Origin of the sequence: Marinovum sp. (genome assembly GCF_048263515.1) — a bacterium.
Classification (GTDB): Bacteria; Pseudomonadota; Alphaproteobacteria; order Rhodobacterales; family Rhodobacteraceae; genus Marinovum.
In genome coordinates this window covers 1-55,823 of the sequence record NZ_JBLXEC010000010.1, presented here as the reverse complement: position 1 = coordinate 55,823, position 55,823 = coordinate 1, and the positions used below count along the sequence as shown (strand labels likewise).

The 55,823-nt window shown below is 65.8% G+C and carries 52 protein-coding genes (1 of these 52 running past the window's edge); 28 read left to right on the top strand and 24 right to left on the bottom strand.

Going from position 1 to position 55,823, the window contains the following annotated elements; genetic code table 11:
• Positions 1-562, top strand: the 3' portion of a protein-coding gene (locus tag ACN0SE_RS11210; protein WP_417524611.1) for a cation diffusion facilitator family transporter. It extends 356 nt beyond the left edge of the window; the window shows 562 of its 918 coding nt (coding positions 357-918); its start codon lies beyond the left edge, outside the window; the stop codon is at positions 560-562.
• Between the two features lie 403 nt (positions 563-965).
• Here ACN0SE_RS11210 and ACN0SE_RS11205 read toward each other — a convergent pair whose 3' ends face one another.
• Positions 966-1,883 (bottom strand): DMT family transporter, encoded by a 918-nt coding sequence (locus ACN0SE_RS11205; RefSeq protein ID WP_417524610.1) that lies wholly within the window; start codon positions 1,881-1,883, stop codon positions 966-968.
• Positions 1,884-2,052: 169 nt separating this feature from the next.
• Here ACN0SE_RS11205 and ACN0SE_RS11200 point away from each other — a divergent pair, with 169 nt between their 5' ends.
• From ACN0SE_RS11200 to ACN0SE_RS11190, 3 genes are all read left to right on the top strand, one after another.
• Positions 2,053-4,215 (top strand): esterase-like activity of phytase family protein, encoded by a 2,163-nt coding sequence (locus tag ACN0SE_RS11200; RefSeq protein WP_417524609.1) that lies wholly within the window; start codon positions 2,053-2,055, stop codon positions 4,213-4,215.
• A 360-nt stretch (positions 4,216-4,575) separates the two neighbouring features.
• Positions 4,576-5,331 (top strand): class II aldolase and adducin N-terminal domain-containing protein, encoded by a 756-nt coding sequence (locus ACN0SE_RS11195; RefSeq protein ID WP_417524608.1) that lies wholly within the window; start codon positions 4,576-4,578, stop codon positions 5,329-5,331.
• Entirely contained in the window at positions 5,328-5,738 is a 411-nt protein-coding gene (locus ACN0SE_RS11190; RefSeq protein WP_417524607.1) for a DUF1810 domain-containing protein, read from the top strand. The genes ACN0SE_RS11195 and ACN0SE_RS11190 overlap by 4 nt, the downstream gene beginning before the upstream one ends.
• Before the next feature lie 6 nt (positions 5,739-5,744).
• Here the strand turns inward: ACN0SE_RS11190 and ACN0SE_RS11185 are convergent, their stop codons facing one another.
• Positions 5,745-6,224 carry a transglycosylase SLT domain-containing protein gene (locus tag ACN0SE_RS11185; protein ID WP_417524606.1) on the bottom strand — a complete coding sequence of 160 codons (480 nt, stop codon included), beginning with the start codon at positions 6,222-6,224 and terminating at the stop codon, positions 5,745-5,747.
• A 133-nt stretch (positions 6,225-6,357) separates the two neighbouring features.
• Here ACN0SE_RS11185 and ACN0SE_RS11180 point away from each other — a divergent pair, with 133 nt between their 5' ends.
• Both ACN0SE_RS11180 and ACN0SE_RS11175 read left to right on the top strand, forming a co-directional pair.
• Positions 6,358-7,215 (top strand): SDR family oxidoreductase, encoded by an 858-nt coding sequence (locus tag ACN0SE_RS11180; protein ID WP_417524605.1) that lies wholly within the window; start codon positions 6,358-6,360, stop codon positions 7,213-7,215.
• Positions 7,212-7,805 (top strand): exopolysaccharide biosynthesis protein, encoded by a 594-nt coding sequence (locus tag ACN0SE_RS11175; protein ID WP_417524604.1) that lies wholly within the window; start codon positions 7,212-7,214, stop codon positions 7,803-7,805. Before ACN0SE_RS11180 ends, ACN0SE_RS11175 begins: the two co-directional genes overlap by 4 nt.
• On the opposite strand, the gene ACN0SE_RS11170 is transcribed toward ACN0SE_RS11175, so the two are convergent.
• Both ACN0SE_RS11170 and ACN0SE_RS11165 read right to left on the bottom strand, forming a co-directional pair.
• A complete protein-coding gene (locus tag ACN0SE_RS11170; RefSeq protein ID WP_417524603.1) occupies positions 7,774-9,090 on the bottom strand; it encodes a glycosyltransferase in 1,317 nt (438 codons plus the stop codon). The two genes, ACN0SE_RS11175 and ACN0SE_RS11170, sit on opposite strands and share 32 nt — an antisense overlap.
• Positions 9,091-9,095: 5 nt before the next feature.
• Positions 9,096-10,517: a hypothetical protein gene (locus tag ACN0SE_RS11165; RefSeq protein WP_417524602.1), complete on the bottom strand. Its 1,422-nt coding sequence runs from the start codon at positions 10,515-10,517 to the stop codon at positions 9,096-9,098.
• Positions 10,518-10,721: 204 nt separating this feature from the next.
• Between ACN0SE_RS11165 and ACN0SE_RS11160 the strand changes: the two genes are divergently transcribed.
• The 3 genes from ACN0SE_RS11160 to ACN0SE_RS11150 all read left to right on the top strand — a co-directional run bounded on the left by ACN0SE_RS11160 (position 10,722) and on the right by ACN0SE_RS11150 (position 14,201).
• Positions 10,722-11,888, top strand: coding sequence for a glycosyltransferase family 4 protein (locus tag ACN0SE_RS11160; protein ID WP_417524601.1), 1,167 nt, complete (start codon positions 10,722-10,724; stop codon positions 11,886-11,888).
• A gap of 129 nt (positions 11,889-12,017) precedes the next feature.
• On the top strand, positions 12,018-13,799 hold the full coding sequence (gene xsc, locus ACN0SE_RS11155; protein ID WP_417524600.1) for a sulfoacetaldehyde acetyltransferase: 1,782 nt from the start codon (positions 12,018-12,020) through the stop codon (positions 13,797-13,799).
• Positions 13,800-13,838: 39 nt separating this feature from the next.
• Positions 13,839-14,201, top strand: coding sequence for a DsrE family protein (locus ACN0SE_RS11150; RefSeq protein ID WP_417524599.1), 363 nt, complete (start codon positions 13,839-13,841; stop codon positions 14,199-14,201).
• Positions 14,202-14,207: 6 nt separating this feature from the next.
• On the opposite strand, the gene ACN0SE_RS11145 is transcribed toward ACN0SE_RS11150, so the two are convergent.
• The gene (locus tag ACN0SE_RS11145; RefSeq protein WP_417524598.1) at positions 14,208-15,062 is read right to left on the bottom strand and encodes a phosphate acyltransferase; all 855 of its coding nucleotides are present in this window, start codon (positions 15,060-15,062) and stop codon (positions 14,208-14,210) included.
• 33 nt (positions 15,063-15,095) lie between these two features.
• Here ACN0SE_RS11145 and ACN0SE_RS11140 point away from each other — a divergent pair, with 33 nt between their 5' ends.
• Positions 15,096-16,232 (top strand): citrate synthase, encoded by a 1,137-nt coding sequence (locus tag ACN0SE_RS11140; RefSeq protein ID WP_417524597.1) that lies wholly within the window; start codon positions 15,096-15,098, stop codon positions 16,230-16,232.
• Between the two features lie 45 nt (positions 16,233-16,277).
• Here the strand turns inward: ACN0SE_RS11140 and ACN0SE_RS11135 are convergent, their stop codons facing one another.
• The 12 genes from ACN0SE_RS11135 to ACN0SE_RS11080 all read right to left on the bottom strand — a co-directional run bounded on the left by ACN0SE_RS11135 (position 16,278) and on the right by ACN0SE_RS11080 (position 29,209).
• Positions 16,278-16,916: a DUF1523 family protein gene (locus ACN0SE_RS11135; protein ID WP_417524596.1), complete on the bottom strand. Its 639-nt coding sequence runs from the start codon at positions 16,914-16,916 to the stop codon at positions 16,278-16,280.
• A gap of 131 nt (positions 16,917-17,047) precedes the next feature.
• Positions 17,048-17,323, bottom strand: a complete 276-nt coding sequence (locus ACN0SE_RS11130) for a hypothetical protein (protein ID WP_417524595.1) — start codon at positions 17,321-17,323, stop codon at positions 17,048-17,050.
• Positions 17,324-17,326: 3 nt separating this feature from the next.
• Positions 17,327-18,673 (bottom strand): DUF6638 family protein, encoded by a 1,347-nt coding sequence (locus ACN0SE_RS11125; protein WP_417524594.1) that lies wholly within the window; start codon positions 18,671-18,673, stop codon positions 17,327-17,329.
• A gap of 237 nt (positions 18,674-18,910) precedes the next feature.
• A complete protein-coding gene (locus tag ACN0SE_RS11120; protein ID WP_417524593.1) occupies positions 18,911-20,845 on the bottom strand; it encodes an ATP-binding protein in 1,935 nt (644 codons plus the stop codon).
• 77 nt (positions 20,846-20,922) lie between these two features.
• On the bottom strand, positions 20,923-22,041 hold the full coding sequence (locus ACN0SE_RS11115) for a hypothetical protein (protein WP_417524592.1): 1,119 nt from the start codon (positions 22,039-22,041) through the stop codon (positions 20,923-20,925).
• The gene (locus ACN0SE_RS11110) at positions 22,034-22,306 is read right to left on the bottom strand and encodes a hypothetical protein (RefSeq protein WP_417524591.1); all 273 of its coding nucleotides are present in this window, start codon (positions 22,304-22,306) and stop codon (positions 22,034-22,036) included. Before ACN0SE_RS11110 ends, ACN0SE_RS11115 begins: the two co-directional genes overlap by 8 nt.
• A complete protein-coding gene (locus ACN0SE_RS11105; RefSeq protein WP_417524590.1) occupies positions 22,303-23,379 on the bottom strand; it encodes a hypothetical protein in 1,077 nt (358 codons plus the stop codon). The genes ACN0SE_RS11110 and ACN0SE_RS11105 overlap by 4 nt, the downstream gene beginning before the upstream one ends.
• A gap of 169 nt (positions 23,380-23,548) precedes the next feature.
• The gene (locus tag ACN0SE_RS11100) at positions 23,549-24,871 is read right to left on the bottom strand and encodes an NAD(P)/FAD-dependent oxidoreductase (RefSeq protein ID WP_417524589.1); all 1,323 of its coding nucleotides are present in this window, start codon (positions 24,869-24,871) and stop codon (positions 23,549-23,551) included.
• Positions 24,871-25,686, bottom strand: coding sequence for an ABC transporter permease (locus tag ACN0SE_RS11095; protein ID WP_417524588.1), 816 nt, complete (start codon positions 25,684-25,686; stop codon positions 24,871-24,873). Before ACN0SE_RS11095 ends, ACN0SE_RS11100 begins: the two co-directional genes overlap by 1 nt.
• Positions 25,683-26,573: an ABC transporter permease subunit gene (locus ACN0SE_RS11090; protein WP_417524587.1), complete on the bottom strand. Its 891-nt coding sequence runs from the start codon at positions 26,571-26,573 to the stop codon at positions 25,683-25,685. The genes ACN0SE_RS11095 and ACN0SE_RS11090 overlap by 4 nt, the downstream gene beginning before the upstream one ends.
• Positions 26,574-26,937: 364 nt before the next feature.
• On the bottom strand, positions 26,938-28,059 hold the full coding sequence (locus ACN0SE_RS11085) for an ABC transporter ATP-binding protein (protein WP_417524586.1): 1,122 nt from the start codon (positions 28,057-28,059) through the stop codon (positions 26,938-26,940).
• A gap of 64 nt (positions 28,060-28,123) precedes the next feature.
• Positions 28,124-29,209: a polyamine ABC transporter substrate-binding protein gene (locus ACN0SE_RS11080; protein ID WP_417524585.1), complete on the bottom strand. Its 1,086-nt coding sequence runs from the start codon at positions 29,207-29,209 to the stop codon at positions 28,124-28,126.
• A 146-nt stretch (positions 29,210-29,355) separates the two neighbouring features.
• Between ACN0SE_RS11080 and ACN0SE_RS11075 the strand changes: the two genes are divergently transcribed.
• The 4 genes from ACN0SE_RS11075 (at position 29,356) to ACN0SE_RS11060 (ending at position 32,954) form a co-directional block, all read left to right on the top strand.
• Positions 29,356-30,018, top strand: a complete 663-nt coding sequence (locus tag ACN0SE_RS11075; protein WP_417524584.1) for a GntR family transcriptional regulator — start codon at positions 29,356-29,358, stop codon at positions 30,016-30,018.
• A gap of 85 nt (positions 30,019-30,103) precedes the next feature.
• Positions 30,104-31,498, top strand: a complete 1,395-nt coding sequence (locus ACN0SE_RS11070) for an aspartate aminotransferase family protein (protein WP_417524583.1) — start codon at positions 30,104-30,106, stop codon at positions 31,496-31,498.
• Positions 31,495-32,031: a GNAT family N-acetyltransferase gene (locus ACN0SE_RS11065; RefSeq protein WP_417524582.1), complete on the top strand. Its 537-nt coding sequence runs from the start codon at positions 31,495-31,497 to the stop codon at positions 32,029-32,031. Before ACN0SE_RS11070 ends, ACN0SE_RS11065 begins: the two co-directional genes overlap by 4 nt.
• An 89-nt stretch (positions 32,032-32,120) precedes the next feature.
• Positions 32,121-32,954, top strand: coding sequence for a c-type cytochrome (locus ACN0SE_RS11060; protein ID WP_417524581.1), 834 nt, complete (start codon positions 32,121-32,123; stop codon positions 32,952-32,954).
• A gap of 30 nt (positions 32,955-32,984) precedes the next feature.
• On the opposite strand, the gene argE is transcribed toward ACN0SE_RS11060, so the two are convergent.
• The gene (gene argE, locus ACN0SE_RS11055; protein WP_417524580.1) at positions 32,985-34,130 is read right to left on the bottom strand and encodes an acetylornithine deacetylase; all 1,146 of its coding nucleotides are present in this window, start codon (positions 34,128-34,130) and stop codon (positions 32,985-32,987) included.
• Positions 34,127-35,320 (bottom strand): M24 family metallopeptidase, encoded by a 1,194-nt coding sequence (locus tag ACN0SE_RS11050; protein ID WP_417524579.1) that lies wholly within the window; start codon positions 35,318-35,320, stop codon positions 34,127-34,129. The genes argE and ACN0SE_RS11050 overlap by 4 nt, the downstream gene beginning before the upstream one ends.
• A gap of 385 nt (positions 35,321-35,705) precedes the next feature.
• Here ACN0SE_RS11050 and ACN0SE_RS11045 point away from each other — a divergent pair, with 385 nt between their 5' ends.
• The 5 genes from ACN0SE_RS11045 (at position 35,706) to ACN0SE_RS11025 (ending at position 42,206) form a co-directional block, all read left to right on the top strand.
• Positions 35,706-36,809, top strand: coding sequence for an ABC transporter ATP-binding protein (locus tag ACN0SE_RS11045; RefSeq protein ID WP_417524578.1), 1,104 nt, complete (start codon positions 35,706-35,708; stop codon positions 36,807-36,809).
• Positions 36,810-36,935: 126 nt separating this feature from the next.
• A complete protein-coding gene (locus ACN0SE_RS11040; protein WP_417524577.1) occupies positions 36,936-38,075 on the top strand; it encodes an extracellular solute-binding protein in 1,140 nt (379 codons plus the stop codon).
• A 106-nt stretch (positions 38,076-38,181) separates the two neighbouring features.
• A complete protein-coding gene (locus ACN0SE_RS11035) occupies positions 38,182-39,933 on the top strand; it encodes an ABC transporter permease (protein WP_417524576.1) in 1,752 nt (583 codons plus the stop codon).
• A gap of 5 nt (positions 39,934-39,938) precedes the next feature.
• Positions 39,939-41,117, top strand: coding sequence for an ABC transporter permease (locus ACN0SE_RS11030; protein WP_417524575.1), 1,179 nt, complete (start codon positions 39,939-39,941; stop codon positions 41,115-41,117).
• A gap of 300 nt (positions 41,118-41,417) precedes the next feature.
• Complete coding sequence (locus ACN0SE_RS11025; RefSeq protein WP_417524574.1) at positions 41,418-42,206, top strand: exodeoxyribonuclease III; 789 nt, start codon at positions 41,418-41,420, stop codon at positions 42,204-42,206.
• Positions 42,207-42,433: 227 nt separating this feature from the next.
• On the opposite strand, the gene ACN0SE_RS11020 is transcribed toward ACN0SE_RS11025, so the two are convergent.
• Complete coding sequence (locus tag ACN0SE_RS11020; protein ID WP_417524573.1) at positions 42,434-43,075, bottom strand: SGNH/GDSL hydrolase family protein; 642 nt, start codon at positions 43,073-43,075, stop codon at positions 42,434-42,436.
• Between the two features lie 130 nt (positions 43,076-43,205).
• Between ACN0SE_RS11020 and trxA the strand changes: the two genes are divergently transcribed.
• The 3 genes from trxA to ACN0SE_RS11005 are packed head-to-tail and all read left to right on the top strand — an operon-like array spanning position 43,206 to position 44,992.
• Complete coding sequence (trxA, locus tag ACN0SE_RS11015) at positions 43,206-44,129, top strand: thioredoxin (RefSeq protein ID WP_417524572.1); 924 nt, start codon at positions 43,206-43,208, stop codon at positions 44,127-44,129.
• A 27-nt stretch (positions 44,130-44,156) separates the two neighbouring features.
• Positions 44,157-44,801, top strand: coding sequence for an LON peptidase substrate-binding domain-containing protein (locus tag ACN0SE_RS11010; RefSeq protein ID WP_417524571.1), 645 nt, complete (start codon positions 44,157-44,159; stop codon positions 44,799-44,801).
• Entirely contained in the window at positions 44,798-44,992 is a 195-nt protein-coding gene (locus tag ACN0SE_RS11005; protein ID WP_417524570.1) for a Trm112 family protein, read from the top strand. Before ACN0SE_RS11010 ends, ACN0SE_RS11005 begins: the two co-directional genes overlap by 4 nt.
• A gap of 91 nt (positions 44,993-45,083) precedes the next feature.
• Here the strand turns inward: ACN0SE_RS11005 and ACN0SE_RS11000 are convergent, their stop codons facing one another.
• From ACN0SE_RS11000 to accD, 4 genes are all read right to left on the bottom strand, one after another.
• Positions 45,084-45,947, bottom strand: coding sequence for a LysM peptidoglycan-binding domain-containing protein (locus tag ACN0SE_RS11000; protein WP_417524569.1), 864 nt, complete (start codon positions 45,945-45,947; stop codon positions 45,084-45,086).
• Positions 45,944-46,570: a rhodanese-like domain-containing protein gene (locus tag ACN0SE_RS10995; RefSeq protein ID WP_417524568.1), complete on the bottom strand. Its 627-nt coding sequence runs from the start codon at positions 46,568-46,570 to the stop codon at positions 45,944-45,946. Before ACN0SE_RS10995 ends, ACN0SE_RS11000 begins: the two co-directional genes overlap by 4 nt.
• Positions 46,571-46,752: 182 nt before the next feature.
• Positions 46,753-48,027 (bottom strand): bifunctional folylpolyglutamate synthase/dihydrofolate synthase, encoded by a 1,275-nt coding sequence (locus ACN0SE_RS10990; RefSeq protein ID WP_417524567.1) that lies wholly within the window; start codon positions 48,025-48,027, stop codon positions 46,753-46,755.
• Positions 48,024-48,992, bottom strand: a complete 969-nt coding sequence (accD, locus tag ACN0SE_RS10985; protein WP_417524566.1) for an acetyl-CoA carboxylase, carboxyltransferase subunit beta — start codon at positions 48,990-48,992, stop codon at positions 48,024-48,026. The genes ACN0SE_RS10990 and accD overlap by 4 nt, the downstream gene beginning before the upstream one ends.
• A 243-nt stretch (positions 48,993-49,235) precedes the next feature.
• On the opposite strand from accD, the gene ACN0SE_RS10980 reads away from it, so the two are divergent.
• The 6 genes from ACN0SE_RS10980 (at position 49,236) to ACN0SE_RS10955 (ending at position 55,531) form a co-directional block, all read left to right on the top strand.
• The gene (locus ACN0SE_RS10980; protein WP_417524565.1) at positions 49,236-49,904 is read left to right on the top strand and encodes a hypothetical protein; all 669 of its coding nucleotides are present in this window, start codon (positions 49,236-49,238) and stop codon (positions 49,902-49,904) included.
• Between the two features lie 149 nt (positions 49,905-50,053).
• Entirely contained in the window at positions 50,054-50,827 is a 774-nt protein-coding gene (locus ACN0SE_RS10975) for a DUF6478 family protein (protein ID WP_417524564.1), read from the top strand.
• Positions 50,828-50,837: 10 nt separating this feature from the next.
• Positions 50,838-51,215: a hypothetical protein gene (locus tag ACN0SE_RS10970; RefSeq protein WP_417524563.1), complete on the top strand. Its 378-nt coding sequence runs from the start codon at positions 50,838-50,840 to the stop codon at positions 51,213-51,215.
• 179 nt (positions 51,216-51,394) lie between these two features.
• The gene (locus ACN0SE_RS10965) at positions 51,395-53,422 is read left to right on the top strand and encodes an FAD-dependent oxidoreductase (RefSeq protein ID WP_417524562.1); all 2,028 of its coding nucleotides are present in this window, start codon (positions 51,395-51,397) and stop codon (positions 53,420-53,422) included.
• Positions 53,423-53,569: 147 nt separating this feature from the next.
• Entirely contained in the window at positions 53,570-54,130 is a 561-nt protein-coding gene (locus ACN0SE_RS10960) for a type 1 glutamine amidotransferase domain-containing protein (RefSeq protein WP_417524561.1), read from the top strand.
• 495 nt (positions 54,131-54,625) lie between these two features.
• The gene (locus ACN0SE_RS10955; RefSeq protein WP_417524560.1) at positions 54,626-55,531 is read left to right on the top strand and encodes a LysR family transcriptional regulator; all 906 of its coding nucleotides are present in this window, start codon (positions 54,626-54,628) and stop codon (positions 55,529-55,531) included.
• The last annotated feature ends 292 nt before the right edge of the window (positions 55,532-55,823 follow it).

Below are 55,823 nucleotides of genomic sequence, written 5' to 3'. Positions count from 1 at the left end.
GGGCTGGACCGTGGTGATCCTGGGCGCTGTGGCGCTGGTGATCGACGCGCTGACCGCGGCGCTCACCTGGTCGATGCAGAAGGACAGCGTCAACATCCGCGCGCTGTTTCTGCACAACCTGTCCGATGCGCTGGCCTCGGTGGCGGTGATCATCGGCGGCACGCTGATCCTGCTCTATGACCTGCGCTGGGTCGATCCGGCGATCACCATCGGCATCGCGCTCTACATCCTCTATCTCGCCCTGACCGAGATCGGCGGCCCGATCCGCACCCTGATGCTGGGCAGCCCGCCCGAGATCGACAATGCCGAGGTGATCGCCACCCTGCGCGCCACGGATGGGGTCGAGGATGTGCACCATGTGCATCTCTGGCAGATGCAGGAGAACGAGGCGGCGCTCGATTGCCACGTGGTGCTGACGCCCGAGGGCTGGACCCGGGTCGAGGAGATCAAGGCCGAGATCAAGGCGCGGCTGGCCGAGCGCTTTGACATCGGCCATTCCAGCCTGGAGTTCGAGCACGAGGCGCGCTGTCCGAAAGATGCCGAGCTTTACGGTCACGGCTGAGGGGGGGGCGCCCAGGACCAGATGCGGGGCCTCATGGAGCAAGACCTCAGGCTGCAACTGAAACGTCATGCTGCAGACATCACCTGCGCCGAACCAACCCCGAAACCACGTCGAGCCCAATCCCCCAGGCGCGGAATCAAGGCCGCAGGCCGCCGCGCCATCGCCGACCCGCCCCCCGGGGCGGCGATTTGGCTGAGCTGGGCGCTTCGCTCGGGCCTTCTCCGGATTTGGCTGGGATAAAGCGCTGCCGATCTGCCGTCGGATCGCCACCCCGCGGGTCGGCGATGGCGCGGCTTTCGCTGAGGCCCAGACGAAGAGCGATACCCGCCCCGGACTTGATCCGGGGCCTCTCCTCAAGGGTCGAAGAGGTCCCGGATCAAGTCCGGGACGCGCGCGCCTGGCATCAGCCCATGTGCCCCATCTTCGAGCGGGCCTTGCCGCGCTCGAGCCCGAGCTGGCGCTCGCGGTAGATGATCAGCACACCCGCCGCGATCACCACCAGCGAGCCCCAGATCGTCGCCGACGTCGGCACCTCGGCAAAAAGCACATAGCCCGCCGCGATGGCAAACAGCATCTGGGTGTAATCGAAGGGCGCCAGCACCGAGGCCGGGGCAAAGCGATAGGCCGAGGTCACCAGGATCTGCGCCACCCCGCCGATCACCCCGGCGCCGATCAGCATGGCAGTCTCGGTCGGGCTGGGCAGGGTCCAGCCAAACGGCAGGGTCAGCAGCGAAAACGCCGAAGCCGTGAGCATGAAGTAGAACACCACCGCCGCCGCATCCTCGGTCTGCACCAGCCGCCGGATATGCACCTGCGCCAGCGACCGCAACCCGGCCGACATCAGCGCGATGATCGCGCCGATGGTGGCCACCCGGTCCGCCGTGCCGTCGAAGTTGAGCTGCGGCCAGAGGATGATCGTCACGCCGACCAGCCCGATGGTCACCGCGCTCAGCCGGAACAGCCGCACCTTCTCGCCCAGCAGCACCGCTGCCAGGATCACCGTGATCAGCGGCGCGGCAAAGCCGATCGCCGTCACCTCGGGCAGCGGCAGCATCCCCAGGGCGGCAAAGCCCAGCCCCATCGAGGACACCCCGATCACCCCGCGCCAGACATGGCCCATGACATTGGCAGTGCGCAGCCCGGTCTTGAGCTCGCGCCGCGCGATCAGCCAGACCAGAATCACCGGGATCGAAAACGCCGAGCGAAAGAACACCGCTTCGCCAGGCGGCACCACATCCGACGTCGCCTTGATGAGGACGGCCATGATGGTGAAAAGGGCGAGTGCAGAGGTTTTGAGCGCGATGCCGCGGCTGAGTTGCATGGCGGCAGTTAGCCTCCACAATCGAGGAAGGTCAATACATGTGACGTGGCTGTCTGGCGGCTATGCGCCGGCTGCGTGACCCATGTCACCAAGGTGTCGCCCGCCCGTCATGCCAGCGTTACATCCCCGGCGCAGGAGAGCCCGACAGCTTCACCAAAGGAGACGCCTCATGGGCTTTCGCACCATCTGCCTGACCTCCGTCCTTGCGCTGACCGCCGGGTCGGCCATGGCAGAGATGAACTTCAACCGCATCGCCTCTTTCCCGGTGATTGCCAACATGGCCGAGGGCGAGGACACCAGCCGCGAAAGCTCGCCCGAGATCATCGACGTCACCGAAGACGGCATGACGCTGGTCTATACCGACAGCCCGCTCGAGGTAATCGGGCTGATCGACATCACCGAACCTGCCGCACCACGCCTGCTGGGCAATATCCCGGTCGGCGGCGAGCCCACCTCGGTGGCGGTGATCGGCACCACCGCCTATGTCGGCGTGAATACCTCGGAAAGCTACACCGCGCCTTCGGGCCTGCTGCGCGCCATCGACACCGCCAGCGGCAAGGACCTGGCGACCTGCGATCTCGGCGGCCAGCCCGACAGCATCGCCAAGGCGCAGGACGGCTCCTTCATCGCCGTGGCGATCGAGAACGAGCGTGACGAAGACCTGAACGGCGGCGTGATCCCGCAACTGCCCGCCGGCACCCTGGCGCTGGTCGATGTCACCGAGGGCGGCCTCGATTGCGCCTCGATGCGCAATGTCGACCTGACCGGCCTGGCCGAGATCGCCGGCAGCGACCCCGAGCCGGAATATGTCTCGATCAATGCCGCAGGCGAGATCGTGGTGACGCTGCAGGAAAACAACCACATCGTCGTGGTGTCGCGTGTGGGCGAGATCCTGAACCACTTCTCCGCCGGCGCGGTCGACCTCGACGGCATCGACGCCACCGACGAACGCGGCGCGCTGATCTTCACCGAGAGCCAGAAAGCCCGCAAACGCGAACCCGACGCGGTGGCCTGGATCGACGCCGACCACTTTGCCACCGCCAATGAAGGCGATTACGAAGGCGGCTCGCGCGGCTGGACGATCTTTCACAAGGACGGCAGCGTGGTCTATGACAGCGGCACCTCCTTCGAGCAGGCAATCATCCAGATCGGCCACTACCCGGACAAACGCTCGGACGCCAAGGGCGTCGAGCCCGAGTCGGTGACCTTCGGCACCTTCGACGGCACGCCCTATGTCTTCGTCGGCGCCGAGCGCGCCTCGGTCGTGGGGGTCTACGACGTGACCGACCCGGCGGCCCCGGTGCTCAGGCAGTTGCTGCCCTCCGGCGTCGGGCCCGAAGGCTATGTGGTGATCCCAGAGCGCAACCTGCTGATCTCGGCCAATGAAAGCGACCTGATCGAGGATGGCGGCGCGCGGGCGCATGTGATGCTGTTCGAATACCAGGACGCCCCGGCGCGCTATCCGCATCTGACTTCGGAAGGGCTCGCGCCGCTCACCGGCTGGGGCGCGATCTCCGGCATGGTGGCAGGCGAAGGCAAGACGATCTACGCCGTCAACGACAGCTTCTACGGCTACCAGCCGACGATCTACACCATCGACGCCGCCCAGACCCCGGCGCGCATCACCGCGGCGATGCAGGTCACCCGCGCTGGGCGCGTGGCGCAGAAGCTCGACCTCGAAGGCATCACCCTGGATGGCGAAGGCGGCTTCTGGCTGGCCTCTGAAGGGCGCAGCGACCGGCTGATCCCGCATGCGCTCTACCACGTGAACGCCGCGGGCGAGATCACCGAGGAGATCGGCCTGCCGCCGGAACTGCTGGCGGTAGAGAAACGCTTCGGGTTCGAAGGCATCACCAAGGTCGGCGACACCCTCTGGATGGCGGTACAGCGCGAATGGGCGGATGATCCGGCGCATCACGTCAAACTGGTGGCCTACAACACCCAGACAGGAGACTGGGGCGCGGTGCATTACGAAAAGGCGGCGCCGGCCACCGGCTGGGTCGGCCTGTCCGAGATCACGGCCCATGGTGACCACGTCTACGTCGTCGAGCGCGACAACCAGCATGACCACCGCGCGGTGACCAAGAAGATCTATCGCGTCGCCCTGTCCGAGATGCAGCCGGCGCCGCTGGGCGGGCCGCTGCCGGTGGTGACCAAGCAGGAGGTGCGCGACCTGATCCCCGACCTGACATCGACCGGCGGCTACGTGCTCGACAAGGTCGAAGGCCTGGCGATCACCGAAGACGGCGAGATCTTCGTCTCGACCGACAACGACGGCGTCGACGACCATTCCGGCGAGACCATGTTCTTCTCGATCGGCGGGGCAATGTAAGCCGTAACCATAGTACGTGACAGGCAGCGGGAGGGTCCAGGCCCTCCCGTTGGCATTTGGGGGCTCTGCCCCCCGGCCTTTGGCCGCCCCCCGAGGGTATTTGTGAACAGAAGAAGCCGGATCAGATCCAGCCCCCGACAGATCGCTCTGACCGGGGGCCTTCTCCTGTTGCGGTCATCGGCGCCTCCGCCTGTACCGCAGCTCGAGTAAAGCCGATTAACCTTAATGATCCGTTACTTCTTCTGTTCGAAAATACCCTCGGGGGGGCCCGCAGGGCGGGGGCAGAGCCCCCATCGCCGGCGGGGCTTGGCGCGGCGCTGGAAGGCTGGCACTCTGGCCGCTTCCAGAAGGAGCCCCGTCATGTCCACGCCGCCGCGCCGCCCCAACATGAACCACTGGCCCGAGCGGGTCGACCTTGCCGCGGCCTTTCGCTGGACCGCCCGGCTGAACATGCACGAGGCGGTGGCCAATCACTTCAGCCTGGCGGTAAATGACGCCGGCACCCGGTTCCTGATGAATCCCAACCAGATGCATTTCGCCCGCATCCGGGCCAGCGACATGATCGAGGTGGATGTCACCGACCGCGAGGCGCTGACTGGCCCCGACGCGCCCGATCCGACCGCCTGGGGGCTGCATGGCGGCATGCACCGGCTGTGCCCGCAGGCCCGCTGTGTCATGCATGTGCACTCGATCTTTGCCACCGTTCTGGCCAGCCTCGCTGACAGCCGCTTGCCGCCGATCGACCAGAACTGCGCCACTTTCTTCAACCGCTACGTCATCGACGAGGGTTATGGCGGTCTGGCGTTCGAGGACGAGGGCGCGCGCTGTACCGGGCTGTTCACAGAACCCAGGCAGAAGGTGATGATCATGGGCAACCACGGCGTGCTGGTGATCGGCGCCACGGTCGCCGAGACCTTCAACCGGATGTATTACTTCGAGCGCGCCGCCGAGACCTATATCCGCGCCTTGCAGACCGGGCAGAAGCTGCGGGTGTTGTCGGACGAAGTGGCCGAGAAGGTGGCGCAGGAGATCGAGGACTACCCCGAGCAGGACACCCGGCATTTCGCAGAGCTGAAGGCGTTGCTCGATGCCGAGGGATCGGATTACGCGGCATGAGTCTGGGGCGGTTTGTCGAGGCACAGGAGGGGGTCTGGCCGCAGGCATTGGCCGAGCTGCAGGCCGGGCGCAAGCAGAGCCACTGGATGTGGTTCATCTTTCCGCAGCTGGCTTCGCTGGGCCGGTCGGCGATGGCGCAGCACTACGGCATCGCCGATCTGGCCGAGGCGCGGGCTTATGCCCGCCATCCGGTGCTGGGGCCAAGGCTGCGAGAGGCCGGGGCGGCGGTGCTCGGCCATCCTGAGCGCAGTGCCGAGGACATCATGGGCGGGATCGATGCGCTCAAGTTGCGGTCCTGCGCCACGCTGTTCGAGCGGGCCGATCCCGAGAGCGACATATTTTCCCGGCTGATCGAGACCTTCTACGGCGGCGCCCGCTGCCCGCTGACGCTGACCGAGACCGGCTGAGCCGCGTCAGCCTGGCCGCAGCCCGGTTTCCACCAGCATGCCGCGGCGCTTGGCCTCGTAGTAATACCCGCGGGCATACCATTTGATCGCGGTCTTCTCGTTGCCGTTGGACAGCAGCCAGGCGCCGCGCAGGTATTTGCCGGCGTATTTCAGGTTGGTGTCGGCATCGAGCAGGTCAGAGGGCTTGCCGCGAAAGCCCATGGTGCGGGCGGTCTGCGGCAGGATTTGCAGCAGCCCCCAGTAAGGCCCGTTGCGGGCGCCGGGGCGGTGGGTGCTCTCGCGGATCGCCAGCCGGTGCAGCAGCGAGCGCGGCAGTTCGTAGTGATCGGCCCATTTGTTGATCAACCGGCGCAGTTCCGGCGTCTCGTTGGGGTGCAGCGGCGGGTTGTAGGCCCGGGGCTGCGGTTCCGGGGCCGGCTGGCGGGCGCAGCCCGCGACAGCGGCTATAGCGCCAAGGAGAAGCGTGCGGCGGCAGATATAGGGCATCAAGACGACTCGGTCTGTGGCAGGTGGCGCGAGACTAGCGATGGCGGGGCGGGCGCGCATCCTCTGCTCGAAAGCTGCGCGGAGGGCCGCCGAAGGTCTTGCCTTTAGACGCCGCTGCGGACAGGTTGCGCGCATGAAAACGCTTCTGTCCTTTGGCCATGGCTACAGCGCCAGCGCCCTCGCCCCGCGGTTGCTGGGCGCCGGCTGGCGCATCATCGGCACCACCCGCAAGCCCGAGAAACTGGCGGCGCTGGACGCGGCCAGCGTGACGCCTCTGCTCTTTCCCGGAGATGACCTGCGGGGGGCATTGGACGAGGCCGATCACCTGCTGATCTCGGCCGGGCCGGATGCGGCGGGCGATCCCGTGTTGAACGCGCTGGGCGACGAGATTGCCAGGCGTGCCGGGCAATTCCGCTGGATCGGGTATCTCTCGACCACCGGGGTTTATGGCGATCACGCCGGCGGCTGGGTGAACGAGGAGACCGCGCTTGCCCCCTCGACCAGGCGCGGCGAGATGCGCAAGGCGGCCGAGGCGGCCTGGCAGGCAATTCCCGGCCTGCCACTGCACATCTTCCGGCTGGCGGGCATCTACGGGCCGGGGCGCGGGCCCTTTGCCAAGGTGCGCCAGGGCACCGCGCGGCGGATCATCAAGCCGGGGCAGGTGTTCAGCCGCATCCATGTCGAGGATATCGCGCAGGTGTTGGAGGCGTCGATCAAACGGCCCGATCCGGGGCGCATCTACAACCTGTGTGACGACGATCCGGCGCCGCCGCAGGACGTGATCGCCTTTGCTGCCGAGCTTTTGGGCCTGCCGGTGCCGGAGGCGGTGCCATTTGACGCGGCCGAGATGACGCCGATGGCGCGCAGCTTCTATGCCGAGAGCAAGCGGGTGCGCAACGACCGAATCAAGCAGGAACTGGGCGTGACCTTGGCCTACCCCGATTACCGCAGCGGCTTGCGCGCGCTCTTGCAACAGGACAACGCCGGGTGACGCCGCCGCGCAGTCTCGGCGAGGTGCTGAGCGCGATCGACCCCGAGGAAGACAGCGCCGAGACTGTCTCGGTCGCCGATGTGTTGCAGGAGATCGGCGAGCGCTCCTATGCGCCGCTGGTGCTGGTGGTCTCGGTGCTGCTGGTCACGCCGCTGTCGGGCATTCCCGGCACCCCCACCATCGGCGCGGTCATCGTGGTGCTGATCACCGCACAATGGCTGACCGGGCGGCGGCATCTCTGGCTGCCGGGGGTGCTGCTGCGCCGCGCGGTGACCAGCCACCGGCTGACCCGCGCCATTGCCTGGCTGCGGCCGATGGCGGCCTGGGTCGATGCGCGCAGCGAGACGCGGTTTCGGCTGATGACGGCGCCGCCGATGGCGCTGCTGACCAAGCTGGTAATCCTGGCGGTGGCGCTGACTTGGCCGCTGCTGGAACTGCTGCCGATGGTCACCTCGGTCGGGGCGCTGGCCGTGGCGCTGCTGGCCTTTGGCCTGATGGTGCGCGACGGGGTCTGGCTGGCGGCGGGCTACGCTACGATTGCCGGCATGGCCCTGCTGATCAACTGGCTTGCGAGGCAGGTGCCGGTCTGAGCGCCAGCGGATCGGGCCGTGCCGTGGCCGGCGCCATCGCCCAGCCATAGACCTGCGCCACCTGCCGTGCCTTGGCCTGCCAGGTGAAGTGATCGAAGACCCGGCTGCGCGCGGCCTCGGCCATCGGTTGCAGCTGCCGGGGGTCCGCCGCGACCTGCTTGAGCGCGGTGCGAAAGCCCTTGATGATCGCGGCGCGCGGGCCGAGGGGGATCTTGATGCCGGTGCCTTGGGTCACCAGCTCGCCGGGCCCGGCGTAATCGACGATCATCGGCACCAGCCCCAGCGCCATCGCCTCGAGCACCACGCCGCCGCCGAACTCGCGGATCGAGGGGAAGGTGAGCATGTGGCAGCGCCCCGCCACCCGCTCGACCTCGCCATGCGGCAGCCAGCCGTGGAAGGTGACCGCGGCCTCGGTGGCTTCGTCCGCCACCTGGGCGCGCAGCTCTTTCATCATCGGGCCGTCGCCGATCATCTCGAGCGTCATGTCGCCGGAGCGCAGCAGGGGCGCCGCTGCAGCCAGCAGCATGTCGGGGCCCTTGTACGGCACCATGCGGCCGATGAAACAGGCGCGCAGCGGCTTCGGCCCCGGCCGCGACAGGCGCGAGAACTTCGACGGATCGACGGCGTTTTCCGGCAGATAGACCACCTTGTCCTGATAGCGTTCGGGGATCTCGGACTGGGTGTGGCGCGAGCCTGCGAGGATCGCCGAGGCATGGCGCAGGGTGCGGTTGCGGCCGGGCAGGTAGCGATAGGCCGAGCGCAGGTAGCTCAGCACCTCGCGTTCGCGCAGGCGTTCGCTGGTAAAGCCCTCCGGCCAGGGCACCCCGCCGTTGAGAGGGCCAAGCACGAAGGGCACACCGGCCCTGGCGCAGCGGCCGGCAATCGGGCTGGCGATGGTCGGGCTGAGCGGGGTGATGCGGTGGACGATGTCGAAACGGCCTTCGGTGATCTGTTCGCCAAACGCACGCCAGACCAGCTTTTCGAAATGCGGATAGGCCAGCGCGTTGAGCGCCTGGATCGTCGTCCAGCCCTTGCCCTGGCCCATGCGCAGCGCTTCGCCCAGCTTCCACAGCGGCTTGGCCAGCCGGTCGCTGTCGATGAAGGTGACCTCGCGCCCCTCGACATAGCCGGCGCGCAGCACGGCGTCGCGGTTGCGGGCATGGGTGACCAGATGCACATCGGCCACGTCGCGCAGCGCATCGGCCAGCGACCAGCCCACCAGCGGCACCGAGACCCACTCGGGGTTGGCCGCCTCGGCAATTGCCAGGACCCGGGGTTTGACCATGCCACTCACTCCATCACCGAACGCCATTTCAGCGCGAATTTGCCGCGACGCCCGCGCAGCGCCGCGTCCCGCAGGCGAAGGCGCTCGCGGCGCAGGGTTTCGGCATAGCCCATCAGCGCGCCCGACAGCAGCCAGGTCAGCGGCGTCAGCGTGGCATTGGGCACCAGTTCCACCGCGTTGATCGCCAACAACAGGGTCAGCGGCCCGACAAAGGGCGAAATATCCTCGGATTTGCGCGCCAGCATCTCGCGCCATAGCAGGAAGATCGGCAGCACCAGCAGGCCGAATTCCGCCAGAAAGCCCAGCCAGCCGTATTTGCCCATGACGATGATCCAGCGGCCGTCGGTAATGGTCTCGATGGCGCCGGTGATGTCGTTGTAGATCATGTTCCGGCCCCAGCTGCCCCAGCCGAAGACCGGCTTCTCATAGGCGCGCTCCAGCAGCATGTCCTCGTTGTCGAAGCGGAACTGAAGCGAAGCCGCGCGGTCGGCCTCGATGCGCGAGGCGGCCTCGAGCAGCCGGTCGCTGGGGATCGCGTCCACCGCCTTGAGCACCGGGTAGCCGATCGCCAGCAGCGCCAGCAGCGCTGCCACCTTGAGCTGCGCACGCACGCCGAAGAGCAGCACCACCGGGATCAGGCAGACCGCAAAGAGCATGGCGCCCAGCGATTTGTAGAGCAGCAGGCTCACCCCCAGCCAAAGGGTCAGCGCGGCATACATCAGCTTGCGCTTCTGCTCGAACTTGAACAGCGCCGCCGCGGCGGTCAGCGCCATCATCCCGAAGAAGGCCAGCCAGATGCCGTGATAGAGAAACACCGTCGGCCGCCAGCCGCCAAAGCGCATGGTCTGGGCGAAGTCGTGCTGGAAATAGCCGTAGATCCAGATGTTGAGCTGCGGCGACATCCGGGTTTCGAGCAGGGCCGGGAAGCTATAGGCAAAACCCGCCCACATCAGCACCACCAGCACCATGCGCTGCGAGGCGGCCTCGACCAGATATTGCCGGGCCAGCACGAAGGGAATGAAGATCAGGATCTGCGTCAGCGTCAGCGCGATGGCATCGGTGACCAAGAGCCCCGGCAGATGCAGTGCATCGCCCCAGCGCACCGGCTCGGTGTTGGTGATGACCGTGGCAATCGGCGACAGGATGAAGGTCAGCATCAGCGCCTTGCCCAGAAGCGTGTCGGGCAGCACCGACTTGCGCATGCCATAGCTGGCCACCGCCAGAGCCAGAGCAGCCAGCGCCGGGATCGAATGCTTGTCGAGCGGCGGCAGGAGGGGAAAGTCGAATGCGGCGGGCGGCGGTGGCAGCAGCAGGAAGCCGCTGACAAGGCAGATCGTCAGCGCCTGCGGCAGCGGCAGGCGGCGAAACAGGATCACCGTCACCACTGGCCAGACAGCCAGCATCAGATTGGCCAGAATATTGGGCATCAACGCATCATTTGTTGCAACAGGGGCACTCTAGACCAGGAATGCGGCAGGTTTTGGGCCTGCCGCAGCTTAGCCGCCCGGCAGCCGCTTGGAAACGTCCTGCTTTGGCGGCGTTGCGGGGCCTCGCGGCGGGGGCGGTCCGATTTTTAACTTGCACTCGCGTCCCCTGTTGGCCAGCGTGTGCGCAATTGTCCTCAGTCATACATGAATCCATTGCCCGACCGCCGCAAGATAGCCTATCTCTGCGATCTTTCTCCGCAGGATCCGTTGACCTATTCGGGCGGCAACGCGCGGATTTTCTCGGCCTTGCAGTCCCATGTCGGTGATGTCTCGGTGCTCGATCCCGGCTGGGGAAGGGTCGATATGGTGCGTCGGCTGATCCGCGCCCTGCCCGAGCCGGTGACGATCCGCGCGCTCTGGCGGGCGCAGCTGGCGTTGTCGCGGCTGATCGCCCCGGCGATCCAGAAACAGCTGACCGAGGGGCGGTATGAGGTGCTGTTCTGCGCCTATGCCTTTCACGCGCTGGCCGGGCTGAAGGTGCCGCCGGGGATGGTCTCGATCTATTCGTCGGACGCCACGCCCACCACCTACAAGCGCTCGGACATCGGCGCCTCCTTCGGCTCCTACCTCACGCTGTCGCGGCTGTTCGATCCGATGATCCTCGGCGCCGAGCGGCGGGTGTTTCGCGGCACCGACCTGCTGCTCTGGCCGACGGAATGGCTGAAATCCGGGGCGGATGGTCTTTATGAGCTCGAGGCGGAGCGCTCTGTCGTGGTGCCCTGGGGCGCCAATGTCGCCGATCCGGGCAAGGTCGATCTGGCGCCCTCGCCCAGCCGGGGCGCGCCGCTGCGCTTTGTTCTGGTGGGGCGCGACTGGTACGCCAAGGGCGGGCCGCTGGTGGTCGAGACGCTGAAGCTGCTGCGGGCGCGCGGCGTTGATGCGGTGCTCGACGTGATCGGGGTGATCCCGCCCGAGGACGTGACCGAGGATTTCGTGACCGCCCACGGCCTGCTGAACAAGGCGCAGCCCGAGGAGATGGCGCAGTTCGAGCGGATCCTGCGCCGGGCGCATTTTCTGTTCCAGCCCTCGTTCGAGAGCTACGGCTTCGCCTTCTGCGAGGCCTCGGCCTATGGCCTGCCCTCGCTCTGCCTGCGGATCGGCGGCGTGCCGGTGCGCGAAGGCGTCAACGGCCATGCCCTGCCGCTGGGCGCCGGGCCGGAGGACTTTGCCGACAGGGTCGAAGCCTATCTCGCCGCGCCCGCAGCCTATGACGCGCTGCGCCGGACCTCTCGCCGCGAATACGAGGAGCGGCTGAACTGGGATGCCTGGGGCCGCTCGGTCGACCGGCTTCTGTCGAAGCGCAACCGCTAGCGCCGCCGCGTGGCAACTGGACTTATCCGCCGGCGCTCTTTGGCCCTATCGCCAGCGCGGTCAAAGTTTTAGCCTGCGGCACGCAAGGGGCCGCGCCCGTTCCCCAGAGTCTTCAGGAGATCCCGACCGATGAAAATGACCACCGAAGAAGCCTTTGTGAAAGTGCTTCAACGCCACGGCATCGAACATGCCTTCGGCATCATCGGCTCGGCCTTCATGCCGATTTCGGACCTGTTCCCCAAGGCAGGCATCCAGTTCTGGGACTGCGCCCACGAAGGCTCTGGCGGGATGATGGCCGATGGCTACACCCGCGCCTGTGGCAAGATGTCGATGATGATTGCCCAGAACGGGCCGGGCATCACCAACTTCGTCACCGCCGTCAAAACTGCCTACTGGAATCACACGCCGCTGCTTTTGGTCACGCCGCAGGCGGCGAACAAGACCATCGGCATGGGCGGCTTTCAGGAAGTCGAGCAGATGAAGCTGTTCGAGGACATGGTGGCCTATCAGGAAGAGGTGCGCGACCCCTCGCGCATCGCCGAGGTGCTGAACCGGGTGATCCTGAACGCCCACCGCGCCAGCGCGCCGGCGCAGATCAACGTGCCGCGCGACTACTGGACCCAGGTGATCGACATCGATCTGCCCGAGATGGTCTCGTTCGAGCGGCCTTCGGGCGGCGAAACAGCGATTGCCGAGGCGGCGAAGCTGCTGTCCGAGGCGAAATTCCCGGTGATCCTCAACGGCGCCGGCGTGGTTCTGGCCGGCGCGATCGACGATTCGATGCAGCTGGCCGAGCGGTTGAGCGCCCCGGTCTGCGTCGGCTACCAGCACAATGACGCCTTCCCGGGCTCGCATCCGCTGTTTGCCGGACCGCTGGGCTACAACGGCTCGAAGGCCGGGATGGAGCTGATCTCCAAGGCCGACGTCGTGCTCTGCCTCGGCACGCGGCTCAACCCCTTCTCGACCCTGCCGGGTTATGGCATCGACTACTGGCCCAAGGACGCAAAGATCATCCAGGTCGACCTCAACCCCGACCGCATCGGTCTGACCAAGAAGGTCTCGGTCGGCATTGTCGGCGACGCCAAGAAGGTGGCGCAGGGCATTCTTGCGCAACTCTCCGAGGACGCCGGCGACGATGGCCGCAATGACCGCGAAAACCTGATCATCCAGACCAAATCCGCCTGGGCGCAGCAGCTGGCCTCGATGGACCACGAAGACGACGATCCCGGCACCTCGTGGAACGAACGCGCCCGCAAGGACAAGCCCGACTGGATGAGCCCGCGCATGGCCTGGCGCGCGATCCAGAGCGCGCTGCCGCGCGAGGCGATCATCTCGTCGGACATCGGCAACAACTGCGCCATCGGCAATGCCTACCCGAGCTTCGAGCAGGGCCGGAAATACCTGGCGCCGGGTCTCTTCGGGCCCTGCGGCTACGGCCTCCCGGCGATCATCGGCGCCAAGATCGGCTGCCCGGATACGCCCGTCGTGGGCTTTGCCGGCGACGGCGCCTTCGGCATCGCGGTGACCGAGCTGACGGCCATCGGCCGCGAGGAATGGCCGCCGATCACCATGGTGGTCTTCCGGAACTACCAATGGGGCGCGGAAAAGCGCAACTCGACCCTGTGGTACGAGGACAACTTCGTCGGCACCGAGCTTGACACCCAGGTGAGCTATGCCGGCATCGCCCAGGCCTGCGGGCTCAAGGGCGTCCAGACCAAGACGATGGAGGAGCTGACCACCGCGCTCAACACGGCGATCAAGGACCAGATGGAGCATGGCAAGACCACGCTGATCGAGGCGCTGATCAACCAGGAGCTGGGCGAGCCTTTCCGCCGCGACGCGATGAAGAAACCGGTCGCCGTGGCCGGGATCGACCGGGCGGATATGCGTGAACAGACGCCGCGTGTATGATGCCCCCCGCGAGGGGGAGCCACAGACGCGGAGGACATCATGAGCCGTTTCCTGATTCACATTCACAGCGGACCGGAGAACCCCAACAAGGCCACGCTCGGCTGCACCGTGGCGCTGGCCGCCGCCAGGGAGGGTCACGAGACCACGATCTTCCTTGCCGGTGACGGGGTGCAAAATCTTGCGCCGGACCACATTGCCAGTGTCGAGGGGCAGGGCACCGGCAAGCTGGCCGACCTGATCCCGGGCCTTGGTGAGGCCGGGGTGAGGTTCTACGTCTCGGGCATGTCGGCCAAGGCCCGGGGCTATGACGAGGGATTGCTCGAAGGGCACCCGGCCGAGTTCGCCATGCCGCCGAAGCTGCTCGAGCTCTCGGCGGCTGCCGATACGGTGCTCTGCTACTGAGCCCTGTTACCTGGCGAGCGCCAGCGTCACGGCGGTCGCGGCCACGATGTCATCCACTGTCGCCCCCCGGCTGAGGTCGCAGACCGGGTGGCGAAAGCCTTGCAGGAACGGACCGATGGCCTGAGCGCCCGCCAGTTCCTGCGCCAGCTTGTAGGCGATGTTGCCTGCATCCAGAGACGGGAAGATCAGCACATTGGCATCGCCAGCGCCCAGCCCCTTCTTGGCCGCGATCCGCGGATCGAGCGCCGCATCGGCCTGGATCGGCCCGAGGTACCCGGTGGCCTGGGCCGCGGCGCGCACCGCCTCGACGCTGGGGCCGCTGCCGCTGGTGCCGGTGGAATACGACAGCATCGCCACCCGGGCCGGCCCGAGAAGCGCCTCGCAAGAGGCCGCCGAGGCCTGGGCGATGGCAGCAAGGCCTTCGGCATCGGGGGCGACGTTGACGGCGCAATCGGCAAAGACCATCTCGCGCCCGTCGGGAAAGACCATGACGAAGAACGACGAGGGCAGGGCGACGCCCTCTGCCAGCCCGATCGCCAGGCCGGCCGCCTCGATCACCTTCGCCGTCGGGCTGTCGGCGCCGGCCACCATGGCGTCGGCCTCGCCCGCCGCCACCATCGCCGCCGCCCGGATCAGCGGCCGGGCCAGCATGCGCCGGGCAATGCCCTCTTTCATGCCGCGATTGGCCACCAGCGCGGCGATCTGCGCCTCGCTCACCTCACCCAGAGGCAGGGGCTCGGCCAGACCTTCGGCGCGCAGCCGGGCGCAGGCCTCGGCCACACGGGGCTCTGCCATTTCGGGAAATACCACCCGGGCCGCGCCACCACGCGCCGCCTCATATGCCCGTTCCAGAATGCCCATGCCCCGCCTCCCCGACCTTTTCAGGAGACCATGATGAACGACGACGTGAAGATCAACCGCGGCCTCAAGGGCATCTACTTCGAACGCTCCGGCGTCAGCCATATCGACGGGCGCGCCGGCGAACTGCTCTATCGCGGCTACACCATCCACGACCTGGCCGAGCACAGCACCTTCGAGGAGGTCTGCTACCTGCTGATCCACGGTGATCTTCCCGACGCGGCGCAACTGGCCGAGTTCGACGCCGCGCTGAAAGCCGCCCGCGAGCTGCCCGGCGCGGTGCATGACATCATCCGCAGCACCGCCGATGGTCACCCGATGGACGTGCTGCGCACCGCAGTTTCGGCCCTCGCCGCGCTCGAGCCAGACAGCCGCGAGACCGGCGAAGCGGCCTTTCTGTGCAACGGCATCCGCCTGACCGCGCAGGTGCCGATGATCATCGCCGCGCATGAGGCGATCCGCAATGGCCGCGAGCCGGTTGCGCCCGATCCGGACCTGTCACACGCCGCCAACTGGCTCTGGATGCTGACCGGCGAAACGCCCTCGGCCGAGGCTGCGCGCTTGGCCGATGTCGATTTCATCCTGCATGCCGAACATGGTGCCAATGCCTCGAGCTTTGCCGCCCGTGTCACCGTCGGCACCGAGGCCAATCTGCATGGCGCCATCGTCACCGCGCTTTCGACGCTGGCGGGCCCGGCCCACGGTGGTGCCGCCGAGGACGTGATGAAGATGGTGCGCGAGATCGGCACGCCGGACAAGGCCGCCGCCTACGTCAAGGCCAAGCGCGCCGCCAAGGAGCCGGTCACCGGCTTTGGCCACCGGGTCTACCGCGCCGAAGACCCCCGCGCCCGCCACATGCGCGACGGCGTGCGCAAGCTGGGCGAAGAAAAGGGCGCGCCGGAATGGTACGAGATCCTGCAGGCGGTGGTCGACGCGATGAAGCCCTATGCGCGGCACGGGCTGAACGTGAACGTCGATTTCTATTCAGGCGTGGTCTATCAGCTGCATGGCATACCGATGGACCTCTACGTGCCGATCTTTGCCATCGGCCGGATGCCCGGCTGGATCGTGCAGTGCCTCGAACAGCAGCGCAACAACATCCTGATCCGGCCGCTCACGCTCTATAACGGGCCGGAGCAGCGGCCCTATGTGCCGCTGTCTGATCGCGGCTGAGACAGGTCAGGTAGTCAGGCCGGGGCGGTGCCCCGGCCGGCTGTGCTACTTGCGTCCGCCAAACCAGCCGCGGACCTTGCTGCCGGTGCCCTTGACCGCGTCGGAGGCATCGGCAAAGCCCTCTTCCACGTCCTCGAGCATCGGGTCGATCCGCCGCATGCGGAAGCGCCGCCAGCGGACGTAGATTGCCCAGAACGCCAGCGCCAGAAGCGTCAGGATGATGATGTTGGTCCAGGGGATGATCGTCACATCCGGGCTGTCCACCCGCCGCACGTCGACGGCATTGGGATAGATCGACAGGAACTCGTTGCGCCAGCCGTAGTGCTTGATCACCACCCATTTCGGGTTGTCAGAGGTCGACCGCATGTCGGCGGCCTCGGTCTGCAGGTTGGCGGTGTCGAACTTGAAGTAGGGCGGCCAGCCCCAGCCGGTATCTTCATTGCGATAGACCATCGGCTTGCCGTTTTCACGGATCGTCTGGATGAAAAAGACGTCGCGGTTGACCTGTCCGGTGGCATTGCCGCTGTCGGGGCTGGACCAGAAGATCGAGTTCTCGCCGAAATCGACCCGCCGGGTCTCGGTATCGGTGATCCGCGCCACGTCGTGCTGCGGCAGGGTGTAATGAAAGAAAGCGCCGACCAGGACCCAGAAGGCCAGGATCAGGAACCATTTGATGTAACGCATGTGAGATGCCCCGTGATTTACTGGCTATGTAGTGCCTCGGCGGCGGTTTGGAAACGGGTGCCTGCGGGTTGCGGCCCGCTGGAGCCTGATTTCCGGGCCTTTGGCCTGATGGAGAGGCGGCGACCGCGCGTTCAGTGGAAGTTGGTGAAGTAGACCACCGCTGTAATCACGATCACCGGCACCACGTAGACGCCGAGGATCAGCTTGCGGCGCAACGACTTGTCGTATTCCACCAGCCCGTCCTCGATGAAGCTTTGGCGGGTCTCCTCGTCGCCTTCGAACCCGTCGGCCTCCCATTGCGCCTCGAGCTTGTCGCGGCGCACGGCACGGGAATAGAACGACAGGCTGATGTAGACCACGGTCAGCGCGACAAAGCCCAGTGCCGCGAGTTTCAGGAATGCCAGCATCGTCTATCGTCCTCTTACCGCGCCCCAGGGGCCGACCCGGGCGATCAGATCGTCGCGCGGGGCGGGGGGCTCTTCCTGCATAGGCGCCTCGTGACCGAAGAGTGCGGCACGCGCGCCTGCCTTGTCCACCTGATATTCGCGGGTCAGGAAATCGACGACATAGCTGCGCTTGGTGTCAGACCAGCCGCGATAAAGCCGGTAGAACAGTTCCTTGTGGCAGATGAAGAGCTGACGGATGTCGCGCGGCGCCAGTTCCGCCAGCAGCATGTTGACGAGGTCGCGGTCGGACGTGTCGGCGGCGCGCAGGCTCAGGAAATAGGCCGGATGGTCCGAGGTGATCCGTGGCCAGTCGCCGGCGCCCTCGGCCCAGTGCACCAGCCGGTTGAGCCCGTGGTATTCCTCGGGCAATTGCCCGGCGTGGCGACGGGCCAGCAGGCGGATGTCGCGGCGGGTGGCGCCGGTCAGGTCGATGCCGGCATCCTGGGCGGCATCGACGACGATGAAATCCATCTTCTGCCGCAGGATCGCCGCGGCATCAATGCCGGGCGCCTTGACGATCGGCTCGACCAGGTCGTTCAGCTCGAAGAAGCGGGCGATGCGGTTGCGCTCGGACAGGTCGAAGACATGTTTGATCGGCAGGTCGGTGAGCGCGGCCTTGTCGCCGGCGGTGATCAGCGCCGGATGGGCGACGCCGCGGAACAGGTAGCAGCCGCCGAAGTGGCTGGTCCAGAAGTTCTGCTGCTCGAAGCTCATGGTCTCGAGCAGGACCGGGTTGCGCAGGATGTCACCGGTTTGCCGCGCCGCGCCGATCATCCGGGCGATCAGCACGTCGTCGAACCAGGCATCCTCGCGGGTCTTGAACTCGTCCACCATCGCCGCCAGCGCCAGCGCCTGTTTCAGCGTGCCGCCGGTGGTGTCGGCCTCGACGGTGATCTTGCGGATGTCGAACAGCCGCTGCGGCGAGGTCAGGGTGAACACCGAATTCACCAGCTCCCCCGCCACCGCGTCACGGGCGGTGAGGGCAAAGAGCTGCGCCTCGTTGGTCTCGATGAACTGCCGCAGGATGGCGCGCGAGGTCGAGAAGGTGGCATTGAGCAGCGGTGCGGCCTTCTGCTCGGTGGTGAGCAGGATAAACTGCCGGTTGACGCCGTTGTGGTTGAGGTAGAGCGGATCATCCAGCTCGTCGCCGATCTCGGGGGAGAAGCCGGAGATGTCGATATGAAACTCGCCGAGCGCGGTCTGCTGCCCGGCCAGATGCTTGAGCGCGCGGTTGTAGCGGTCGACCAGCGCGGGGCTGTCCACGCGGATCAGGTTGCCGAACATGAGGCCGGATTGGATGAGGCGGTTCATGTCAATCCTCTGTAGGGTGGGTTTTCAACCCACCGCCCACCGCTTGCTCTGAGCGCATGCGGAGAAATTTTGTTGTTTCCATCAAGACCCTCCCGGCCGGGGTCACCCAGAGCCGCGCCCGTCCGGGTTCGGGCGCGACCCTTTGCGCAAGCGCGCCGTCCCGGACTTGATCCGGGACCTCTTGGCCAACGTCCCGATGAGGTCCCGGATCAAGTCCGGGACGGCGGAGCGCGGAGGTCATGCCTTGCCCTCCAGGTACCGGCGTTTCGCCTCTTCCTGACGGCCGAAGTCCCGCACCATGGCCTCGATCGCGGCCTCGTCCGACTTGTCGGCATAACGGAACTCGGAATCCGCGTAGCGGTTGATCTCCTGCAGCACCATTTCGGGCGTGATCGGCACCCGCAGCTCGGAGATCATTGTCGATTTGGTCTCATAGTCGCGGAACAGGAACAGCTCGGGGTCCTCCATCCACTCATCCGGCAGTTCGAAGTCCATCGCCCGGACCTTGACCGCATCGGTGATGTTCTTGACCGCGCGGCCGGTGAAACGGTCGTCGGCCTGCTGGATCGCTTTCAGATAGGTGCCCATCTTGGCAATCGTGTCGAGATCGCCGATCTGCGCCTGCACCCGGTCGAAGACCTGCAGGAGCCCCTCTTCATGCGGGCGGGCGTGGCTCTCGAAGCTGGCGGCGACGGCGCGTTTTATCTCCTGCGCCGAGAATACCGTGTGATCGCCCACCGGGATGTCATGGTTTTTCCCCATCAACAGGTAGAGGATGTCGATGTAATCCTCGCGGGTCTGCGGCCCGTCCACCAGAAACCGCGCGCCGGCGCGCTGGCGCAGCGCATCGTCGACGTTCTCGGGGTAGTTCGAGAACATGCCAAAGGTGCAATTGCCGCGCACCACGGTGTTGGCGCCGGCGAAGCTTTCCATCAGCACGGCGGTGATTTCCAGTTGCCCGGCCGAGGACTGCCGGTCGCCGCGCTTGCCGGCAAGCTGGTCGATATCGTCGATGGTGCCGAAGCCGATGACGCCGGGGTCGAGGATCGTGTCGATGAAGGCCTTGGCGTTCTGGCCGGATTTGCCCTGGTAGCTGTCGATGTTCTCGGTCGAGAGGTTCTGGTAGCGGAAGGGATAGCCCGCGACCTTGCAATACTCGTTGATCAGCCCGGCCATCATCTGGATCAGCGTGGTTTTGCCGGTGCCGGGCTTGCCGTCGCCCATGAAGGTGAAGATGAAGCCACCAAGCTCGGCAAAGGGGTTCAACCGGCGCTCGAAGTCATAGGCCATCAGCATCTTGGCCAGCCGCATCGCCTGATACTTGGCGATATGGTTGCCGACGACCTCGTTCGGTTTCTTGAAGGTCATCGTCAGGGTGGTGGATTTCGCCTTCGACGCCGGGGTGAAGCCGCGGATCGTCAGGTCGTCGGCGGCGACATGCCAGGTAGCATTCTGGAACGGGCCGAGGCGCGGGGCGGTCTGGGCGCGCAGGGCTATGCGCTCCATCACCTGTTCGGCAAAGCCGGTGAGCGTGGCGACCAGGTGCAGGTCGTCGGGCGCGTGGGTCTCGATCTTCTGCGCCAGTTCCCAGAGCAGCCCGTGCAGGACGACCTGGCCATTGTCGGTGATCAGCTCTTCGACATCGCCGATCTCGACCGTGGTCTCGGTGCCATGGGACGAGAGCAGATAGGCGGTGGCATTGGCCCAGGCATGCGCGGTGATCAGCGCCTCGGCGGTGAGCAGCTCGGCAAACTCGCCGCGGCGGTTGGCGGGCAGGGCGCCTTCGAGGTTGGCGCGTTTGAGATCGGCCAGACCGCTGGCCTTGGCATAGGTCTCGGCCAGCGCCTGCGCCACCGCCAGCGCGCGGCGCAGGGCGTGCAGCGCGGTGGCCTGCAGCGGCGTGGTCAGCGCCTCGCCGTCGTCAGCCGCCTCTATGGTGGCGCGCAGCTGCACGCCATGGGTCGCGCTGCTGCGACGGGTGGCAAGGCCGGGGGTGGTGGAGCGAAAGCGCGAGCTGCGCGGAATGCCGGGTGACCGTTCCTCCTGCGCCGGGGCCGTGGCGCGCGCGATCCGCGGCGTGTGGTCAAAGCCGGTGAGCAGGGCGGTGGCGGCGGGGTAGTGCTTGCGGATGTCCTCTTCGCGAAGCTCCATCTGGTCGGCGGTTTGGGACATGTGGCATTCTCCAAATCGGTGGGTTGAAAACCCACCCTACGGCAAATGGGTAGGGTGGGTTTTCAACCCACCGCCGTTCAGTAGCTCAGCACCCGGCCCCCCGGGCTGACCACGAACTTGCGCACGCTGGCAAAGCCCGGCGGGTTCTTTTCGGCCAGCACCTGAAACGGCCGCTGCGGCAGGATGATGGCGCGGGTGGTCTCGGTCGCGCCGGTGTCGATCCCGCGCCCGGAAAAGGGATCGAGGGCAAAGACTTCGCGCTCGACGGTGGAAAACCAGCCGGCGCGCTCCTCGGTCACCCGCTCGCTTTCCAGCGTCTCGGCGGTCCAGGCCAGCGTCCAATCCTCGCCCGGCGGCGATTTCGCCTCGGCCAGCACGTCGCGGATCGGGCCGGTCTGACGGGTGAAGGCGTGGGAATACATCGGCCCGATGTGGAACCGGCGCAGGCGCTTGGGGTGCAGGTCGTCGAAGCTCTCGTCAAAGCCCTTGGCGATGGTCAGGAGCTTGAGCGCGCCCAGCGATTGCGCCATCAGGTGGCGCTGCACCTCGGGCCAGCGGCGTTCGTCCTTGGGCAGGGCTACGCGGCCAGTGTCGTCCAGTTCGAGCACATAGATCGTCGGCAGGTTGATCTGGCTGTCGTAGACCGCCCAGTGCACCCGGTACTTGCGCCGGCCGGAAAAGCCCTCGACCCAGTCGATGCGCGGGTCCATCCGCGCCCAGAACAGGTGGCCGCGCAGCAGTTCCTCGTAATAGAGCCGCTGCGACAGGGCAAACTGCAGCCGCGTCGGGATCGCCTGCTCCGAGATGATCTGACCGACCATCTGATCCTTGAGCGCCTCGACGCTCGGCATGTTCTCCAGATGCGCGCCGGCCTGCTGGGCGTCATTGGCCATGACCAGCAGTTCCTGAAAGGTGGGAAAGCCGCTTTCGGTGGCGTCGATGGAGAGCGAGCCGAAGAACTTGCCGGTGTCGCGGCCGACCAGCAGGTACTTCATCGACAGCGCCTTGAAGGTATAGGCAATGCCCCTGACATAACGCGCGAGGATCTTGACGTCCTCGCGGCTCAGGCTGCCCTCGGTCTCCATCACCGCCGCGACCCGGCCGAGGTGGGTGGTGATCGCCTCGAACTTCTGGAAATAGCGGCGGCTGGCGAAGGTATCGGTCAGCCCGCGATGGTCCGAGGCGGCGTCAGTCATCGTCAATTGCGTCATGGTCGAGCGAGACATGGGTTACCGTATCGATCATGGGTTCGTTGGAGCTTGAGGTCACAAAATAGTGGAGGTCATCGTCGGGCTGACCCCAGCTGTAGAAGACACCGGGGACGAACCCTGCGAGAATGAACCAGCCGAAGTCAGGGGCCCAGGGGACGTACTCGGGCAGGGTCGCCATCAGGAGAAACCAGACAAGCGCGATCCCCCAACAGGCGAACCCGGCCCCCATGACCCCCCCACGCCAGCTCATGCGCCGTAAGCGTTGCTGTCGTGCTTCTTGACGATCTCGGCAAAGCGCCGGGCAAAGCGTTCATCCGCCTTGGCCTTGGCTTCCAGCACCTCGCGGGCAAAGACCATATGATCCTCGTGCGCTTCGAGCATGTCGGCCATCTTCTGGTTGGTGGCGGTGCCGATGGCGGCCATGGCGGTCTGCGCCTCCTGGTCGGTCTTGACCCCGATCTCGTTGATCCGGTGGGCCACGTCCTGCTGCTGCGCGGTCTTCAACGACTTCGACAGGGCGTCGTAGAGCACCACTCGCTGCTTGGTGTCGGTCTGCAGCTTGTTGATCAGCACCATCTGCGTCGCCGCCTGGTTCTGCAGACTGTCGACCCAGGTCTTGCCCTTCTCGATATAGCGCTCCAGCGTCTGGCTCTTGGCCAGCTTGACCTGTTCCTGCTGCACCAGCTCGTTGTAGGCCTTGTTCAGATCGGCCAGCTGGGTTTCCAGCTTGGTGCGCGCGGCGGCGTCCTGTTCGACGGCAATCTTGTTTTCCAGAGCGATGATCTCGGGGTCCATGGCGAGGATTTCCGCCCTTGTGGCCTCGAGCTCGCCGACGGTGAATTCGCGTTCGTCCAGCGTCTCGGTCAGGTTGGTCTCGACCCTAGTCTTCTGGTCGGTGAGCACGGCCAGCTGGCTTTCCAGCAGCTTGGTGATGATGTCGGACTTGGAGATCAGGTCCTGCAGCTTGTCGTCGATGTTTGCGGTCTTCATCCGCTCCTGGCGCAGCGCGTCGGACCGGTCCTTGGAGAAGAAGCCGACAAAGCTCTCCCAGCCGGTCTTGGACCGCATCTCGTCGAAATCGCGGGAAAAGGCGGCGGTGACATCGTCGAGGCCCATGATCAACTCGGCGATATTGGCGTTCATCACCTCGGTATGGGCGTGCACATCCTTGAGCGTGGCGTTTTCCACGTCGATCGAGGCCTCGGTGCCGGCCTTCATCTTTTCGCGCGCGGTTTCGATCCGGCTGGTGATCTCGGAGATCTTGGACTGGGCCTCGGCCACCTGGGCCTGGCTTTCGCGCAGCTGCGTGTCGAAATTGGACATGAGTGGCTTCCTGTTGCGAATGTATCTGGTGAATATAAGTAATGTTATGGGTATTTACATCGGGGTGATGCGCCGGCCTTGGGGGAAAGTCTGGCAAATGTTCCCCCTGTTGGGAAGGTGTGAAATTCCTGCCCCTCGGGCTTTGCGTCGAGATGAAGGCGCGGCGGGGCTATCTGTCGAGCAGCGACAGCGCCCCGGTGGCCACGGCCAGCAGCGCGCGGCGGTGGCGGCCAAGCGGGAAACGGCGCGGCGGGATGGCAAAGGCGGCGGGGTAGGGTGCTTCGGGCTGCCGGTCGCGCACCAGGTCTGCGAGCAGCCGGCCGGCATAGCTGCCCATCGCCACGCCGTTGCCATGGAAGGCGAGACCCGCAAAGGCCCCCGGCATCTCGGGGATGGCGCCGACAAAGGGCGTGCGGTTGCGCGAGAGGCAGACCAGCCCCGACCAGAAGTTCGGGCGCTCCACCTCTGCCCAGGCCGGGAACATGGCCTCGAAATCCGCCTCGATCCTGCCGCGGAACCGGGCGTTGGCCCCCGGCGTCGCAAAGCTGCCGCCGCGCATGCCGAAGAGAAAGCGGTTGTCCGGCAGCAGGCGGAAGTAATGCAGCAGGTTGCGGGTGTCATAGGCCATCTGCCGCGAGGTCCAGCCCTGCGCGGCCAATTCGCCCTCGGTCAGCGGGCGGGTGACAAGGATGTTGGATTGCAGCGGCATGTAGCGGGCGCGCAGCCAGCCGGGAATGTCGTCGCTGGAATAGCCGTTGGTGGCGAGGACCAGCCGTTTTGCCGTGAGCGGTCCGGTCGGGGTGGTGAGGGTGAAGCCGTTGTTCCGGGTGATCGCGGTGACCGGGCTGGCGTCATGCAGCCTGGCGCCGGCGGCCTCGGCGGCGGTGGCGAGACCGACGACATATTTGCCCGGGTTGAGCGCGAAGCCCAGGGGAATGGTCATCCCGCCATGGAAGGGGCCGGAGATGCCGAGAGCCGCGAGGTCGGCAGGCTCGTGCAGGACGGGCGTGACGCCATAAGCCTCGGCGACATGCGGCAGCTCGCGCCGCAGGGCCGCCATGTGGCGCGGGGTATGGGCGAGCAGGGTCTCGCCGTCGGAATGGGTGTCGGCGTCGATGCCATGGCGCGCCAGACGCTCGGCCACCAGCGCCACGGCGGCCTTTTCGGCGGCACGGTAGACCGCCAGGGCGTCCTGCCCGAAGCGGCGCGCGAGCTGCGGGTTGGAGAGCATGCCGCCGCCAAGGCAGCAGAACCCGCCATTGCGCCCCGAAGCGCCCCAGCCGATGTGCTTCGCCTCGAGCAGCGTCACCTCGGTGCCGGCCTCGGCCAGGTGCAGCGCCGCCGAGAGCCCGGTGAACCCGCCGCCGATCACCGCCACCTCGGTGCTTTGCGGGCCGTCAAAGGCTGCGCGCGGCGGGCCGGCATCGGCATTCCACAGGCACCCCGCCCGCGGCGCGTCGGAATAGGCGTGGGCCTCGTAGAGCCGCCGCATCAGGCGCGGACAGCGGCCTGGGCTTCGGCCTGCTGCCGGATGCTGGCGCGTTTCGACACCAGCGAGGCGGTGATCACCCCGACGGTGACCACGGCGATCATCAGGGTCGAGAGCGCGTTGATTTCCGGGCTGACGCCCAGCCGCACGGCCGAGAAGATCTTGATCGGCAGGGTGGTGGCCGAGGGTCCGGCGGTGAAGGACGCGATCACCAGATCGTCGAGCGACAGGGTGAAGGCCAGCAACCAACCTGAGATGACGGCGGGGGCAATGATCGGCAGGGTGACCAGCCGGAACGCCTCGAACGGGGTGCAGCCGAGATCCAGCGCCGCCTCTTCCAGCGAGCGGTCGAAGCTGACCAGCCGGGACGAGACCACCACCGAGACGTAGCACATCGAGAACGTCGTATGCGCGAGGATGATCGTCACGATCCCCCGGTCGAGCCCGATGCCGATGAACAGAAGCAGCAGCGACAGCCCGGTGATCACCTCGGGCATCACCAGTGGCGCGTAGATCATGCCGGAAAACAGCGTCCGGCCATGGAACCGCCCGGCGCGCACCAGCACATAGGCCGCCATCGTGCCCAGCACTGTGGCGATGGTCGACGAGGCCACGGCGACGCGGATGGTGACCCAGGCGGCGTCGAGAAAGGCCTCGTTCTGCATGAGCTCGCCGTACCAGCGGGTCGAGAACCCGGCCCAGACGGTCACCAGCTTGGAATCGTTGAAGCTGTAGATCACCAGGATGATCATCGGCAGGTACAGGAAGGCAAAGCCCAGCGTCAGCGACACCGCGTTGAAGGCGGAAAAGCGTTTCATCCCTCGGCCTCCCTCTGTTTCTGCTCGTTGCGCTGGAACAGCACGATCGGCACAATCAGGATCAACAGCAGGATCACCGCCACGGCGCTGGCCACCGGCCAGTCGCGGTTGTTGAAGAACTCCTCGAACAGCACCTTGCCGATCATCAGCGTGCCCGATCCGCCCAAAAGCGAGGGGATCACGAATTCGCCCACCACCGGGATGAAGACCAGAAAGCAGCCGGCGATGATGCCCTGTTTCGACAGCGGCACGGTGACCAGCCAGAAGGCCTGAAACCGCGAGCAGCCGAGGTCCTCGGCGGCTTCGAGCAGGCTGTCGTCCATCTTTTCCAGCGCCGAATAGATCGGCAGGATCATGAAGGGCAGATAGGTGTAGACCACGCCGATATAGACCGCAGTATTGGTGTTGAGGATGGTCAGCGGTTCCGAGATCAGGCCGATCTGCAGCAGCAGCCCATTCAGCAGCCCTTCGTTCGAGAGGATCCCCATCCAGGCGTAGACCCGGATCAGGAAGGAGGTCCAGAACGGCAGGATCACCAGCATCAGCAGCGTCGGCCGCCATTCGGGGGCGGCGCGCGCCATGGCATAGGCGATGGGGTAGCCCGCGATCAGCGTCAGGATCGTCGAGACAAAGGCGATGCGCACCGAGGAGAGATAGGCCTTCCAATAGAGGTCATCGGTGGTGAGCCAGGTGAAATTCTCCATGTCGAGCTGCGACAGGAAGGCCTTGAAGCCGGCCCAGCCCTCGGAAAGGTCGAGGGTCGGGGTGTAGGGCGGGATGGCGATGGCGGTGTCCGACAACGAGATCTTGAGGACGATCAGGAAGGGCACGAGGAACAGCGCCAGGAGCCAGAGGTAGGGGATGGCGATGAGGGTCAGGCGGCGCATGTGGGGGCCTCCTTGGGCTGTGCGGGAGCTATACCTATAAGGCGGAGGGCGCGCGCAATATCCATTTGAAAGCCGGGAACGCCCTCACTGCAGCCGAGCACCCGGCGCGCCTGCGCCCTGCCCGACCTCCCCCCCGGGAGGGCAGATTCCATCGGGTGTCGTGCGCGCCTCAGAATGAATTCCGTAGAACTGCCGGGGTCCCAAGCCTTGAGGCCCTCCCGAGGTCGGTCAGGGCGCGGGCGCGCCTTTTGGCCGGTGTCGGGAACCGCCTGCGACGGGTGACGGCGGTCTCGAAAGCTCCAGACAAGGCGAAGTCGCGCCCGGTGGCTGCTGGTCTCGGTCGGTGTCCGCAGTCCACCCATCCTCACCCCTCCAGCAACACGGCAGCGGTGTCCGTCCAGCTCAGCCAGACCTCGTCTTCCCAGGTCAGCTGCCGCCGCGAGAGCCTGCGTGTGTTCGCCGTCTGCGCCTTGAACATCTGCCCGTTCGACAGCTCGACGTGATAGGTCGAAAGGTTGCCGAGATAGGCGATGTCGTGGATCCGACCCTTGACCCGGTTGTGCGCATCGGGTTCCTCGGTGCCGATCGTCACCTTCTCGGGCCGCATCGCCAGGGAACACCGCTGGCCCTTTTCCAGACGCTTGTCCGAGCGGGTGTGGAACGGATGCTCGCCCTCCGCCCAATGCACCTCGTACCCGTCATCGTAAGGCACCACGGTGCCTTCGAGGATATTCACCTCGCCGATGAAATCCGCCACGTAGACCGAATTCGGCTGCTCGTAGATCTCGGCCGGGGTCGCCACCTGCACGATGCGGCCCTCGTCCATCACCGCCACGCGGGAGGCCACGGTCATCGCCTCTTCCTGATCGTGGGTCACGATCACGAAGGTGGTGCCGGTCTTTTCCTGAATGTCCATCAGCTCGAACTGGGTCTGCTGGCGCAGCTTGGCGTCGAGCGCGCCCAAGGGCTCGTCCAGAAGCAGCAGCTTCGGCGCCTTGGCAAGCGACCGCGCCAGCGCCACGCGCTGGCGCTGGCCGCCGGAGATCTGGTGCGGCTTGCGCTGGGCGAAGCGTTCCAGCCGGGTCAGCCGCAGCATCTCGGCCACCCGGGCCTCGATCTCGTCCTTGGACTTGCCCTCGCGCTTCAGGCCGAAGGCGATATTGTCCCAGACGGTGAGATGCGGAAACAGCGCATAGGACTGGAACATCATGTTCACCGCCCGCTTGTTGGGCGGCACCCGGGCGACATCCTGCCCGGCGATCAGGATCTGCCCCTCGGTCGGGGTCTCGAAACCCGCCAGCATCCGCATCATCGTTGTCTTGCCACAGCCGGAGGGCCCGAGCAGGGCGAAGAATTCCTTGGCGTAGATATCCTGGGTCAGGTTGTCGATGGCGGTGAAATCGCCAAACCGCTTGGTCACGCCCTTGAACTGGATCAGAGGCTTTTCATTCGGATCGGTCCAGGGGGCAAAGACGGGTTCGGCCATGGTATCTCCGTTCGCACAAAAAAAAAGGCCCGCGCCGGGAAAGGCGCGGGCCGCGATGTCAGGCTCAGGTGCCGGACTTGATCTTGGTCCAGAGACGGGTGACCACACGCTGCACCTTCGGCGGATAGGGCGTGGTGGTATAGGTGTTGTCCATCGCCTCGGGCGAGGGATAGATCGCCGGGTCGTTGATCACGTCCTCGGCCAGATGCGCCTGCGCGGCCTTGTTGCCGTTGGCGTAGTAGACATAGTTCGAGGCCGCCGCCATGTTCTCGGCATCCATGATGAAGTTCAGGAACTTGTGCGCGCCCTCGGGGTTCGGCGCATCGACCGGGATCGCCATCATGTCGAACCACATTTGCGCGCCTTCCTTGGGCGCGAAATAGCCGATCTCGACGCCGTTGTCGGCCTCGGCCGCGCGGTCGCGGGCCTGCAGCACGTCACCGGACCAGCCCACCGCGACGCAGATGTCGCCATTGGCCAGCGCGTTGATATATTCGGACGAGTGGAATTTCTGGATGTGCGGGCGCACCGGGGCATAAACGGCTTCTGCCTTGGCGATGACCTCGGGGTCATGGCTGTCGGGGTCTTCACCGATGTAGTTCAGCGCCGCCGGGATCATCTCGGCCGGGGCATCGAGGAAATGCACGCCGCAGGCGGCCAGCTTTTCCATGTTCTCGGCCTTGAACACCAAATCCCAGCTGTCCACCGGGGCATCCTCGCCCAGCACTTCGCGGACCTTGCCGAGGTTCACGCCCAGCCCGGTGGTGCCCCACATGTAGTTGATGGCATGGGCATTGTCGGGGTCGTATTTCGCGGTGCGATCCGAGATCACATCCCACATGTTCTCGAGGTTGGGCAGCTTCGACTTGTCGAGCGGCTGGAACGCCCCGGCCGCAATCTGGCGCTGCAGGAAGGTGCCGGTGGGCACCACCACGTCATAGCCCGATCCGCCGGCCAGCATCTTGGTCTCGAGCACCTCGTTGCTGTCGAACACGTCATAGACCAGCTCGATGCCGGTTTCCTGCTCGAATTTCTCCAGCAGGCTTTCGTCGATGTAGTCGGACCAGTTGTAGACCCGGACCTCTTCCGCCGCCGCCATCGAGGCGCCGAGCGCGAGCGCCGCGGTGCAGAGCAAGAGTGATTTCTTCATGTTTGGCTCCCGTTGGGTTCTGGCGGTCACTTTGTTCGCCACCTTGTCTTGATTTGATCAAATTATGCCGTATCAGGCAATATGGAAATGCTGCATCGGCCGCAGTAAAGTCGCAAGACCCCATCAGACGGTGATAAATTGAGCGCATGAATCAGATCGACACGCAGCCAGACGCGCCCGGGCTTCCGGCACATGAACGGGTTTACCGGCAGTTGCGGGCGCTGCTGCTGTTCGGCGAGCTGCCGCCCGGCACGCCGATCACCATCCAGGGGCTGACCGACCGGCTCGACGCCGGCATGACCCCGGTGCGCGAGGCGATCCGCCGGCTGACCGCCGAAGGCGCGCTGAATTTTCAGGGCAACAGACGGGTCTGCGTGCCGCGGCTCGATGCCGGGGCGGTGAGCGAGTTGATCCACGCCCGCGTGGCGATCGAGCCGGAACTGGCGCGGCGCGCCTGCGGCTTTGCCAGACCGACGGATATCGCCGCGCTGCGCGCCATCGACGATCGGCTCGATGCCGCTATCGACAGCGGTGACGTGCGCGGCTATCTCGAAGAGAACTACCGCTTTCATGCCCGTCTGAACGCCCTGGCCGAGGCGCCGATCCTGCTCGACCTGGCCGAGGGGCTGTGGCTGCGATTCGGCCCGTCGCTGCGGGTGGTCTGCGGGCGCTACGGCACCCAGAGCCTGCCCGACCAGCACAAGGCGCTGCTTGCCGGTCTCGAGGCCGGCGATACCGAGGCCGTGGCCCGCGCGATGGAGGACGATGTGCGCCAGGGGATGGAGCATATCCTGCAAACCGTGGAATGACGGCGCGGCGTGGCTCGATTCGATTGACAGTGGAAAATTTGATCATATTCTCGGCGCAAACCATGGCGCGCGAGGAGTGAGCCCGATGAACATGATCACCAATCACCTTCCGACCGAGGAACTTCAGGCGCTGGACGCTGCCCACCACATGCACCCCTTTACCGAGGGCGAGGGGCTGGCGAAAAAGGGTGCGCGGGTGATCACCCGCGCCGATGGCGTCTGGATCACCGACAGTGACGGGCAGGAGATTCTCGACGGCATGGCCGGGCTCTGGTGCGTGGCCGTGGGCTATGGCCGGGACGAGCTGGCCGATGTGGCGGCGCGGCAGATGCGCGAACTGCCGTTCTACAACACCTTCTTCCAGACCACCCATGTGCCCGCCATTGCCTTGGCGCAGAAGCTGGCGGAACTGGCGCCGGGCGATTTGAACCACGTGTTCTTTGCCGGCTCGGGGTCGGAAGCCAATGACACCAATATCCGCATGGTCCGCCACTACTGGGCGATGAAGGGCCAGCCGGAACGCAACATCATCCTGTCGCGCAAGAATGCCTATCATGGCTCAACCTTGGGCTCGGGCTCGCTTGGCGGGATGTCGGGCATGCATGCCCAGGGCGGTCTGCCGATCCCCGACATTCACCACATCAACCAGCCCAACTGGTGGGCGGAGGGCGGCGACAGCGATCCGGCCGATTTCGGCCTCGCCCGCGCGCAGGAACTGGAAGCGGCGATCAAGGAACATGGTCCCGAGCGGGTCGCGGCCTTTATCGGCGAGCCGGTGCAGGGCGCGGGCGGGGTGATCGTGCCGCCAGAGACCTACTGGCCGGAAATCCAGCGGATCTGCGACGCATACGGCATCCTGCTGATCGCGGACGAGGTGATCTGTGGCTTCGGTCGCACCGGCAACTGGTTCGGGTCGCAGACCATGGGCATCCGCCCGCATATCATGACCGTCGCCAAGGGGCTCAGCTCAGGCTACGCGCCCATCGGCGCCTCGATTGTCTGTGACGAGGTGGCGCAGACCATCGCCAAGGACGAATTCAATCACGGTTACACCTATTCCGGCCATCCGGTGGCCGCCGCCGTGGCGCTGGAGAACCTGCGGATCATCGAGGAAGAAAAGATTGTCGAGCATGTGCGCGACGTGGCCGGCCCCTACCTCAAAGAGAAGTGGCTGGCGCTCGAGGAACACCCGCTGGTGGGTCAGGCCAGCATCGTCGGTCTGATGGGCTCGATTGCGCTGACGCCGGACAAGGCCAGCCGGGCGAAGTTTGCCGGCGAAGAGGGCACGGTGGGCTACATCTGCCGCGAGCGCTGTTTCGCCAACAACCTGGTGATGCGCCATGTCGGCGACCGGATGATCATTGCGCCGCCGCTGGTGATCACGCCCGAAGAGATCGACATCCTGATCGACCGCGCCCGCACCTCGCTGGATGAGACCTACGAGAAGCTTCAGAAGGACGGGCTCTGGAATCCGGCGTGACCGAGGGGACGTTCGATTTTGCCCCTGTGCTGACGGGGGCGCGGCTAGTGCTGCGCCCGCTGGTGGCAGAAGATCGCGCGGCGCTCTACCGCGCGGCCTCGGACCCGCTGATCTGGGCCGGTCATCCGACCAGGACCCGGCATGAGAAGGCGGTCTTCGATCCCTATTTCGACTTTCTGATCCGGTCCGGCGGCACGCTGGCGGTGACCCTGCGCGACAGCAGCGAGATCATCGGCGCCTCGCGCTTCTACGAGGTGGCCGAGCGGCCGGGCACCATGGCCATCGGCTTTACCTTCCTGACCCGGGCGCATTGGGGCGGGGCGATGAACCGCGAGATGAAGGCGCTGATGTGCGCGCACGTGTTCCGCTGGTACGACGCGGTCTGGCTCGACATCGGCCGCGACAACCTGCGCTCTCAGCGCGCGGCCGACAAGATCGGTGCGCGGCGCATGAGCGAGGCGCGGCTGACCATCGGGGCCGCGACTTCGGACTGTGTCTGCTATCGCATCGACCGCGCGGACAGGCCGGCATAAGATTTTCCGTCATGGCGGGCGCTGGCTGAGGTAACCTTGGGTCAGCGGTCGTGATTCCGGCCGCTCTTTTTGAGAAAAGGAGATTAGCCGTGCGACACGTCGTATCTGCCATGTTTCTTGCCAGTTTCCCCGCTGTTCCCGCCCTCGCCGAGGCGCATATGGATCGGGGAGAATACCTTGTCACCACCGTGATGGCCTGTGGCAACTGCCACTCGCCGATGGGCCCCGAAGGCCCGATTGCCGATCAGGCGCTGGCCGGGCGCCTGGTCGAGAAGAACCCCGCCTTTACCGCCATCGCGCCGAACATCACGCCGGCCGGTCGTGTCTCTGACTGGTCCGACGAAGAGCTGGCCCGCGCCATCCGCGAAGGTCTGCGCCCCGATGGCACGGTGATCGGCCCGCCGATGCCCATCCCGCTCTATCGTCATATCGCCGACGATGACCTCTCGGCTATCGTGGCCTACCTGCGCAGCGTGCCGGCGGTCGAGAATGATCCCGGCACCTCGGAATACAACATCCCGCTGCCGCCGGCCTATGGCCCACCGGTCGAAAGTGTCAGCGCGCCGGAGCCCGGTTCCACCGTGGAATACGGCGAATATGTCGCGCGGCTGGCGCATTGCATGGAATGCCACAGCCCGATGACCCCGCAAGGTCCCGATCTGGGCGAGAACATGGGCCGCGGCGGTTTCGAGTTTCACGGGCCCTGGGGCACCTCGGTCGCGGCGAACCTGACCAATCACGCCGAGGGTCTGGCTGACTACAGCGACGACGAGATCAAGACGATGATCACCAAGGGGATGCGTCCGGATGGCGAGCGGATGATGCCGCCGATGCCCTTTGGCTATCTCGCCGGGATGACCGATCAGGACCTCGACGCGCTGGTGGTTTACCTGCGCAGCCTGCCGGGCAAACCCGACATGTGATACCTCTGGCGCGCCGTCTGCCGGCGCGCCTCAGGCCAGCCGGTCGAGCATGTCGAGACAGGCCTGCATCTGCGCCACGGTGATGAATTCATTGGCCATATGCGCCTGTTCGATGGAGCCGGGGCCGCAGACGATGACATCGGTGCCGAGGCTCTGGAACAGACCGGCCTCGGTGCCGAAGGCCACCAGATCGGTGCCATTGGCGCCGGTCAGCCGCGCGACGAGGTCGCGGACGGCATTCTGTTCCATCGGCTCCAGACCGGGGATCTCGCCGATGGTCTCGACGGTGATGTCGGCCTCGGGGTCGATCGCCTGCATCGCCGGCTTGAGCACCGCGTCGACGTATTGCGCCATCTCGCCCTTGACGAAATCGGCGTCGCCCCAGTGCACCGGGCGCATGTCCCATTCCACCTCGGCCAGCGCCGCGATGACGTTGTGGGCATGGCCGCCGTGGATCGCACCGATGTTGATCGTGCTCCAGGGCGGGTCGAAGCGGCTGGCGGCGGGGGTGCGGGCCTTGAGCTCTTCGCGCAGCTCGAGCAGCCGCATCGCATAACGCGCGGCATATTCGGCAGCGTTCACACCGCGATCCGGGGCCGAGCCATGGCCCTCGAGCCCGCGAAACCGCGCGGTATATTCGCAGCAGCCCTTGTGGCCCTCGATGATCCGCATCGAGGTCGGTTCGCCGACAATCGCCATGTCGGGCCGGATCTCCATCTCGCGCAGCGCCGAGACCAGCGCCTGACCGCCGAGGCAGCCGACCTCTTCGTCGTAGGTAAAGGCGAAATGGATCGGCCGGGTCAGCGGTCGCTGGGCATATTCCCCGGCCATGACCAGCGCGCAGGCGATGAAGCCCTTCATGTCGCAGGTGCCCCGACCAAAGAGCGCGCCTTCCTTCTCGACCATCTCGAAAGGGTCGGTGTCCCAGGGTTGTTCGACCACCGGCACCACGTCGGTATGGCCCGAGAGCATAAGCCCGCCTTCGTCGTCCGGCCCGAGGGTGGCAAAGAGATTGGCCTTGCCGCCGCTCTCGTCCGCCAGCACCCTGACCCGGGCGCCAACCTGTTCCAGCCGGTTGGCAAGGTGGTTGATCAGCATGAGGTTGCTGTCGGACGACACGGTGGGAAAGGCGATCAGCTCGCCCAGCAGATCGGTGCTGGCCCTGAGATGGCTCATTTCACCACCACTTCGCGGGGCCGGTTGCAGAACGGCTCGGCCGGGCCGTCGGCGGTGATCAGGATCGACTCGGTGATCTCGAGGCCCCAGTCCTCCATCCAGAGGCCCGGCATGAAGTGGAAGGTCATGCCCGGTTCCAGCACGGTCTCATCCTCGGCCCGCAGGCTGATGGTGCGTTCGCCCCAGTCGGGCGGGTAGGACAGGCCGATGGGATAGCCGCAGCGCGCAGCGCGCTTGATGTCGGATTTGCCCAGCTCGTCGGCCAGTGCATTGGCGACGTCACAGGCGCGGTTGCCGGCACGGGCCATGTCGATCCCGGCCTCGAGCCCGCGCAAGAGCGCCTCTTCGGCGCGCTTGAGGAAATCCGGTGGGGTGCCAAGAAAGATCGTCCGGCAGAGCGGCGCGTGATAGCGGCGATAGCAACCCGAGATCTCGAAGAAGGTGGCCTCGCCGCCGGCAAAGGGCCGGCCGTTCCACGTCAGATGCGGCGCGGCGGCGTCGGGGCCCGAGGGCAGCAGCGGCACGATGGCGGGGTAGTCGCCCCAATGCCCTTCGGCACCGGTCACCGCGTCGGCCATGGCGGCGGCGACCACCTCGTTCTTGGGCACGCCCAGTTCGGTGCGTTCCATCAGCCCGTCGATGATCTTCTCGCTGATCCGCGCGGCGCGGCGCATGAAGGTCAGCTCTTCGTCGGATTTCACCGCCCGGCACCAGTTGACCAGCGCGGTGGCGTCGAGGATGTCGCATTGCGGCAGGGCGGCGACCAGTTCCTGATGCGCCTTGGCCGAGAAATAGTAGTTCTCCATCTCGACGCCGATCCGTGCCGCCGAAAGCTCGAGGTCGCCGAATCGCACCGCGAGGTCCTGCATCGGGTGCATCTCGGTCGATTGCACGAAGTGATCGGCATAGCCCATCACCCGGTCGTCCTCCATCCAGACGGTGCGCAGCGCGCCATTGGCATCCTGCGCCCGGCCCCACCACAAGGGATCGGCATCGGGCAGCACGATCACCGCCTGATGCACGTAGAAGGACCAGCCGTCGTATGCGGTGATCCAGGCCATGTTCGACGGATCGGTCACCACCAGCGCATCCAGCCCGCGCTCGGCCATGGCGGCGCGCACCTTGGCCAGACGGCGGGCATATTCGGCGCGCGAGAAGGGGATATCCTTGGCAAATCGGTACTCGGGCATGGCGCTTCCTTCCTGCAACTGTGCTCGGACATTGGCCTGCAAGCCGCCCCGGCTGCCTGCCGGAAAACGACATTTCACCGCGCATTCGGGCACAGGACGTCCTGGGTCGGTTGTGTGAGTCGATCCGGAACAGCCGCCGGATTTCCGGGCTCATGCCACGCGATTGGGCGGACCAATGTCCAGAACAAACCGCAAAGCTCGGAAAGATTTCCGAGACCCGCCGGGATGTGAAGTCGAATCGTCTGTTTTCTGCCCATTTTTCAGTCAATCGTCCTGCTATGCCGGGAACGGACCGCAAAGCGTCGCAACTCAGTTGCAGTCTGACAGTTTGCGCGTTTTACTCTGAGACAAAGGGATCAACCCTTGCAAAAACAGGGAGCCAATTTTGGCAGACGCTTCAGCGAACGGCGCATTCGTCGAATTCGAACGGGTGCAGAAAAGCTACGATGGCGAAACGCTCGTCGTCAAAGACCTCAACCTCTCGATGCCGAAGGGCGAGTTTCTGACGATGCTCGGGCCGTCGGGGTCCGGCAAGACCACCTGCCTGATGATGCTTGCGGGGTTCGAGACGGCAACCCACGGCGACATCCGCCTTGATGGCACCTCGATCAACAACATCCCGCCGCACAAGCGCGGCATCGGCATGGTGTTCCAGAACTACGCGCTGTTTCCCCACATGACGATCGCCGAGAACCTCGCCTTTCCGCTCGAGGTCCGCAAGATCGGCAAGTCCAAGCGCGAGGAAAAGGTCAAGCGCGCGCTCGACATGGTCGAGATGGGCGCCTTTGGCGGCCGCCGCCCGGCGCAACTTTCCGGTGGCCAGCAACAGCGTGTCGCGCTGGCGCGCGCGCTGGTGTTCGAGCCCGAGCTGGTGCTGATGGACGAACCGCTGGGCGCGCTCGACAAGCAGCTGCGCGAGAAGATGCAGTTCGAGATCACCGATCTCGCGCACCGTCTGGGCATCACCACGGTCTACGTCACCCACGACCAGACCGAGGCGCTGACCATGTCGGACCGCGTGGCGGTGTTCGACGACGGTCGCATCCAGCAGCTCGCCCCGCCCGATCAGCTTTATGAAGAGCCGGAAAACAGCTTCGTGGCGCAGTTCATCGGCGAGAACAACACGCTGGAAGGCACGATCAAGGAAATCAAGAACGGCCTCGCGCTGGTCCAGCTCGACGATGGCGAGCTGATCGACTGCAAGCCGATCAACGTCAGCCAGGTGGGCGAGCGCACCCGCGTCTCGATCCGGCCCGAGCGGGTGGAATTCAACCCTGCCAAGCTGAGCGACGAGGCCCATACGCTGAAGGCCGAAGTGCTCGAGTTCATCTACATGGGCGACATCTTCCGCACGCGCCTGCGGGTGGCGGGCAACAGTGAATTCATCGTCAAGACCCGCAACGCCCCCGGACAGGTGCGGCTCAAGCCCGGCGAGCATGTCGAGATCGGCTGGCTGCCCGAGGATTGCCGGGCGCTCGACGCCGCCTGACGGCAAGAGATTGCGCCTGACCCGTCGCGGTGCAGGCGCTTCAGGTTGCGGACCGGATCGGCGTCACCCGTCGCGGACCGGACTGCACAGTGCAAGTAAAGTCACGGGTGAAACAGGGAGCTATAAATGAAACTTACGAAACTACTGCTGGCAACTTCCGTTCTCACGGCTGCTGGGGGCATCAGCTTTGCCGAATCCCACGCCGAAATGGAAGCCTGCGAAAATTGCGCCAACGACATGACTCTGGTCAGCTGGGGTGGCGCCTATCAGTCGTCGCAGTCCAAGGCCTACGCCGAACCCTACATGGAAATGTTCCCGGATGTTTCCGTCTCCTGGGATGAAAGCTCGGCCGAGGCCGTGGCAAAGCTGCGCGCCATGAACGAAGCCGGCAACGTGACCTGGGATCTGGTCGACGTCGTGGCCTCGGACGCCATTCGTCTGTGCGACGAAGGCCTGGCGATGGAAATCGACCCCGACGAAGACCTGGCCGCCGCGCCCGATGGCACCTCGGCTGAGGATGACTTCGGCGACCTGCTGGTGTCGGATTGCTTCATCCCGCAGATCGTCTATTCGACGACCTTCGGCTATCGCACCGACATGGTGCCGGAAGGCGTCGAAGCGCCCTCCGACATCTGCTCGGTCTTCGACCTCGAGACCTATCCGGGCAAGCGCTCGCTCGAGAAGCGCCCGATCAACAACATGGAATGGGCGCTGCTCTGTGACGGCGTGGCCAAGGAAGACGTCTACGACGTTCTGGAAACCGAAGAGGGCCAGCAACAGGCGCTCGACAAGCTGGGCACCATCAAGGACCAGGTTGTCTGGTGGTCCGCCGGTGCCGACACGCCGCAGCTTCTGGCCGACGGCGAGGTCTTCATGGGCTCGACCTACAACGGTCGTCTGTTCTCCGTGATCGAAGAGCAGAAGCAGCCGGTCGCGATGATGTGGGACGCACAGGTGTTCGACCTCGACGGCTGGATCATCCCCGCCGATCTGCCGGAAGATCGCCTGAACCGGGTCAAGCACTTCGTCAAGTTCGCCACCGACACCCAGCGTCTGGCGGATCAGGCCAAGTACATCTCCTATGGTCCGGCGCGTCAGTCCTCGGCACCGCTGGTCGGCAAGCACGCCGATCTCGGCATTGACATGGGCCCGCACATGCCGACCGATCCGGCAAACGCCACCAACACCTTCCTCTACAACTACGAATGGTGGGCGGATTACCGCGATGACATCGACGCCAAGTTCCAGGCGTGGCTGGCGCAATAAGCGCCTCGCCTGAACGATAAAGGGAAGGGCCGGCACCGGCCCTTCCACCCCCAAGCACCAACACGCGACCGCCATTTGGCAAGGATCGCGGCAGAGGGACAGACAGATGAGCGATCTCAAGAGCACCGGTCCCCAGACCATGGACGCGCCCACCCCCGAGGACGCGTTGCACGCGGCCAAGGATCACGGCAACGAGCGCGATTCCAGCGGCAAGCTGGTGACGGCGGACGGCCGGACGCTCAAATCCTCGCTGAACCGCGCGCTTCGGATGCAGAAGGCCCGCGCGATGATGCTGATCGCGCCGCTGCTGATCTTCGTGCTGGTGACCTTCATTGCGCCGATCGCCTCGATGCTGTTCCGCTCGGTCGAGAACGACATCGTTGCCTACACCCTGCCGCTGACCACCGAGAGCCTGCAGAACTGGGATGCCACCCAGGGCGAACTGCCGCCGGAGGGGGTGTACCAGAACCTGTTCTTCGATCTCTACCTCGCGGCCGAGGCCAAGGAACACACCAAGCTCGGCACCCGCCTGAACTACGAGAGCACCGGCGTCTCGTCGATGTTCCGCCAGACCGGCCGCAAGCTCGACGATATCGGCGAGGCCTATCAGGACCCGCTCGAAGACCTCAACGACGCCTGGAAGGAAGGCGCTGTATGGTTCGAGCTGATGTCCGGCGAGGGCCAGACCTCCGATGGCGTGGTCACCAACCAGATCCGCCGCTTCAACCAGCTGACCTCTTCCGACGCGCGCGGCGACATCGGTTTCGCCCCCTCCGAAGAGATCGCGGCGCTCCTGCCCAAGACCACCCGCGCCTATACCGCCTGGGCGGTGTTCACCGTCTTCGAAGACGAAGACGTGGTCTCGGCCGAAGACCCCTGGGAGGCGGTCTATGCCGCGCTCGGCCTCGACCTGCTGAGCCCCGGCGCGGAAGAGCGCATCAACGCCTACTCCGGACCGCAGGCCGATCTGCTGAAGGAAGCCGTGGCCAACCGCGAGATCCTGCCGCAGCCCGATTTCACCGCCGCCTTCCTCGACATCGACGAGGATTGGGGCGAGATTTCCCGCTGGCAGACCTTTCAGGTCTACAGCCCGAAATACACCAACGGTTACTTCCTGAACTCGGTCGACCTGCAGAAGACGCCAGAGGGCTTCCAGAAGCGGCCAGAGAACGAGCGCATCTACATCACGCTTTTCCAGCGCACGATCTTCATGTCGCTGGTGATCACCGGGTCCTGCATCCTGCTGGGCTATCCGGTGGCCTGGATCCTCGCCAACCTGCCGGCGCGCACCGCCAACCTTTTGATGATCCTGGTGCTGCTGCCGTTCTGGACCTCGCTCCTGGTGCGGACCTCGGCCTGGAAGGTGATGCTGCAGCAGCAGGGGGTGATCAACGACGTGCTGGTCTGGCTGGGGCTGGTGGCCGATGACGCCCGATTGGTGATGATCAACAACCAGTTCGGCACCATCGTGGCGATGACGCACATCCTGCTGCCGTTCATGATCCTGCCGATGTATTCGGTGATGCAGACGATCAACCCGTCCTACCTGCGTGCCGCCAAGAGCCTTGGCGCCACCAACTGGACGGCCTTCTGGCGGGTCTATTTCCCGCAGTCGGTGCCGGGTATCGGCGCCGGGTCGATCCTCGTCTTCATCCTGTCGATCGGCTATTACATCACGCCCGAGATCGTCGGCGGCACCAAGGGTGTCTTCATCTCGAACCGGATTGCCTATCACATCTCGTCTTCGCTCAACTGGGGCCTTGCGGCGGCGCTGGGCACGATCCTCTTTGCGGTCGTCCTGATCCTCTACTGGGCCTATGACAAGATTGTCGGCATCGACAACGTGAAGCTGGGGTAAGAGACATGGCAGCACTGACACCGATCGAACCCAAGCCGTTTTCCTTTGTCGGGCCTGTGATGGCCGCGGTGGGGGGCTTCATGGGCCTGCTGGTGGGCATCTCCAACGGATCGGGGCTTCTGGGCTTTCTGATCGGGGCGGTGCTGATGGCGGCGCTGGCCTATCTGTTCCTCGAGGTCTGGCGGCAGGAACGCCCGGCCAAGTGGCTGCTGATCGGCGGCTTCGCCCTGGCCGGTCTGCTGCTGGGAGGGGTGCCGTCGGCGATCCTCGGGCTGGCCTTCGGCTGGTTTGTCGGCTGGTTCCTGTTCTGGATCGGCGAGGGTCGCTACCGCGCCAAGCTGGTGCCTTATCTCACGCCGGGACAGGTGCTCTGGCACTACACCTTCCGGGTGATCTGCGGCGCGATCTTCGTCTTCCTGATCACGCCGATCATCGTGGTGATGCCGCTGTCGTTCAACGCCGAGGATTTCTTCACCTTCACCCCCGGCATGCTGCGGCTCGACCCCGACGCCTATTCGCTGAAGCACTACCGGGACTTCCTGACCAACTCGGAATGGACCGGCGCAGTGTGGAACTCGGTCAAGATCGCCCCGGTGGCAACGCTGATCTCGGTCTCGCTGGGCACGCTGGCGGCGATCGGTCTGTCGCAGTCCCACGTGCCGGGCAAGCGGGCGATCATGGCGATCCTGATCTCGCCGATGATCGTGCCGCTGATCATCTCGGCCACCGGCATGTATTTCTTCTATTCCTCGATCGGCATCCAGGGCACCTACTGGGGCATCGTTCTGGCGCATGCGGTGCTGGGCATTCCCTTTGTCATCATCACCGTCACCGCGACGCTGGTCAGTTTCGACCATTCGCTGACCCGCGCGGCGGCCAACATGGGGGCTGATCCGGTGACCACCTTCTTCCGGGTGCAGATGCCGCTGATCTTGCCTGGCGTGATCTCTGGTGGGCTCTTTGCCTTCATCACCTCGTTCGACGAGGTGGTGGTGGTGATCTTCCTCGGATCGGCCGAATGGCAGACATTGCCGTGGCAGATGTTCACCGGCCTGCGCGAGCAGATTTCGCCGACCATCCTGGCCGCTGCGACGATCCTGGTGGGCATTTCCATCGCGCTGCTGGCGACGGTCGAGGTGCTGCGGCGCCGGTCCGAGCGGATGCGGGGTATGTCGCCGACCTGACGTTGGGTGGGGTGGGTTGCAAACCCACCCTACGCGGCCTTGACGTGGCGCAATTGGAGACAAGGGCAGCCCCCGGCCGCGGGTGGGGGTGAAGCCCCCGCCCATGGGGGCGGTCGGGGGCTGCCCGGCGTGCCGCCGGGCGGGACGGTTGGTCAAGGGCCGACTTTGGTAGGGTGGGTTTGTAACCCACCACCCCGGTACCGGTGGGTTACAAACCCACCCTACGGGCCTCTCACCCTTGAATCCCCCGCCGCGAACAGCCATTCTCCGCCTTCCTCTCACCACCCGGAGCCGCAGCGCATGTCCTTTTCCCTCGCCACCTGGAACATCAACTCCGTCCGCCTGCGCGCGGGGCTGGTGCAGCGGTTGCTGACTGAAGAGGCGCCTGACGTGCTCTGCCTGCAGGAATGCAAATCCCCGGTCGACAAGATCCCGGCCGAGCAGTTCCACGCCCTAGGCTATCACCACATGGTGGCGCGCGGGCAGAAGGGCTACAACGGCGTCGCCATCCTGTCGAAACTGCCGATCGTCGACGTCGGCGATCGCGATTTCGCTGCCCTTGGCCATGCCCGCCACGTCGCGGCCAAGCTGGAAAACGGCGTCACCATCCACAATTTCTACGTCCCCGCCGGCGGCGACAAGCCCGACCGCGAGATCAACGAGAAGTTCGGCCAGAAGCTCGACTACCTGACCGAGATGCGCGACTGGTTCCATGCCGAAAAGCCCGAAAAAGCCGTTCTCGTGGGCGATCTCAACATCGCCCCGCGCGAGGATGACGTCTGGGATCACAAGAAGCTCCTGCGGGTGGTGTCGCACACCCCGGTCGAGGTCGAGCATCTGGCCCAGACCCAGGACGCCGGCGGCTGGGTCGACATCACCCGCCAGGACATCCCCTCGGGCAACCTCTACAGCTGGTGGTCCTACCGCTCGCCCGACTGGGACAATGCAGACAAGGGTCGCCGTCTCGACCACGTCTGGGCCACGCCCGACATCGCCAACGCCGGCCATTCCAGCCGCATCCTGCGCCCGGTGCGCGGCTGGGAGCAGCCCTCGGACCACGCGCCGGTCTTTGCGTCGTTCGATCTCTGAGGGGTCATGCAAGGCCCCGGATCAAGTCCGGGGCGGGTTGAGCGGCGCGGCGGGCCGTCACCCGGAACTCGGCACTGCGAGTCAACGTTCAAGCGACCGACCAGCCCCACGCCCCTCGCGTCCCGGACTCGATCCGGGACCTCTCCACCGATTGACCAAGAGGCACCGGATCAAGTCCGGGGCGGCGTCGCGCTATGATGCTGCGTCGCGTTCGATTGCGGAGCGTCTCAGACCATCCCCCGCACGACTTCGGCGACGGCCGCCCCCAGCGCCTGATGCGCCGGCGCCTCGAAATGCACCCCGTCCGTCTCGCTCACCTCGATCACTGACCCGGCGTCGAAGAAGCCCACACCCCGCGCCGCTGCCAGGGCGCGGTAAGCCTCTGCCAAGGCCGGGCCATGCGCCTCGGCGCCGTGGAAATCGCCGCGCAGCGGGCTGACCTCGCGGACCGGCGGCGGGCAGATCACCAGCACCCGCAACCCAGGGTGCCGCGCTGCCATGTCGCGGTGCAGCGCGATGTCGAGCAACCCGGCCAGCCCGGCGGTGATCCGTTCGGGCGTCGGCGCGAAGCGGTGCTTGAGGTCGTTGGTCCCCAGCATGATCGTCAACAGGTCCAGAGGCCCATGCGAGGCCAGGGCGATCTTCAGCCCCTCCTGGCCGTTCATGTGCGCCCCCATCACCGGGTCGGCGTCCTGGGTGGTGCGCCCGGGCAGGCCTTCCTCGACCAGCTCCCAGCCCGGCCCCAGGGCCCGCGCCATCACCCGCGGCCAGCGGATGTCGCTGCCGAAGCGGCGCATTTCCCCAAGGGTGACGATCGGCTGCGTGCCATGGGTGTTGCTGTCGCCGAACGTCAGGATGCTGCGCACCATCTCTTGCCCTTTCACATTTCCGCCGCGCGATGCTAGACAGCCGCCAAGCGAAGGTAAACCGCCGCCTGGCTTGCAGCCGGGGCGGCAAGGCCCATATCAGGCGCAGCACGCATATCTCAAGGAGCCGTCAATGCTGGAACTCGGACAATCGCAGACAGACGCCGCAGCCCCGGGCGACCTGATCAAGGACGTCTCGGAAGCGGATTTCATGGCCGAGGTGGTCGAAGCCTCGATGCAGGTGCCGGTGATCGTCGATTTCTGGGCGCCCTGGTGCGGCCCCTGCAAGACGCTGGGCCCGATGCTCGAAGACGCCGTGACCAAGGCCAAGGGCGCGGTCAAGATGGCCAAGGTCAACGTGGACGAGAACCAGATGATCGCCGGCCAGCTGCGGGTGCAGTCGATCCCGACGGTCTATGCCTTCTGGCAGGGCCAGCCGGTCGACGGTTTTCAGGGCGCGGTGCCGGGCTCGGAAATCCAGGCCTTTGTCGACCGCGTGATCGAGGCTGCCGGCGGTGCCGTTCCGGATGACGGGCTGGACGACGCCATCGCCGCCGCGGAAGAGATGCTCGAACAGGGCGCCGCGGTCGATGCCGCCCAGACCTTTGCCGCGATCCTCGGCGAGGATGCCGCCAACGCCAAGGCCTATGGCGGGCTGGTGCGCGCACATATCGCCATGGACGATCTCGACCAGGCCGAGGCGATCCTGAACGGTGCCCCGGCCGAGATCTCGACCGCGCCCGAGCTCGAGGCCGCGCATGCCCAGCTGGAACTGGCCAAGCAGGCTGCCGGCGCCGGGCCGCTGGGCGAGTTGAAGGCCGCCGTCGACGCCAACCCCGACGACCACCAGGCGCGTTTCGATCTGGCGCAGGCGATGTATGCCGCCGGCGATGCCGAGGGCGCGGTCAACGAATTGCTCGAGGTGTTCCGCCGCGATCGCGAGTGGAACGAGGGCGCGGCCAAGACCCAGCTCTTCACCATTTTCGAGGCGCTGAAGCCGAATGATCCGGTGGTGCTGAACGGCCGTCGCAAATTGAGCTCGATGATATTTGCCTGATCGCCGCCGCAGGCTAGGTTAGGGCTCATGATCAGCGCAGCAGACTTGCCAGACACTCTCCCGGTTTTCCCGTTGCCCGGGGCGCTTCTCTTGCCCCGGTCGCGCCTGCCCCTGCATATCTTCGAACCGCGCTACCTGGCGCTGATCGAGGATTGCATGAAGACGCCGCAGCGGTTGATCGGGATGATCCAGCCCAACCCCGGCCCCGGTGGGGATGACGGCCGTCTGCACGCCATCGGCTGCGCCGGGCGGCTGACCCAGTTCTCGGAAACCGAGGACGGGCGCTACATGGTCACACTGGGCGGCGTGTCGCGGTTTCGCATGCTGCGCGAGGTCGAGGGCTTTGCGCCCTATCGCCGCTGCGAGATCGACTGGAGCGGGTTCGACCGCGACCTTGGCAGTGACGAGCGTGACGCGGGCTTTGACCGCGAGGGCTTCATGAAGCTGCTAGGGCGCTATTTCGAGACGCAGTCTCTGGCGGCGGATTGGGACACGCTCAACGACGCCGAGGACGAGCTGCTGATCAATTCGCTGGCGATGCTGCTGGAGTTCGCCCCCGAGGACAAGCAGGCCCTGCTCGAGGCGCCCTCGCTGACCACGCGGCGCGAGACGCTTGTCACCCTGATCGAATTTGCCTTGCGGGGCGGTACTTCCGAGGAGATCATGCAATGAGCGATCCCGCTCCCAAGGATGCCGGCTTTGACCGCCGGATGCTCGAAGCGCTGGTCTGTCCGCGCACCCAGTCGCGGCTCGAGTATGACGCGGCGGCGCAGGAGCTGATCTCGCGCAAGGCCGGGCTGGCCTTCCCGATCCGCAACGGCATCCCGGTGATGCTGATCGACGAAGCCCGCCAGATCGACTGATCCCGGACGCACGGCAAAAGGAAAGGGGCCCCGAAGGGCCCCTTTTTAGGTGCTGCTCTGGCTTTATTGCCTGTTTGTTATGCCTGTCCGGTCAAAGGGCCGGTATTCTCAAGGTCATGCCGGGGCGGACTGCGCTCGGAGAGGGCAGCTTGTCGCGATTGGCACGGTAGATGATGTCGTAAGCGGCGGTGCTGCCATAATGGCGCAGCGCGATCCCGGCGAGGCTGTCGCCGGCCTGAACCACGTAGGTCAGCCCACCTTCTTCGGCCGGGGCGACCTCTGGCAGAGGCTGCGGCGCGGCTGCGGGTTGCAACGCGGCGATCCGGCGGTTGCCCGGCGCGGCCAGCGGCTGCGGTGCCGGGTCAGAGAAAGCCGGGGCGTTCACCAGCTCGATGTTCACCGGCTGGGCCTCCATCGAGCGGCGCACCAGCGAATCCAGCAGCGTCGCGGTATCGACGGCCCCCGAGGAGGTGACAATGGCGGCGGGCGGCGTGACCTGTCCGGTCTCGACCGCATCGTTCAGCAGCGCATCGACATCGGCATCGGAACGGCCTTCCCGCATCGCCTGCACGATCAGTGCATTCAGCGCCTCGGGCGAGTCCTTGGCGGGGGCTTCCGGGGTCTGCGAACCTCCGAGGCCCGCCAGCACGCCGCGGGTCAGATCGGCCATGCCGCCTTCGCTCTCGCCAGCCTGAGAGGCAACTTCGCGCAGCCGCTCGCCGGTGACCGGGCGGCGGTATTCGATGACGATGCTGCGGGCGAGCATTTCCAGCGTGACCGGTCCCTGCCCCGGGCCCGGCGTCTGCGCGAGGGGGCCAAGCAGGCGCAGACCTTCGGCGGTCTCGGCGCGGGTCACCGCCGGGGCGGCGATGCTGTCGTCGGCCGGCGTGTCATTGATCACCAGAGCGATGATGATCGACAGCAGGCCACAGGCAAGGAGGAAGAGGCGGATCATTGCACGTCACTCACGGTCAGGCCGAACAGCAGCCAGAGCTGCATGCCGCCGCGGTAATAGTTCAGCTTCTCGGTGGGATAGCCCGCCGCCACCAGGTCGCGCACCGCGCGGCCGGATTGATCGCACCATGGGCCATTGCAGAACAGTGTGAGATCAAGCGCGCCGGTAAAATCCCAAGCGCCATTGCTCTGGGTGCCGCCAAGCGCCGTGAGGATGTCATCGCGATAGGGGTTGCTCGCCGCCAGCGCCACGTCGGGCACATTGACCGCGCCGGGGATCGAGCCGCCGGCAAAGGCGTCGGGCGTGCGATTGTCAAGCAGCAGGCCGGAGCCCGTCGCGACATGATCGTCGAGAAAGCGCAGCACCTCGACCTCGCCCACCGTGCGCACGCCGGGGGCGGCACTGATCGGCTCGATGCAGTGCGGCGGGCAGGGGCGCGAGGTGCGGGTGAACTCTCCGGTCAGGTGATTGTCGCTGTCCTGGATGCGCGAAATGACGATCGGGGTGCCGGCGCGGCTGCTGACAAGACGTGCGAGATCAGGGGTGATGCGCACATCCTGTGCGACCGCCGCCTGGCCTGCCAAAAGAAAGCCGGCGGAGAAAAGCCCCGCAATCCGCAACATTTACGTCCCCCGAGAGCGCGACTTCCATATTTTGGTTGGTATCGCTGATGTTGGCATCGCGCCCGTTATTGCGTCCAAATATAGCGAAAAATCGCCGAATCAGTCAATGATTACGTGATTCGTTTTGAACCTTTCGTGCATTCAGGAACGCGCGTTCCGAAAAGGATTCCGACATCAAGGGCTTAGCCGTTGGCCCGCAGCACCGATCCCGCCAGATAGAGCGATCCGCAGATCAGGATGCGGGCCTCCGGCGCGATTTCCACCAGAGATAAGAGCGCCGCCTCGACGCTTTCGGCGGGCTTGGCGGGCAGGTCCACGGCGCGGGCGGCAGCGACTGTCTCTTCGGGGGAGAGGGTGTTGGTCTCGCCCGGGATCGGCACGGCGGTCAGACTGTCCGCGACCTCGGCCAGGGGGCGCAGGTAGCCGGTGACATCCTTGGTGTTGAGCATGCCGCAGATCAGATGCGTCGGCCGGTCGGGCAACCGCTTGAGATGCGCCGCCAGCGCCACGCCGGCAGCGGCATTGTGGCCACCGTCGAGCCAGAGCTGCGCTTGTGGTGCCATGGCCACCAGCGGGCCCTCGGTCAGGCGCTGCATCCGTGCCGGCCAATAGGCGCGGCTGACGGCGGCCTCGCAGGCGGCGTCGTCAAAACCAAGGTGGCGCAGCGCCGCCAGCGCCGCGCCGGCGTTGTCGACCTGATGCGCGCCGGGCAGGTTGGGCAGGGGCAGGTCCAGCAGGCCGGCCTCGTCCTGAAACACCATGCCGCCGCGCTCTTCGAAGGCATGCCAGTGCTGGCCCTGGGCGATCAGCGGCGCGCCGAGCGCAGCGGCGCGGGCCTCGATCACCTCGAGGGCCTCGTCGGTTTGCGGGCCAACCACGCAGGGCACGCCGCGTTTCAGGATCCCGGCCTTTTCAAAGGCAATCTTGGCAAGGGTATTGCCGAGGAACTGCTCGTGGTCGATCGACACCGGGGTGATCACCGTCAGCGCCGGACGCTCGACCACGTTGGTGGCATCGAGCCGCCCGCCAAGGCCGACCTCGAGCAGGGTGTAGTCCGCCGGGGTGCGCGCCATGGCAAGAAGGGCGGCGCAGGTGGTGATCTCGAAATAGGTGATGCTCTCGCCATTGTTGGCGGCGTAGCACTCATCGAGATAGGCGGTCAGCGCCTCCTCGGAAATCAGCTCGCCCGCCAGCCGGATGCGTTCGTGAAACCGCGCCAGATGTGGCGAGGTATAGGCATGCACGCGCTTGCCGGCGGCCTCGAGCCCGGCACGGATCATCGCCTGGGTCGAGCCCTTGCCGTTGGTGCCGGCGATGTGGATCACCGGCGGGAGGTCGTTCTGCGGATTGCCCAGCGCGTCGAGCAGGCGCCAGACACGGTCGAGCGTGAGGTCGATCACCTTGGGGTGCAGCGCCATCATCCTCTCGAGGATGACGTCGGATGTCTCGGCGCTCATTCCCCGGGCTGGGCCTTGGCCGGGTCCTTGGCGGCGGGCTTCTCCGCCGTTTCCGGCGTCTGCGCCAGTTGCGCCGGCTCACCCGAAGGCGCGGGCAGATCGCCCTGCACCGCCGGCGGCAGGCCCATCAGCATGCGGCAGATGGTGATCAGCTCGTCGCGCAGGTCCTTGCGCCGGGTCACCCGGTCGAGCATGCCGTGCTCCAGCAGGTATTCGGCGCGCTGAAAGCCCTCAGGCAGCTTCTCGCGGATGGTCTGTTCGATCACCCGCGGCCCGGCAAAGCAGATCAGCGCATTGGGTTCGGCAATCTGCACGTCGCCCAGCATCGCGTAAGAGGCCGTCACGCCACCGGTGGTGGGATGGGTCAGCACGACGATATAGGGCAGGTTGGCTTCCTTGAGCATCTGCACCGCCACCGTGGTGCGCGGCATCTGCATCAGCGACAGGATGCCTTCCTGCATCCGGGCGCCGCCGGCGGCCGAGAACAGGATCAGCGGGCAGCGCCGCGCCACGGCGCGTTCGGCGGCGGCAATGATCGCATTGCCGACATACATGCCCATCGAGCCGCCCATGAACGAGAAATCCTGCCCGGCGGCGACGATCGGCGTGCGGCCGATCTCACCCTCGGCGACCAGCATTGCCTCTTTCTCGCCGGTCGACTTCTGCGCCGCTTTCATCCGGTCGGGATATTTCTTCTGATCGCGGAAATGCAGCGGGTCGGCCAACGGCTCGGGCACCGAGACCTCGCGGAAAATGCCGCCGTCGAACAGCGTCTCGAAGCGATCCCGCGGGCTGATGGGCATGTGATGGCCGCAGCTGGTGCAGACATTCAGGTTTTCGCGGATCTCGCGGTGAAACAGCATGGTTCCGCATTCGCTGCATTTGGTCCAGAGGTTCTCCGGCACCTCGCGACGCGAGAAAATCGAATTGATGCGCGGACGCACGTAGTTGGTGATCCAGTTCATGTCCGACCTGTCCTTCGGGCCATATCTCGGCCATTTGCCTTCGACTTAAGCGGGATGGCGGCGAATTGCAATCATGCCCGCGCCGGTCGGTGTCGGGGCGCCAGCCATGTCGCAGGGGCCTCAGCGGGCGAGAATCTTGCCGCCCGGAATGCTTCGGGCCTTGCGGCAAAAGGGTCCCCCGGCCTAGATTGCAAAAGCTGAATGTATGGGGGATGGCCTGCCGCGGTGCGGCAGGGCGAGGGGATGTCTGGAAACATTGCGATGATGCGGCCGCGCTCGGCCACCATGGCGCTGGCCTTTGCCGGTCTGTCAGCCTGTGGCGAAGGTGTGCCGACGCTGGCGTTGATCGACCGGCCGGGCACTGGCGGCTTCTTCTCCGGGCTGACGCAGCCGCGGCCGCCCATTCTGCCTGATCCGGGTGGCAAGCCACGGTCGGAGGTGGCGCTGAGCCGCGGCGACGTGCAGCTCAAGGCGCCGCGCGGCTGGTGCATCGAACCCGAGTCGCTGCAGGACCGGGGCCAGCAGGGTTTTGCACTGCTGGTGGGTTGCCGCGCGCTGAACGAGGGCGCGGCGGGCGTGACGGTGCCGAGCGGCGTGCTGACGGTGGCGGTGTCGCGCCGCCGTGCGCCGGGCGAGGCCGACGCGGTGGATGCGCTGCGCCAGGCGGTGCCGAAAGAGGCGGTGCGCAGCGAGGACCGGGTCAACGACGTGGCGATCATGCAGCTGCGGCCCAAGGTCGCCTCGGATGCAACGCAGCTGGGCGATCCGGTCTGGCGTGCGGTCTTTGTCTACGAGCAGCGGGCGATCTCGCTGGCGGCCTATGGCCCCGAGGGCGGCAAGATCGCCGGCGGCGAGGGCGCTGCGCTGCTCTTTGCCATCGTCGACGGGATCCGCGGCAACAGCGGCGAGTAACCTCGTGCGGCCGGGCGGGCCGGGTCTTGACCCGGCGGCGGGGATCGGGCGTTTGTGGAACGGAAAGGTTTCCCGGTGACACTGCGTGCGACAGACACGCGACATCGGGGCGACCGAGGGCAGTCAGGGCAGACGGGACAGGCATCGCAATGGCACGGCAGACAGGCGGCTTTCTGGATCGGATCACCCATCGCTCGGCGCTGCGGCGCTGGCGCGCGGCGGCCGGGGCGGCGCCAAAGGCCGATCTGACCGAGCTGCGCCGCCAGCGCAGCCGCGCCCGCAAGCTGCGCCGGCAGCTCGACGAATTGCTGCATGTGGCGGAATATCGGTTGGCGCTGCCGGCCATCGGCAATGACGCCATCGCAGCCCCACATGACAGCGACTGGACCTGGCGCCCCGAGGCCTGGCGCGGCCCGCTGCCGGAGCCCGGCGTGGTGGCCGTCGACAGCGGCGCGCAGCTTGGCGGCGAGGTGACGCTGTTTCACGACTGCAAGATATCAGAACTGACCCTGCGCCAGCTGCGCAATACCCGCGAGGCGGACCTTGCGCCTTTTGGCCTGCGCATGGATGTCTTTCAGTTCGACGGCTCCTACCTGTCGCTGGCCATTGACCTGCCGCCGGCGGCGGTCGAGGGGCTGACCAAGGCCTATCTGGTGCGGGTGGAATGCGTGGTCGAGATGGAGAGCCCGCTGGAAATCTTCGCCAGGCTCAACATCAAGAGCGGGCCCAATACGGAAAAGCTGGTGCGCGAGGTGCCGCTGAGCAGCGGCGAGCGGCACGTGGAATTCGACCTCGCCTATTCCAAGCTCAACGAGAAACGCATCGACAAGGCCTGGCTCGACCTGATCTTCGAGGGGCCGCAGATGAACCAGGTGGTGCTGCGCGACCTGACCTTCAGCCGCCGGCTGCGCGCAGAGATATGAGGGGGACGCGATGTCTGAACTGACGCTGACCAGGACGGGGTTCTTCGAAGGGGTCTGGGAAGGGGTGCTCGAGGACCCTACCCCCGGTGCCGGCGACCCGGCGATCCGGGTGCTGCTGGCCGACCGGCCGATCGAGGGCGTGGACCTGAGCCAGCAGGGCGAGGCCGGGACCTGGAAGCTGCGCTTTCCGGTGCCGGCGCGGTTGTTGAGCGAGGGCAGCCATACCTTTGTCTTTGCCGATGCCAGCAATGGCGACGTTCTGGACACCTTTTCGATCCTCGCGGGCGAGGCGCTGGGGGATGACATCCGCGCCGAGGTGGACATGTTGCGGGCCGAGCTCGACATGCTGAAGCGGGCCTTTCGGCGGCATTGTCGCGAAACTGGTTGAGGTTGCTCTGAGCGTCTGCGGCCGTCGGGGGCGCTGCCCCCGGACCCCCGAGGGTATTTTCGGCAAGAGGAAGATGGGGGTGGGGTGCCCTGCGACGGGCTTTGGTGATCTGACCCCACGTTCCGCGTGACAAATCTACGTCAATCAAGTGACCTCGCCTCTCAAAGAGGAGGCCGCCGATGACACGCTACCCGAATTTGTTCCGCCCGCTTGATCTTGGCCATACCACGTTGAAGAATCGCGTGCTCATGGGGTCGATGCACACCGGTCTTGAAGAGACCCGCGACTGGAACCGGGTGGCCGAGTTCTATGCCGAGCGCGCCCGCGGCGAGGTGGGGTTGATGGTGACCGGTGGCATGGCGCCGAACCGCGAAGGCGGGGTCTTTCCCGGGGCGGCGGGGCTGTTTTCGGCCGAGGACATTGCCAACCACCGGGTGGTGACCGACCGGGTGCATGTGGCGGGGGGCAAGATCGCGATGCAGATCCTGCATGCCGGGCGCTATGCCTATGGGCCGGAATGCGTGGCGCCAAGTGCGATCAAGTCGCCGATCTCGCCCTTTCCGCCGAAGGCGCTGGACGAGGCCGGCATCGAGAAGCAGATCGCCGATATTGCCGAAGCCGCCCGCAGGGCGAAGGAGGCGGGCTATGACGGGGTCGAGGTGATGGGATCCGAGGGGTATTTCATCAACCAGTTCATCGTTACCCACACCAACAAGCGAGAGGACCGCTGGGGCGGCTCCTACGAGAACCGCATCCGCCTGCCGATCGAGGTGGTCAAACGGGTGCGCGCGGCGGTGGGCCCCGAATTCATCGTGATCTACCGGCTGTCGATGATTGACCTGGTGCCCAATGGCTCGACCCATGAAGAAGTCGTGCAACTGGCGCAGGAGATCGAGAAGGCCGGGGCCGACATCCTCAATACCGGCATCGGCTGGCACGAGGCGCGGATTCCCACGATTGCCACATCGGTGCCGCGGGCGGCCTTTGCCTGGGTGACCAAGAAGCTGATGGGCAAGGTGGGCATTCCGGTGATCACCTCGAACCGGATCAACACGCCCGAGGTGGCGGAGGACCTGCTGAGCCAGGGCTGCGCCGACATGGTCAGCATGGCGCGGCCGTTCCTCGCCGATCCGGCGTTTGTTGCCAAGGCCAGGGCCGGACAGCCCGACCTGATCGCGCCCTGCATTGCCTGCAACCAGGCCTGTCTCGACCATACCTTCGGCGGCAAGATCTCGACCTGCCTGGTCAATCCGCGCGCCTGCCACGAGACCGAGCTGGTGATTGCGCCGGCAGAGGTCTCGCGGACCGTGGCGGTGGTCGGGGCGGGGCCGGCGGGCCTGTCGGCGGCGATCACCGCGGCGGAGCGGGGGCACCAGGTGACGCTGTTCGACCAGGCCGAGGAGATCGGCGGCCAGCTCAACATGGCCAAGCGCATTCCGGGCAAGGAGGAATTCGTGCCCTTCGTCGACTGGTACAAGCGCATGCTCGAGGTCTCTGGCGTGACCGTGATGCTGGGCGCGAAGGTCGGGGCGGAGGATTTGCAGGGCTTTGACGAGGTGATTGTCGCCACCGGGGTGTCGCCACGCGATCCCGGGATCGAGGGGCAGGACGGGCCCAATGTGCTGAGCTATATCGACGTGCTCAGGGGCCGCGCCACGCCGGGGCGGCGGGTGGCCATTGTCGGGGCCGGGGGCATCGGGTTCGACGTGGCCGAGTTCCTTGTCGAGGAAGGCCAGTCGCCGACGCTCGATCTGCCCGAATGGATGCAGACCTGGGGGGTGACCGATCCGGCCGAGACCCGCGGCGGGCTGGCGCCGGAGGGGCCGCAGCCCGAGGCGCCAAAGCGCGAGGTCATTCTCTTGCAGCGCAAGAACGAACGGCCGGGCAAGCGGCTGGGCAAGACCACCGGCTGGATCCACCGAGCGACGCTGAAGATGAAGGCGGTCGATATGCGCGCCGGGGTGAACTACGAGCGGATCACCGACGAGGGGCTGTGGATCTCGAAGGGCGAGGCGCGGGACAACCCCGAGCTGCTGGCCGTGGACACCGTGGTGCTCTGTGCCGGGCAGGTGCCGGAGCGGTCGCTGGCCGATGAACTCGAGGCCCGGGGCGTCAAGGTGCATGTGATCGGCGGGGCGGACGTGGCGGCGGAACTGGATGCCAAGCGGGCGATCAACCAGGGGACGCGGCTGGCGGCGGCGCTGTGACGGCGCGGGCATTGCGAGGGCTCCGAGGGCTTGCGCTTTTGACCTGTGCACGCAGGGTGCGCCTCACGGGGGCGTGACTGCTTTCGAAGGGAACGGGTGAGCCGTGCCGGCGTTGGTCGACCTGAACCAAACGCAGGAGGCTTACTCATGTCGACGATTGAAAACGCCCGTATTCTTGTCGTGGCCACCCATGGTTTCGAGCAATCCGAGCTGGAATTCCCTCGCGACCAGCTGCGCGCCAAGGGCGCCACGGTCGAGGTCGCCACGCTGGACGGCCAGGCGATCAAGGGCTGGGAAGGCAAGGACTGGGGCCGCGAGGCCAAGGCCGACCTGAAGGTCTCTGACGCCAAGGCAGAGGATTATGACGCCATCGTGCTGCCCGGTGGCCAGATCAACCCCGATCTGCTGCGCGTCGAAAAGGATGTGCTGTCGCTGATCAAGGACTTTTACGACTCGGGCAAGGTGGTGGCCGCGATCTGTCATGCGCCCTGGCTGTTGATCGAGGCCGGACTGGTCAAGGGGCGTCAGCTGACCTCTTACCCCTCGGTGCGGACCGACGTGGAAAACGCCGGTGGCCATTGGCAGGACAAGGAAGTGGTGGCCGATATGGGCATCGTGACCTCGCGCAAGCCGGATGATCTGAAAGCCTTTGTGTCGAAGATCGTCGAGGAAATCGAAGAGGGGAAACACGACCGTCAGGCGGCGTGAGCCCTGAGGCGAAGAGGGCGGGTCTTGTCCCCGCCCTTTTTCGTCGTGACCGGCGGAACCAAGGCCGCAGGCAGCTGCGCATTGTCAGGCCTGAGGCCTGTCTCCGGCATGATGCGCACTCACGGGGCGACGATACGTTTCCGTAGGCACTTTGAATTCGGGTCTTTTGAAGACGGCAGAGATAACGTGCCTTCGAACTTAGGTCGGATCGCTGCCGCGCGCGCCGCCACTGCGCGGCTCGGGGTTTCGTCGAAGAACCGCCCGACGCCGCATTTGCGACAAACCGCTGACGCTTGCCGAACATATCATTTCGAAACAATGACTTGCGCCTGACTGGCGGGACACCCTCTTACCCCATGGATTCTCTCATAGCGTGTTTCGCCCTCCGACACAGTGCCGCAGATACCGCGATATTGTCAGCGCGTGGCCGCGGTTCTGCCTGAATTGAGCATCATTACTGTTTCTCGGGATGTCACAGAATACCGAGGAACACGCATGGATCGCCTGACAGAAATGGAAGCTTTCGCCACCGTCGTCGATCAGGGTGGTTTTACTGACGCGGCCAAGAAGATGGGGATCTCGAAATCCGCCGTCTCCAAGCATGTCTCGTCGCTCGAGGCGCGTCTGGGGGCCAGGTTGCTCAACCGCACCACACGCCGGGTCAGCCCGACCGAGATCGGCCTGGCCTATTATGACCGCGCCCGTCGCGTGCTTAACGATGCCGGCGAGGCGGATTCCCTCGTGACCTCGATGCAATCCGCGCCCTCGGGGCTGCTGAGGATTTCCGTGGCCACTGATTTCGGCGTCAATCACATGTCACCGATCCTGGGTGAGTTCCTGTCGGAATTCCCGGATATCACGGTGAATATGGTCCTGAACAATCGCTACGTCGAGCTGATCTCGGAAGGCTTCGACATGGCAGTGCGGATCGGTGAGCTCGAGGACAGCACCCTGCGTGCCCGCAAGCTGACCGAGACCACCAAGCGGATGATCGCCAGCCCGGCGTACTTCGAGAAATACGGCCGGCCGACCAAGATCGACGATCTCAACGAGCACAAGCTCCTGCATTATTCCAACCAGTCGAGCGGCAATGTCTGGCGCCTGACGGCACCGTCGGGCGAGAAGCGCCAGGTGCGCACCGCCGGCTGGCTGAGCGTGAACGATGGTCAGTCGCTGCTGAACGCGGCGGTGGCGGGGCTGGGCATCGCCTACCTACCGTCCTTCCTCTACGGCGACGCGATGGAGCGCGGGCTGGTCGAGGATGCGATCCCCGATCTGCCGGTCGAAACGCAAGGCATCTACGCGGTCTATCCGCCGGGCCGGTTCACCCAGCCCAAGGTGCGCGCCTTCATCGATTTCCTGGTCCATACCTTTGCCGACAAGGGTCCGACCGAGTGGTGAGTTTGTCTCCGTGTAACGGTTGTGCCCCCGGTCTCTGGCCGGGGGTTTTTCTTGTGGTGGGGTCTTGGCGCATCGCGCCCCGGAAGTGATCCGGGGCCTCGGGGGCAGGGGCTCTCATTGAGTGGGCAAGGCGCCCACCCGTTGCGTGAACGTCCTGCCTCAGGCATTGGCCGCGCCGAACGGTAATCCCCCCCGATCTTAAGGGGATGCGGAAGTAGAATTTTCTCGGCAGGATGAACGAGGAGATTCCGATGAAAAAGACACGATTCACCGAGGCCCAGATCATGGGCGT

Excerpts from the sequence above, each read along its gene's own strand:
- ACN0SE_RS11205 (WP_417524610.1), bottom strand. The coding sequence starts at position 1,883 with ATGCAACTCAGCCGCGGCATCGCGCTCAAAACCTCTGCACTCGCCCTT.
- ACN0SE_RS11200 (WP_417524609.1), top strand. The coding sequence starts at position 2,053 with ATGGGCTTTCGCACCATCTGCCTGACCTCCGTCCTTGCGCTGACCGCC.
- ACN0SE_RS11195 (WP_417524608.1), top strand. The coding sequence starts at position 4,576 with ATGTCCACGCCGCCGCGCCGCCCCAACATGAACCACTGGCCCGAGCGG.
- ACN0SE_RS11190 (WP_417524607.1), top strand. The coding sequence starts at position 5,328 with ATGAGTCTGGGGCGGTTTGTCGAGGCACAGGAGGGGGTCTGGCCGCAG.
- ACN0SE_RS11185 (WP_417524606.1), bottom strand. The coding sequence starts at position 6,224 with ATGCCCTATATCTGCCGCCGCACGCTTCTCCTTGGCGCTATAGCCGCT.
- ACN0SE_RS11180 (WP_417524605.1), top strand. The coding sequence starts at position 6,358 with ATGAAAACGCTTCTGTCCTTTGGCCATGGCTACAGCGCCAGCGCCCTC.
- ACN0SE_RS11170 (WP_417524603.1), bottom strand. The coding sequence starts at position 9,090 with ATGGTCAAACCCCGGGTCCTGGCAATTGCCGAGGCGGCCAACCCCGAG.
- ACN0SE_RS11165 (WP_417524602.1), bottom strand. The coding sequence starts at position 10,517 with ATGCCCAATATTCTGGCCAATCTGATGCTGGCTGTCTGGCCAGTGGTG.
- ACN0SE_RS11160 (WP_417524601.1), top strand. The coding sequence starts at position 10,722 with ATGAATCCATTGCCCGACCGCCGCAAGATAGCCTATCTCTGCGATCTT.
- xsc (WP_417524600.1), top strand. The coding sequence starts at position 12,018 with ATGAAAATGACCACCGAAGAAGCCTTTGTGAAAGTGCTTCAACGCCAC.
- ACN0SE_RS11150 (WP_417524599.1), top strand. The coding sequence starts at position 13,839 with ATGAGCCGTTTCCTGATTCACATTCACAGCGGACCGGAGAACCCCAAC.
- ACN0SE_RS11145 (WP_417524598.1), bottom strand. The coding sequence starts at position 15,062 with ATGGGCATTCTGGAACGGGCATATGAGGCGGCGCGTGGTGGCGCGGCC.
- ACN0SE_RS11140 (WP_417524597.1), top strand. The coding sequence starts at position 15,096 with ATGAACGACGACGTGAAGATCAACCGCGGCCTCAAGGGCATCTACTTC.
- ACN0SE_RS11135 (WP_417524596.1), bottom strand. The coding sequence starts at position 16,916 with ATGCGTTACATCAAATGGTTCCTGATCCTGGCCTTCTGGGTCCTGGTC.
- ACN0SE_RS11130 (WP_417524595.1), bottom strand. The coding sequence starts at position 17,323 with ATGCTGGCATTCCTGAAACTCGCGGCACTGGGCTTTGTCGCGCTGACC.
- ACN0SE_RS11125 (WP_417524594.1), bottom strand. The coding sequence starts at position 18,673 with ATGAACCGCCTCATCCAATCCGGCCTCATGTTCGGCAACCTGATCCGC.
- ACN0SE_RS11120 (WP_417524593.1), bottom strand. The coding sequence starts at position 20,845 with ATGTCCCAAACCGCCGACCAGATGGAGCTTCGCGAAGAGGACATCCGC.
- ACN0SE_RS11115 (WP_417524592.1), bottom strand. The coding sequence starts at position 22,041 with ATGACTGACGCCGCCTCGGACCATCGCGGGCTGACCGATACCTTCGCC.
- ACN0SE_RS11110 (WP_417524591.1), bottom strand. The coding sequence starts at position 22,306 with ATGAGCTGGCGTGGGGGGGTCATGGGGGCCGGGTTCGCCTGTTGGGGG.
- ACN0SE_RS11105 (WP_417524590.1), bottom strand. The coding sequence starts at position 23,379 with ATGTCCAATTTCGACACGCAGCTGCGCGAAAGCCAGGCCCAGGTGGCC.
- ACN0SE_RS11100 (WP_417524589.1), bottom strand. The coding sequence starts at position 24,871 with ATGCGGCGGCTCTACGAGGCCCACGCCTATTCCGACGCGCCGCGGGCG.
- ACN0SE_RS11095 (WP_417524588.1), bottom strand. The coding sequence starts at position 25,686 with ATGAAACGCTTTTCCGCCTTCAACGCGGTGTCGCTGACGCTGGGCTTT.
- ACN0SE_RS11090 (WP_417524587.1), bottom strand. The coding sequence starts at position 26,573 with ATGCGCCGCCTGACCCTCATCGCCATCCCCTACCTCTGGCTCCTGGCG.
- ACN0SE_RS11085 (WP_417524586.1), bottom strand. The coding sequence starts at position 28,059 with ATGGCCGAACCCGTCTTTGCCCCCTGGACCGATCCGAATGAAAAGCCT.
- ACN0SE_RS11080 (WP_417524585.1), bottom strand. The coding sequence starts at position 29,209 with ATGAAGAAATCACTCTTGCTCTGCACCGCGGCGCTCGCGCTCGGCGCC.
- ACN0SE_RS11075 (WP_417524584.1), top strand. The coding sequence starts at position 29,356 with ATGAATCAGATCGACACGCAGCCAGACGCGCCCGGGCTTCCGGCACAT.
- ACN0SE_RS11070 (WP_417524583.1), top strand. The coding sequence starts at position 30,104 with ATGAACATGATCACCAATCACCTTCCGACCGAGGAACTTCAGGCGCTG.
- argE (WP_417524580.1), bottom strand. The coding sequence starts at position 34,130 with ATGAGCCATCTCAGGGCCAGCACCGATCTGCTGGGCGAGCTGATCGCC.
- ACN0SE_RS11050 (WP_417524579.1), bottom strand. The coding sequence starts at position 35,320 with ATGCCCGAGTACCGATTTGCCAAGGATATCCCCTTCTCGCGCGCCGAA.
- ACN0SE_RS11040 (WP_417524577.1), top strand. The coding sequence starts at position 36,936 with ATGAAACTTACGAAACTACTGCTGGCAACTTCCGTTCTCACGGCTGCT.
- ACN0SE_RS11035 (WP_417524576.1), top strand. The coding sequence starts at position 38,182 with ATGAGCGATCTCAAGAGCACCGGTCCCCAGACCATGGACGCGCCCACC.
- ACN0SE_RS11030 (WP_417524575.1), top strand. The coding sequence starts at position 39,939 with ATGGCAGCACTGACACCGATCGAACCCAAGCCGTTTTCCTTTGTCGGG.
- ACN0SE_RS11025 (WP_417524574.1), top strand. The coding sequence starts at position 41,418 with ATGTCCTTTTCCCTCGCCACCTGGAACATCAACTCCGTCCGCCTGCGC.
- ACN0SE_RS11020 (WP_417524573.1), bottom strand. The coding sequence starts at position 43,075 with ATGGTGCGCAGCATCCTGACGTTCGGCGACAGCAACACCCATGGCACG.
- trxA (WP_417524572.1), top strand. The coding sequence starts at position 43,206 with ATGCTGGAACTCGGACAATCGCAGACAGACGCCGCAGCCCCGGGCGAC.
- ACN0SE_RS11010 (WP_417524571.1), top strand. The coding sequence starts at position 44,157 with ATGATCAGCGCAGCAGACTTGCCAGACACTCTCCCGGTTTTCCCGTTG.
- ACN0SE_RS11005 (WP_417524570.1), top strand. The coding sequence starts at position 44,798 with ATGAGCGATCCCGCTCCCAAGGATGCCGGCTTTGACCGCCGGATGCTC.
- ACN0SE_RS11000 (WP_417524569.1), bottom strand. The coding sequence starts at position 45,947 with ATGATCCGCCTCTTCCTCCTTGCCTGTGGCCTGCTGTCGATCATCATC.
- ACN0SE_RS10995 (WP_417524568.1), bottom strand. The coding sequence starts at position 46,570 with ATGTTGCGGATTGCGGGGCTTTTCTCCGCCGGCTTTCTTTTGGCAGGC.
- ACN0SE_RS10990 (WP_417524567.1), bottom strand. The coding sequence starts at position 48,027 with ATGAGCGCCGAGACATCCGACGTCATCCTCGAGAGGATGATGGCGCTG.
- accD (WP_417524566.1), bottom strand. The coding sequence starts at position 48,992 with ATGAACTGGATCACCAACTACGTGCGTCCGCGCATCAATTCGATTTTC.
- ACN0SE_RS10980 (WP_417524565.1), top strand. The coding sequence starts at position 49,236 with ATGTCTGGAAACATTGCGATGATGCGGCCGCGCTCGGCCACCATGGCG.
- ACN0SE_RS10975 (WP_417524564.1), top strand. The coding sequence starts at position 50,054 with ATGGCACGGCAGACAGGCGGCTTTCTGGATCGGATCACCCATCGCTCG.
- ACN0SE_RS10970 (WP_417524563.1), top strand. The coding sequence starts at position 50,838 with ATGTCTGAACTGACGCTGACCAGGACGGGGTTCTTCGAAGGGGTCTGG.
- ACN0SE_RS10965 (WP_417524562.1), top strand. The coding sequence starts at position 51,395 with ATGACACGCTACCCGAATTTGTTCCGCCCGCTTGATCTTGGCCATACC.
- ACN0SE_RS10960 (WP_417524561.1), top strand. The coding sequence starts at position 53,570 with ATGTCGACGATTGAAAACGCCCGTATTCTTGTCGTGGCCACCCATGGT.
- ACN0SE_RS10955 (WP_417524560.1), top strand. The coding sequence starts at position 54,626 with ATGGATCGCCTGACAGAAATGGAAGCTTTCGCCACCGTCGTCGATCAG.